The organism is Amycolatopsis sp. NPDC006125 (assembly GCF_040614195.1).
Taxonomy (GTDB): domain Bacteria; phylum Actinomycetota; class Actinomycetes; order Mycobacteriales; family Pseudonocardiaceae; genus Amycolatopsis_E; species Amycolatopsis_E tucumanensis.
The window spans coordinates 1-42,921 of record NZ_JBEXTZ010000078.1; the positions used below are offsets into that span (position 1 = coordinate 1).

At 72.6% G+C, this 42,921-nt stretch carries 38 protein-coding genes; 11 read left to right on the forward strand and 27 right to left on the reverse strand.

What is annotated here, in order from left to right:
- The 3 genes from ABZ193_RS31320 to ABZ193_RS31330 form a co-directional block, all read right to left on the reverse strand.
- Nucleotides 1-1,074: DUF4350 domain-containing protein (locus tag ABZ193_RS31320; protein ID WP_354712480.1), on the reverse strand; the 1,074-nt coding region annotated here is incomplete at its 3' end.
- Nucleotides 1,071-1,700 (reverse strand): DUF4129 domain-containing protein, encoded by a 630-nt coding sequence (locus tag ABZ193_RS31325; protein ID WP_354712481.1) that lies wholly within the window; start codon nt 1,698-1,700, stop codon nt 1,071-1,073. The genes ABZ193_RS31320 and ABZ193_RS31325, both read right to left, overlap by 4 nt.
- Entirely contained in the window at nt 1,697-2,704 is a 1,008-nt protein-coding gene (locus tag ABZ193_RS31330; RefSeq protein ID WP_020419756.1) for a hypothetical protein, read from the reverse strand. The genes ABZ193_RS31325 and ABZ193_RS31330 overlap by 4 nt, the downstream gene beginning before the upstream one ends.
- A 242-nt stretch (nt 2,705-2,946) precedes the next feature.
- Here ABZ193_RS31330 and ABZ193_RS31335 point away from each other — a divergent pair, with 242 nt between their 5' ends.
- Nucleotides 2,947-3,822: a neutral zinc metallopeptidase gene (locus ABZ193_RS31335; RefSeq protein ID WP_237337701.1), complete on the forward strand. Its 876-nt coding sequence runs from the start codon at nt 2,947-2,949 to the stop codon at nt 3,820-3,822.
- Nucleotides 3,823-4,139: 317 nt separating this feature from the next.
- Here ABZ193_RS31335 and ABZ193_RS31340 read toward each other — a convergent pair whose 3' ends face one another.
- From ABZ193_RS31340 to ABZ193_RS31355, 4 genes are all read right to left on the reverse strand, one after another.
- The gene (locus ABZ193_RS31340; RefSeq protein ID WP_020419758.1) at nt 4,140-4,583 is read right to left on the reverse strand and encodes a hypothetical protein; all 444 of its coding nucleotides are present in this window, start codon (nt 4,581-4,583) and stop codon (nt 4,140-4,142) included.
- 52 nt (nt 4,584-4,635) lie between these two features.
- Nucleotides 4,636-5,706: a potassium channel family protein gene (locus ABZ193_RS31345; protein WP_354712482.1), complete on the reverse strand. Its 1,071-nt coding sequence runs from the start codon at nt 5,704-5,706 to the stop codon at nt 4,636-4,638.
- Nucleotides 5,707-5,717: 11 nt separating this feature from the next.
- Nucleotides 5,718-8,936, reverse strand: a complete 3,219-nt coding sequence (locus ABZ193_RS31350; RefSeq protein ID WP_354712483.1) for a UvrD-helicase domain-containing protein — start codon at nt 8,934-8,936, stop codon at nt 5,718-5,720.
- A gap of 454 nt (nt 8,937-9,390) precedes the next feature.
- The gene (locus tag ABZ193_RS31355) at nt 9,391-12,600 is read right to left on the reverse strand and encodes an ATP-dependent DNA helicase (RefSeq protein WP_354712484.1); all 3,210 of its coding nucleotides are present in this window, start codon (nt 12,598-12,600) and stop codon (nt 9,391-9,393) included.
- A 59-nt stretch (nt 12,601-12,659) separates the two neighbouring features.
- Between ABZ193_RS31355 and ABZ193_RS31360 the strand changes: the two genes are divergently transcribed.
- Nucleotides 12,660-12,947: an MGMT family protein gene (locus tag ABZ193_RS31360; protein WP_020419763.1), complete on the forward strand. Its 288-nt coding sequence runs from the start codon at nt 12,660-12,662 to the stop codon at nt 12,945-12,947.
- Here the strand turns inward: ABZ193_RS31360 and ABZ193_RS31365 are convergent.
- From ABZ193_RS31365 to ABZ193_RS31375, 3 genes are all read right to left on the reverse strand, one after another.
- On the reverse strand, nt 12,929-14,047 hold the full coding sequence (locus ABZ193_RS31365) for a lipase (protein WP_237337681.1): 1,119 nt from the start codon (nt 14,045-14,047) through the stop codon (nt 12,929-12,931). The two genes, ABZ193_RS31360 and ABZ193_RS31365, sit on opposite strands and share 19 nt — an antisense overlap.
- A 72-nt stretch (nt 14,048-14,119) precedes the next feature.
- Nucleotides 14,120-14,926 carry a uroporphyrinogen-III synthase gene (locus ABZ193_RS31370; RefSeq protein ID WP_020419765.1) on the reverse strand — a complete coding sequence of 269 codons (807 nt, stop codon included), beginning with the start codon at nt 14,924-14,926 and terminating at the stop codon, nt 14,120-14,122.
- Nucleotides 14,919-15,884 (reverse strand): WYL domain-containing protein, encoded by a 966-nt coding sequence (locus ABZ193_RS31375; RefSeq protein ID WP_020419766.1) that lies wholly within the window; start codon nt 15,882-15,884, stop codon nt 14,919-14,921. Before ABZ193_RS31375 ends, ABZ193_RS31370 begins: the two co-directional genes overlap by 8 nt.
- Before the next feature lie 62 nt (nt 15,885-15,946).
- Between ABZ193_RS31375 and ABZ193_RS31380 the strand changes: the two genes are divergently transcribed.
- Nucleotides 15,947-16,339, forward strand: coding sequence for a DUF3224 domain-containing protein (locus ABZ193_RS31380; protein ID WP_354712485.1), 393 nt, complete (start codon nt 15,947-15,949; stop codon nt 16,337-16,339).
- Nucleotides 16,339-17,460: a crosslink repair DNA glycosylase YcaQ family protein gene (locus ABZ193_RS31385; RefSeq protein WP_354712486.1), complete on the forward strand. Its 1,122-nt coding sequence runs from the start codon at nt 16,339-16,341 to the stop codon at nt 17,458-17,460. The genes ABZ193_RS31380 and ABZ193_RS31385 overlap by 1 nt, the downstream gene beginning before the upstream one ends.
- Nucleotides 17,461-17,801: 341 nt before the next feature.
- Here ABZ193_RS31385 and fabG read toward each other — a convergent pair whose 3' ends face one another.
- From fabG to ABZ193_RS31445, 12 genes are all read right to left on the reverse strand, one after another.
- Nucleotides 17,802-18,542, reverse strand: a complete 741-nt coding sequence (gene fabG / locus ABZ193_RS31390; RefSeq protein WP_237337684.1) for a 3-oxoacyl-ACP reductase FabG — start codon at nt 18,540-18,542, stop codon at nt 17,802-17,804.
- Nucleotides 18,543-18,585: 43 nt separating this feature from the next.
- Nucleotides 18,586-19,269 (reverse strand): sirohydrochlorin chelatase, encoded by a 684-nt coding sequence (locus ABZ193_RS31395; RefSeq protein ID WP_237337685.1) that lies wholly within the window; start codon nt 19,267-19,269, stop codon nt 18,586-18,588.
- Entirely contained in the window at nt 19,266-20,378 is a 1,113-nt protein-coding gene (locus ABZ193_RS31400; RefSeq protein WP_020419773.1) for a uroporphyrinogen-III synthase, read from the reverse strand. Before ABZ193_RS31400 ends, ABZ193_RS31395 begins: the two co-directional genes overlap by 4 nt.
- Nucleotides 20,375-20,725, reverse strand: coding sequence for a nitrite reductase small subunit NirD (gene nirD, locus ABZ193_RS31405; RefSeq protein ID WP_237337686.1), 351 nt, complete (start codon nt 20,723-20,725; stop codon nt 20,375-20,377). The genes ABZ193_RS31400 and nirD overlap by 4 nt, the downstream gene beginning before the upstream one ends.
- Nucleotides 20,722-23,265, reverse strand: a complete 2,544-nt coding sequence (nirB, locus tag ABZ193_RS31410) for a nitrite reductase large subunit NirB (protein ID WP_354712487.1) — start codon at nt 23,263-23,265, stop codon at nt 20,722-20,724. The genes nirD and nirB overlap by 4 nt, the downstream gene beginning before the upstream one ends.
- 27 nt (nt 23,266-23,292) lie before the next feature.
- On the reverse strand, nt 23,293-24,666 hold the full coding sequence (locus ABZ193_RS31415; protein WP_237337688.1) for a nitrate/nitrite transporter: 1,374 nt from the start codon (nt 24,664-24,666) through the stop codon (nt 23,293-23,295).
- Between the two features lie 8 nt (nt 24,667-24,674).
- Nucleotides 24,675-26,117, reverse strand: a complete 1,443-nt coding sequence (locus tag ABZ193_RS31420) for an FAD-dependent oxidoreductase (protein WP_354712488.1) — start codon at nt 26,115-26,117, stop codon at nt 24,675-24,677.
- Nucleotides 26,114-28,126 (reverse strand): molybdopterin-dependent oxidoreductase, encoded by a 2,013-nt coding sequence (locus ABZ193_RS31425; RefSeq protein ID WP_354712492.1) that lies wholly within the window; start codon nt 28,124-28,126, stop codon nt 26,114-26,116. The genes ABZ193_RS31420 and ABZ193_RS31425 overlap by 4 nt, the downstream gene beginning before the upstream one ends.
- A 195-nt stretch (nt 28,127-28,321) precedes the next feature.
- Entirely contained in the window at nt 28,322-29,125 is an 804-nt protein-coding gene (locus ABZ193_RS31430) for a TIGR02569 family protein (protein WP_354712489.1), read from the reverse strand.
- A gap of 390 nt (nt 29,126-29,515) precedes the next feature.
- A complete protein-coding gene (gene moeZ, locus ABZ193_RS31435; RefSeq protein ID WP_017986964.1) occupies nt 29,516-30,694 on the reverse strand; it encodes an adenylyltransferase/sulfurtransferase MoeZ in 1,179 nt (392 codons plus the stop codon).
- A 100-nt stretch (nt 30,695-30,794) separates the two neighbouring features.
- The gene (locus ABZ193_RS31440; RefSeq protein WP_157358642.1) at nt 30,795-31,913 is read right to left on the reverse strand and encodes a DUF3152 domain-containing protein; all 1,119 of its coding nucleotides are present in this window, start codon (nt 31,911-31,913) and stop codon (nt 30,795-30,797) included.
- An 82-nt stretch (nt 31,914-31,995) separates the two neighbouring features.
- Nucleotides 31,996-33,006, reverse strand: coding sequence for an alpha/beta hydrolase (locus tag ABZ193_RS31445; RefSeq protein WP_027936127.1), 1,011 nt, complete (start codon nt 33,004-33,006; stop codon nt 31,996-31,998).
- Between the two features lie 84 nt (nt 33,007-33,090).
- On the opposite strand from ABZ193_RS31445, the gene ABZ193_RS31450 reads away from it, so the two are divergent.
- Entirely contained in the window at nt 33,091-33,729 is a 639-nt protein-coding gene (locus ABZ193_RS31450; RefSeq protein ID WP_027932365.1) for a TetR/AcrR family transcriptional regulator, read from the forward strand.
- 274 nt (nt 33,730-34,003) lie between these two features.
- Here the strand turns inward: ABZ193_RS31450 and ABZ193_RS31455 are convergent, their stop codons facing one another.
- Both ABZ193_RS31455 and ABZ193_RS31460 read right to left on the reverse strand, forming a co-directional pair.
- The gene (locus ABZ193_RS31455; RefSeq protein ID WP_354712490.1) at nt 34,004-34,897 is read right to left on the reverse strand and encodes an alpha/beta fold hydrolase; all 894 of its coding nucleotides are present in this window, start codon (nt 34,895-34,897) and stop codon (nt 34,004-34,006) included.
- The gene (locus ABZ193_RS31460) at nt 34,894-35,799 is read right to left on the reverse strand and encodes a diiron oxygenase (protein ID WP_237337692.1); all 906 of its coding nucleotides are present in this window, start codon (nt 35,797-35,799) and stop codon (nt 34,894-34,896) included. Before ABZ193_RS31460 ends, ABZ193_RS31455 begins: the two co-directional genes overlap by 4 nt.
- A gap of 50 nt (nt 35,800-35,849) precedes the next feature.
- Between ABZ193_RS31460 and ABZ193_RS31465 the strand changes: the two genes are divergently transcribed.
- The 3 genes from ABZ193_RS31465 to ABZ193_RS31475 all read left to right on the forward strand — a co-directional run bounded on the left by ABZ193_RS31465 (nt 35,850) and on the right by ABZ193_RS31475 (nt 37,427).
- Nucleotides 35,850-36,617 carry a TetR/AcrR family transcriptional regulator gene (locus ABZ193_RS31465; protein ID WP_027936129.1) on the forward strand — a complete coding sequence of 256 codons (768 nt, stop codon included), beginning with the start codon at nt 35,850-35,852 and terminating at the stop codon, nt 36,615-36,617.
- On the forward strand, nt 36,607-36,924 hold the full coding sequence (locus ABZ193_RS31470; protein ID WP_020419785.1) for a DUF4873 domain-containing protein: 318 nt from the start codon (nt 36,607-36,609) through the stop codon (nt 36,922-36,924). The genes ABZ193_RS31465 and ABZ193_RS31470 overlap by 11 nt, the downstream gene beginning before the upstream one ends.
- Before the next feature lie 92 nt (nt 36,925-37,016).
- On the forward strand, nt 37,017-37,427 hold the full coding sequence (locus ABZ193_RS31475) for a hypothetical protein (RefSeq protein WP_237337693.1): 411 nt from the start codon (nt 37,017-37,019) through the stop codon (nt 37,425-37,427).
- Nucleotides 37,428-37,448: 21 nt separating this feature from the next.
- Here ABZ193_RS31475 and ABZ193_RS31480 read toward each other — a convergent pair whose 3' ends face one another.
- The gene (locus tag ABZ193_RS31480) at nt 37,449-37,679 is read right to left on the reverse strand and encodes a DUF3107 domain-containing protein (RefSeq protein WP_017986956.1); all 231 of its coding nucleotides are present in this window, start codon (nt 37,677-37,679) and stop codon (nt 37,449-37,451) included.
- 43 nt (nt 37,680-37,722) lie between these two features.
- Nucleotides 37,723-38,370, reverse strand: coding sequence for a ferritin-like fold-containing protein (locus ABZ193_RS31485; protein WP_017986955.1), 648 nt, complete (start codon nt 38,368-38,370; stop codon nt 37,723-37,725).
- A gap of 338 nt (nt 38,371-38,708) precedes the next feature.
- Here ABZ193_RS31485 and ABZ193_RS31490 point away from each other — a divergent pair, with 338 nt between their 5' ends.
- The 3 genes from ABZ193_RS31490 to ABZ193_RS31500 are packed head-to-tail and all read left to right on the forward strand — an operon-like array spanning nt 38,709 to nt 42,555.
- On the forward strand, nt 38,709-40,325 hold the full coding sequence (locus ABZ193_RS31490) for a DEAD/DEAH box helicase (RefSeq protein ID WP_237337694.1): 1,617 nt from the start codon (nt 38,709-38,711) through the stop codon (nt 40,323-40,325).
- 47 nt (nt 40,326-40,372) lie between these two features.
- On the forward strand, nt 40,373-41,728 hold the full coding sequence (locus tag ABZ193_RS31495) for a PQQ-like beta-propeller repeat protein (RefSeq protein ID WP_237337695.1): 1,356 nt from the start codon (nt 40,373-40,375) through the stop codon (nt 41,726-41,728).
- Nucleotides 41,725-42,555, forward strand: coding sequence for an alpha/beta hydrolase (locus tag ABZ193_RS31500; protein ID WP_237337696.1), 831 nt, complete (start codon nt 41,725-41,727; stop codon nt 42,553-42,555). Before ABZ193_RS31495 ends, ABZ193_RS31500 begins: the two co-directional genes overlap by 4 nt.
- On the opposite strand, the gene ABZ193_RS31505 is transcribed toward ABZ193_RS31500, so the two are convergent.
- On the reverse strand, nt 42,552-42,921 hold a 370-nt coding region (locus ABZ193_RS31505; RefSeq protein ID WP_354712491.1), incomplete at its 5' end, for a transposase. The genes ABZ193_RS31500 and ABZ193_RS31505 overlap by 4 nt on opposite strands.

Sequence of the window (42,921 nt, forward strand, 5' to 3'; positions counted from 1 at the left end):
CACCACCACACTGCCGCGTTCGTCGTATTCTAGCAGAAGATGGTTTACGAGTTGCTGTAGGTTGTGACTGGAGTTGAGAGGTGTGCTCTCCGGATGTGCCGGGGGTTCCGGGCCCGCGCGGTGGCGGAGCAGCGGGCGCACGCGGTCGATCGCCGCCTGCCGCAGCGTAGCCGCGGCGTGGCCGGCCGCACCGGCGCGGCGGTAGAGCCGGGCGCGGCCCTCGGTGGTTTCGGCGGCGCGGACGACGACCGGCAGCCGTTCCGCCACGACCGGCCCGAGCCGCCGGGCCCGCCACAGCGCGAACAGCACCGCGGCCACGCCGAGCTGGACCGCGCCGAACAGCCACGGGCGCGGAATGAGGTCGGTGAACGACCGCGCCACGATCCCGGCGCCCGCGTCCCCCGGCGTCGGCACGTACCAGACCAGCGTCGCGTGTCGGCCGAGCAGGCGCATGGTCAGCGCCGCGTCGCCGGCCTCGTCGAGCCGGTCGTTGGTCATCGGCACGCCGCCACCCAGGACCGTGGTGGTGCCGCGGTCGCCGGGCAGCTGCAGCAGCGTGCCGTCGTAGCAGCCGCGCGCCCGGCCGTGCGCCTCGTAGGTGAAACCGCCCAGCACCGCGTTGCCCGCGGCGACCGCGCCGGCCACCGTGCACCCCGGCTCGCGCGCGGCGGGCTCGACCTCACCGCTGACGACCACGCCGGGCGCCAGGATGTCGAGCACCGGATCGTCGGGGCCGACCAGCACCGCGTCCGTGGCGCGGGACCGCAGCGCGGCGAGCCGGCCCGGTTCGACGCGGCCGGGGGCGGTCACGAGCAGGGTGGCGTCGCCCTGCAGCGCCGCTTCGGCCTCGGCGTAGGTCCGCGCGGGGACGATCCGCACACCCTCCCGTTCGAGCAGCCGCGCCAGCGCGCGCGAGCCGCCGGGGGCGGCCGAGTCCGGGTCGAGCGACCCGCGCTGCTCGCCTGCCGAGCTCAGCAGCACGATCACCGCGCCGATGAGCACGATCACCGCGATCACCAGGGGCGCGCGAGCCGCCCGCCAGATCCGGCGGGAGTCGGGGGACACGCTGGTCACGCCGGCACCTCGGGACGGGTCCGGCGGACCAGCTCGTCGAGCTCGGCCAGGCGCCGGTAGCCCTCGGCGGTGGCCGGGCGGCCGCCGTAGTGCACGGCGTCGAACAGCTCCGCGCCCTTCCGCAGCGCGTCGCGGGCGGACGGCAGTGGACCGGCCGCCTCGCGGGCCGCCTCGTCCGCGGTGCGCCCGGCCCGTTCGTCGAGCACGCCGCGCTCCTCCAGCGTCCGGACCACGGCGCGGAACCGGTCGCGGACCGCCGCGTCCAGCTCGCCCGCCGCGAAGGCCCGCTCGGCCGCGTCGCGGTAGTCCTGCGCGGTGCGCGACCGGCCCGCGAAGACCACGGCGGGCCGTCGCGCGGACCGGGCGAGCGGCCCGACCCGCAGCCGCACCACCACGATCACCAGCACCAGCACCGCGATCAGCACGAGCACGCCGAAGCCGCCGCCGGGCACCAGACCCGACGCGCTGGTGAACAGGTCGGATATGCGTTCGGCGAGCCACCCGATCGCCCGGTCGAACCAGCTCGGCTGCGCCAGGGCGTAGGCGGGGTCGGACAGCTCGGCCTCGGCGGCGCGGCGCGCGTCGTCCGCGTCGACGACGACCGGGACGTCGGCGAGCCGGATCAAGCGGTGCCCGCCGCCCGCGCCAGCTGGAGGTCCATGCCCTCCTTGCGCATGCGCTGGTCGATGTAGAGCAGGGCGGTGGTGTTCGCGACGAACGGCTGCACGATCGTCTGGGCGATCACCTGTCCGACCGCGACGAGCAGCAGGGCGCCCCAGCCGGCCGGGACGGCCTCACCGGTGAGCACGTCGGTGCCGCCGGCGCCGAGGCTGAACGGGATGTCCACGAGGTACTGCAGCACGGTCGCGATCACGCCGGCCAGCAGCAGGATGCCGAAGCACCGCCACCACGAGCCGGACACCAGCTGCCGGGACCGGGACAGCGCCTGCCCGACCTTCGCGCGCTCCAGCACGAGCGCGGGCGTGGTGAGGCCGAACAGCGTGTAGAGCCAGATGCCCGGGATCAGGCACAGCACCGAACCGGCGGCGACCAGCAGGACGTAGACGATCGTGGCGCCGAGCAGCGGCAGGAACCGGGGTTTCGCCTCGGCCATCGCCTCCGCGAAGGTCACCGGCTTGCCCAGCACCGCCTTGCCGATGACCACGGTCAGGAAACCGGACAGGAAGGTCTGGGTGAGCACGGTGATGATCACCGCGACGCCGGTGATCAGCGCCGTGTCGCCGAGCACGTCCAGTGCGGCGTCCTGGATCTGCTGGTCGGTGGCGGCCGGGCCGAGGTTCTGCAGCGTCTGGACGTCCGGCAGCAGGTAGCGGCTGGCCAGCAGCTGCAGCACCGCGCCGATCACCGCGACGACCGCCGACGAGCCGAACACCAGCGCCGGGTGGCGGCGCATGGTCGTGATGGCGCCGTCCAGGATCTCGCCGACCGTCAGCGGGCGCAGCGGGATCACACCGGGCTTGCCGTAGCCGGGGCGCGGTCCCCAGCCCTGCTGCTGGTAGGGCGCGCCCGGCGGGGGCGGCGCGGGCGGCATCGGGTTGCCGGCGGGAGGCGTCGGGTCTTCGGGCCGGTCCTTGGGATCGGGGCCGGTCCAGCCTCCGGTGTCGCTCATCGGGTGTTCTCCAACTCGCTGCGGGTCGCTTCGCCGCCCACTCTCGCAGAGCGGTCCGGCACCGGCCACGGGTGGCACGCGGCCGCCGCCGAGTCGTGATCTCACTCGCGCGGCACGCGCGCTGACTATGCTGGCGCCCGATGACGCCTCCGCCGCAGCGCCCACGGGAACCGTTGCCGCCGCCCTCCTCCGCGCCGCGGCACCGGGCACAGCGTCGTTCCTCGCGACCGGTCACCGCGTTCGTGCTGAGCGCGGTCGCGGTGCTGCTGGCCGGGCTGGTGGTGTTCATCGCGGTCGGCAACGGCACGGACCCGTCGTCGCCGACCGTGGCGGCGCCGACGACCACCGCGGTGAGCGGCGGCAACGCGGCGGGCGCGGCGACCGGCTCGGTGGACGGCGAGAAGATCCTGGAGCTGGCGAACCACCCGATCCTGCGCAACCCGGACGACGGCCTGCAGAACTTCGCCTGCGAGCTGCCCGAGTGGCACAGCGACCAGGCCTCGGCCGAAGCCTTCTTCACCGCCGCCGACCAGTGCCTCAACGAGGCGTGGGGCCAGTTCCTGGAGCGGTACAACCTGCCGTTCACGCCGCCGAACCTGCACTTCCCGACCGGCACCCACTTCACCACCGCGTGCGGCACGATCGCGGTGAGCGTGGCGACGGCGGCCTACTACTGCGACGACAACCTGTACGTGCCGTTCCGCGGGCTGCAGACCGACCAGTACGGCGACAACCCAGGGGTTTACCTGGCGCTGTTCGCGCACGAGTACGGCCACCACGTGCAGGAGGTCGCCGGGATCATGGACGCGGTGTGGCAGCAGATCTACGCCGTCGGGCAGAACACCCCGGCGGGCCTGGAACTGTCGCGGCGCAAGGAGCTGCAGGCGCAGTGCTTCTCCGGGATGTTCCTAGGCGCCGTGGTCGACCGGGGCGGCTCGGTGACGCGCGACATGTACGCCAAGGCCTGGCGGGACCAGGACACCCGCGGCGACAACACCTCGGGCAGCTCCGACCACGGCAGCAACGCGCACTACGCGCAGTGGTGGCGGACGGGCGCGCAGTTCAACCGGATCGCGAAGTGCAACACGTTCGCCGCACCGGCGTCCGAGGTGAGCTGACGCGCCTGGCGACCGCGCTTCGGGCCTGCTCCGCCGCACGGCGCCTCGACGAGAGGCGTCGCCCAGCGCGGCGGCCGAGGAGGGTGACGCGAAACGAGATGTCGACCGGGCCTTGGGAAGCGGCGGTTCGCGTTGTTGCACGCGCCCGCGGATTCTGGCACTCCCGCCCAACTCCCTGAGGTCTGCCGGCGCTCGACATCGCACCGGCGTCCGAGGTGAGCTGACACGCTTGGCCGCGCGACCGGTCCGCAGTCAGCCCCCGCGCAGCCGGTCGGAACTCAGCCCCCGCGAAGCCACCTCGCCCGACACCCCCGGGATCAGCTGACCGTCGCTGCCCGCCGGGGGCCGCGGTGGACCAGGAACGCGTACGTGCCTCCGCCGAGGCAGCTGAGCGCCAGCAGCGCCAGCCCGATCGGGCGGCGCAGGTCGTCGTGGCCGGTGACGACGTCGGCCAGGTGCACCTGGATGTCCCCGTCCCCCACCGAGGCCGGCACGGTGACGTCGACGCGGTCGTTCTGGTCGTGCCCGCACGCGTCCAGGGTCCCCGTGCGCACCTGCCCGCCGACCGTGATCTCCACCGCCTCCTGCGGGTTCGGCTCGGAGCACTCGGCGCCCTTGGTGACCGTGGCCTGCGCGACGGTGCCCTGCGCGGCGGCCGCGGTGCCCAGCATCCCCGGCCCCGCCCACCACACGGCGGTCACGATGGCGATGCCGACCAGCACGGCGACGGCGAGGGTGTTCCAGCGCAGCACGATCCCCATGCTTCCAGAAGCGCCGGGTGAAGCACAGCCGCCGACGGGCTGCCGAGATCTATCACTCAACCCGGTCGGCCGGGGTCACTTTCTTCACGTAGAGCAACCGGTCTCCGGGTTCGATGGCGTCCACTGCGGCCGCGTCCACCCGGTACAGCTCCCCGTCGCGCACCACGCCGAGCACGATGTCCGGCAGGTGCCGCGGCGAACCGCCCTCCTCGGACTTCTCCGCGGGGCGCTCGGCGATCGCCAGCCCCGACTCGGGCGTCAGCAGGTCCTCGAACATGTCAACGACGACCGGCGTGGACGTCGCCATGCCGAGCAGCCGTCCCGCGGTCTCGCTCGACACCACCACCTGGTTCGCCCCGGACTGCTTGAGCAGGTGGACGTTCTCCGCCTCCCGCACCGAGACCACGATGTGCGCCTTGGGGGCCAGCTCCCGCGCGGTGAGCGTGGCCAGCACCGCCGAGTCGTCCCGGTCCGCGGCGACGACGACCGCGCGCGCCCGCTGCACGGCCGCCACCCGCAGCACGTCCGACCGGGTGGCCGACCCGTGCACGGTGACCAGGCCGAGCGCGGCGGCCGCGTCCAGCGCCTGCTGGTCGGTGTCCACCACGACGATCTTGTTGGGCTCGATCGCCTCGTCCCCGAGCAGGGTCTTGACCGCGGCCCGGCCCTTGGTCCCGAACCCGACGACCACCACGTGGTCCCGCACCTTGGTCCTCCACTTCTGGATCCGGAACGCCTGCCGCGACCGCTCGGTCAGCACCTCGAGCGTGGTGCCGACCAGGACGATGAGGAACAGCACCCGCAGCGGCGTGATCACCAGCACGTTGATCAGCCGTGCCGAGCTCGTGACCGGGGTGATGTCACCGTAGCCGGTGGTCGACAGCGACACCGTGGCGTAGTAGAACGCGTCGAGCAGCGACAGGCCGTCCTCGTTGACGTCCCGGTAGCCGTCCCGCCCCAGGTAGACGATGAACACCGCGGCGACCAGCGCCAGCAGTGCACCGAGGATCCGTCTGCCGATCGACCGGATCGGGCTGAGGGCCGGCTCCGGCATCCGGACGACGCCGACGAGCGAGTGGTCCGGTTCGTCCGCGACACGCACCCGCGGATCGTAAGCGATCATGTGAGGCCTCGCTAGGGCTGTGGCACGCTGCGGAGCAGATCACGCAGACCGTCCGCGTCGAGCAGGTCCACCGGGCGCAGCGTGTGGTCTTCGCGCACGTAGTGGAAGGCGGCCCGCACCTTCTCCAACGGCGTTCCGGACAGCGACGCCCAAGCCAGACGGTACGCCGCCAGCTGCACGGCGAGCGAGGCCATCCGGCCCTCCTCGGGCACGGCGCCGGTCTTCCAGTCCACGACCGTCCAGCCGCCGTCCGGGTCGGCGAACACCGCGTCCATCCGCCCGCGCACGGTCACGCCGTCGACCTCGGTGGAGAACGGCACCTCCACCTCGTGCGGGGTGCGGGCCGCCCACGCGCTGCGGTCGAAGGCCTCCTGCAGCGCTTCGAGTTCGTCGTCGCCGGCCTCGTCGGGGTCGGCGGCGCCGGGCAGCTCGTCGAGGTCGAACAGGCGGTCGCCGGCGAAGCGGCGCTCCAGCCAGCCGTGGAAGGCGGTGCCGCGACGCGCGAACGTGTTGGGAGGCACCGGCAGCGGGCGGCGCAGGCGGCGGGCCAGCCCGGCGGGGTCCGCGGCGAGCTCGACGAGCTGGCTCACCGACAGGTGGTCGGGCAGCGCGACCTGCTCGGCCGTGCCGCTGCGCCGGGCGAACTCGGCGAGCAGGACGTCGGTGTCGGCGATCCAGCCGTCCGGGTCGTCCTCGTCCTCTTCGTCGACCTCGCCCTCGGCCAGCGCGGTGCGCACCAGGTCGGCGCCCTCGTGCACGGCGTCGCGGCGGCCGGTCAGCGGGTCGGACGGCCACTGCGCCGACCGGGCCTGGCTGACCAGCGGATTCTCCTCGTCCGCAGGCGGTTCCTCGGCCCAGGCGGCGACCTTGCCGACGCCCTCCTTCGCCAGTTCGCCGACCTCCAGCAGGAAGTCCGACGGGCCCTTGGGGCGGGTGCTGGTCTCGTTCCACCAGTGCCCGGACACGATGAGCGCGCGCTCGGAGCGGGTCAGCGCCACGTAGCAGAGGCGGCGTTCCTCGTCGGCCTCGCGCTCGGCGAAGTCCTGCTCGTGGATCTCGAAGGCCTCGATGACCTCCTTGCGGTCCATGCCGTCGGACACGCGCAGCTTCGGCAGGTCCGCGGAGTCACCGCGCAGCGCCGCGGGCAGCGAGGTGACCGTGCGCAGCCACGACGAGGACCGGCGCTTGTTCGGGAAGACCTCGCGCGCCAGGTGCGGCACGGCGACGACCTCCCACTCCAGGCCCTTCGCGGAGTGGACGGTCAGCACCTGCACCCGGTCCGGCACCACCTCGACCTCGCCCGGGGTGAGGCCGTCCTCGGCGTGCGCGGCGGTGGCGAGGTAGTCCACGAAGGACATCAGCGTGGCGGTCGGCGAGGTCTCCGCGAAGTCGGTGACCACGTCCGCGAACGCGTCCAGGTGCGCGCGCCGGGCGCTGCCGGGGCGGGCCTGCGCTTCGACGTCGAGCAGCATGGTCCGCTCCACGTCGGCGACCAGTTCGGGCAGCGACTGGTCCAGCCGACGGCGCAGCGCGGCGAGTTCGTGGCCCAGTTCCCGGATCCGGCGGTAGCCCTCCGGCGAGTAGCGCTTGGGGTCACCCGGGTCGTCGAGGGCGTCGATCAGCCCGGTCTGCTCGGCGCGTTCGGCGAACAGATCGTCCACCTTGGACTCTTCGGTGGGCGGGGGCGCGGAGATTTCGTTGGCGCGCCGCCACAACGCGGCCAGGTCGGCGGCCGCCAGACGCCAGCGGGCGCCGGTGAGCAGGCGGGCGGCGGCGGTGCCCGCCAGCGGGTCGGCGAGGACGCGCAGGGTGGCGACGAGGTCGGCCACCTCGGGTTCGTCGAGCAGCCCGCCGAGTCCGACGACCTCGACCGGCAGTCCGCGTGCCCGCAGCTCGGCGGCGATCGGGGCCATGTCGGCGCGGCGGCGGACGAGGACGGCGGCGGTGGGCGGGGCGCCGTGCTCGGCCTGGTGGGCGAACCACCTGTGCGCCAGGGCGTCGGCGACCCACTCGCGTTCACTCCGGATGTCCGGCAGCAGGGCGACTTCGATGTCGGCGGGGGGCGCGCCGTCGCGGGCGCGGAGCCGTTCGACGCCGAGGCCGCGCTGCCGCAGTGGTTCGGCGATGCCGTTGGCGAGAACCAGGACTTCGGCCGGGTTGCGGAAACTGGTGAGCAGGCCGTACTCGCGGGCGGGTTCCAGGCCGGGGCGCGGGAAGTCGGTGGTGAAGCGGGGCAGGTTGGCCGCGCTGGCGCCGCGCCAGCCGTAGATGGCCTGCGCGGGGTCGCCGACCGCGGTGACCGGCAGCGGTTCGTTCTCGACGCCGCCGAAGAGGGCGCGCAGCAGGATGCGTTGCGCGTGGCCGGTGTCCTGGTACTCGTCGAGGAGGACGGCGCCGTAGCGGGCACGTTCGCCCTCGGCGACGGCCGGGTGGTTGTCGGCGAGCGTCGCGGCCAGTGACATCTGGTCGGCGAAGTCAAGTGCGCCCTCGGCCCGCTTGCGGCGCTGGTACTCCTCGATCAGCGGGATGAGCGCGAGGCGGAACTTCTGCGCGGCCACGATGTCGGTGAGCGACTTCGGCATGGCGGCGCGCTGCCCCTTGGCGCGCGGGGCCCGTTCGATGAGGTCGCAGAGCCAGCGCGTGTACTCGGCGAGTTTTTCTTCGGTGACCAGGTGTTCGCCGAGTTCGCCGGTGAGGGCGAGCAGTTGCGCGGTGACCGACGCCGGGACGCGGTCGGTGTCCAGGTCCTCGTCCCAGGTGGAGACCACGCGGTGGGCGAGCTGCCAGGAGCTGGTCTCGGAGAGGAGGCGGACGCCGGGCTGGACGGGCAGGCGGAGGCCGTGCTCGGCGAGGAGGCGGCCGGCGTAGGCGTGGTAGGTGAGGACGGTGGGCTCCCCGGCGACGACCGCAGCCCGGCGCGCGCCGCCCGGGTCGAGGCGGTCGAGGAGGCCCGAGCCGGCGAGGCGGCGCAGGCGCGCGCGGACGCGGTCGGCGAGCTGGCGGGCGGCCTTGCGGGTGAACGTGAGGCCCAGGACGCGCTCCGGGGTGACGAACCCGTTGGCGACCAGCCAGACGACGCGGGCGGCCATGGTCTCGGTCTTGCCGGCCCCAGCCCCCGCGACGACCAGCGCGGGCTCGATGGGCGCCGCGATGACCGCCGCTTGCTCCGGGGTGGGCGGGTGGAGGCCGAGCGCGTGGGCGACTTCAGCTGGGGAGGCGATCTCGGTCATGGGTTGGCGGGTTCAGCTCGTGTGGCGGGTTCAGCTCGGTTGGCGGGCTCGACTCGGTTGGCGGGCTCGACTCGGTTGGCGGGCTCGACTCGGTTGGCGGGCTCGACTCGGTTGGCGGGCTCGGCCCGGGCGGCGGGCTCGACTCGGGCGGCAGGCTCGGCCCGGCCGGCCCGGGCGGCAAGCTCAGCCCGGCCACCAAGTTCGCCCCGGCCGGCAAGCTCAGCCCGGCCGGCAGGCTCAGCCCAGTCGGCGAGCTCAGCCCGGCCAGCGAGCTCAGCCCGGCCAGCCAACTCGGCCCGGCCAGCGGGCTCGCCCCGGCCAGCAAGCTCGCCCGGGGCGGCAAACTCGCCCCGACCAGCAAGCTCGGCCCGACCGGCAGGCTCGGCCCGGCCGGCCCGGGCGGCGGGTTCGGTCATGGGTCGGCTCCCGGGTCGGTGGGCGCCGGCGATTCTCCTCATGGGCCCGTCACCTGCCTGCCCTCCGGGCGCAGCGGGCACGATCCCTTCGCCGGGCAGCGGTCGCAGTCCGGGTTTTCCGTCGCGTCGTACTCCGGGCCCGTCGCCGACGCCGCGACCTTGCGCACCAGCTCCAGCCACTCGCGGCCGCTCTCGTCGTCCAGCGGGGGCTGCTCCCGCACCGTCGCGCCGGTCTTGTTGTGCGCCTTCGCCAGGTACACCAGCTTGGCACCGCCCGGGCGCTTCCCGCCGCCGAACGCGCCCAGCAGCACCGACAGCTGGTACGCCGCCAGCTGCGGGTTCAGCTCGGCGTCCGCGGCGCTCACCGCGGTCTTCCCCGTCTTCAGGTCGACGATCACCGGCCGGCCCTCGGCGTCGTGCTCCAGGCGGTCCACCCGGCCGCGCAGCTTGACCAGCAGACCGTCACCGCCGACCGGCAGCTCCACCTCGATGTCCTGCTCGATCCCCATCTGCTGCAGCTCGTGCCGCGAATTGTGCAGCCACGCCAGGAAGTTGCGCACCATCTGCTCGACCCGGTTGCGCTCCCGCCGCGAGAACCACGGCGCGCCGGCGTCGACCTTCGCCCACGCGTCGTCCAGCGCGCGGCGCAGCCCCTCGTCGTCCATGCCGTCCGCGGCGGCCTGCGCCAGCTCGTGCACCAGCGTCCCGGTGATCGCCGCCAGCTGGGCCGGGTCGGAGCCACCGTGCCGTTCGATCAGCCACCGCAACGGGCACTTCTTCAGCGTGTCCACAGTGGACGGCGAGATCCGGATCACGTCGCCTTCGCCGTAGAGCGGGGTGTCCGTCGACGTCTCCACCAGGCCGTACCAGGAATCCGGGTGCGCGCCGGGAACCCCGGCCCGCGCCAGCCGCGCCAGCTGCCGCGCCGCCCGCGCCCGCCGGTCCGGCGGCACCTCCGGGTCGCACACCGCGCGCCGCAGGTCGCCGACCAGCTCGGCCAGCACCAGCGACCGGCCCGGCGGCTTGACCCGCGAGTCCAGCCCGGACTCGTCCGCGCTGTTGGCCTCCAGGTCGTCGACGAACCGCGACGGCTGCTCGTCCTCCCCGATCACCGCGCTCACCAGCAGCGTCCGCTTCGCGCGGCCGAGCGCCAGGTAGAACAGCCGCCGCTCCTCGGCGAGGATCGGCGCCGTCGCGGACACCGTCTCCTCCTCCAGCCCGGACAGCAGGTCCACCAGCCGCTCGACGCCGAGCAGCGACCCACGCAGCCGCAGGTCCGGCCAGCTGCCCTCCTGCACGTTCGCCACCGCGACGACCGTCCACTCGCGACCGGCCGCGCCGTGCGCGGTCAGCATCGACACGCCCTCGCCGCGCATCGCCACCGGGGCGAGGCTGTCGCCCGCGATGTTCTGCGACGACAGGTAGTCCGCGAACGCCGCCACGCTCGCCTTCGGCAACCGGTCGACGTAGTTGCCCGCGGCGTGGAACAGCGCCACCACCGCGTCCAGGTCGCGGTCGGCCTGCGCGCCCAGTGTCCCGCCGCGCCCGGACAGCCGCACCCACCGCTTCTGCAGGCCGCTCTCCCGCCACACGTCCCACAGGACCTGCTCGACACCGGCGCCCCTGGCGATCGCCTCGCGCGCGACCGCGATCAGCCCGCCGACCCGGCGGATCGGCGCCGCCTCGGCCTCAGCCAGCCCGCCGAGCTTGTCGTTGTCCCGCAACACTTCCACGAGCAGCTCGTCGCTCGACCGCTCGCCGCCGCCTGCCAGCTCCAGCCGCCGCAGACCGCGCCGCATCCGGCGCAGCGCCAGCGGGTCGGCGCCGCCGAGCGGGGACGCCAGCAGCATCTCTGCGGTGTCGACGTCGAGCAGCTCCGGATCACCGGCGACGCGCAGGACGGCGAGCAGCGGCCGGACCGCGGGCTGGCGGGCCAGCGGCAGCTCGTCGGCCGCTGACGCGATCGGCACGCCCGCGGCGCGCAACGCCCGCTGCAGCACGGGGAACGACCGTCCCGGCGAACGCACCAGCACGGCCATCTCCGACCACGGCACGCCGTCGATGAGGTGCGCGCGGCGCAGCTGGTCGGCGACCCAGCTCGCCTCGGCGGACGGGGTCGGCAGCAGCCGGACCTTGACCTCGCCCTCCTCGGACGACGGGTCGACCTCGATCGCGCGGTGCCGCTGCGCGCCCGGCAGGGTCGCACCGAGCTTCGTCACCGCCTCGTGCACGGCGAGACTCAGCCGGTGGGTCCTGGTCAGGGTCACCGTCCGGCCGCCGTCGGCGTCGGCCCGCGTGAGCAGGCCCGGATCAGCGCCGCGGAAGGAGAAGATCGCCTGGTCCGGGTCGCCGGTCACGACGAAGTCCTCGGCCGCCGTGCCGAGCAGCCGCAGCAGGCGGAACTGCAGGTGGTCCAGGTGCTGGGCGTCGTCGACGAACACGTGCCGGATGCGCGCCTGCTCGCGTGCCAGCAGGTCGGGGTCGCCCTCCAGCTCGACGAGCGCGCTGGCGACCAGCTCGGCGGCGTCCAGCGCGGGCGAACCGGGCGCGCCGAGCGCGTTGCCTCCCGCACCCTGCAGGACGGTGACCTCCTCGTACTGCCGCCAGAACACCCCGGCCGCGACCCACTCCGGACGGTCCTTGCGCCGACCCAGCTTGACCAGGTCCTCCGGGCCCAGACCGCGCTCGGCGGCCCGCAGCAGCAGGTCGCGCAGCTCCTCGGCGAACCCCGGCACGGCCAGGGCGGGCCGCAGTTGCTCGGGCCAGTCCGGTGCGCCCTCGGCGAGGTCGCCTGCCAGCAGGTCACGGACCACCACGTCCTGCTCCGGACTGGACAGCAGCCGCGGCGCCGGCACGTCCTGCAGCCCGGCCTGCAGGCGAAGCAGGGAGAACGCGTACGAGTGGACGGTGCGCACGATCGGCTCGCGGATCGTGCGGGGCACGCCGTCACCCGCGGTGACGCGGCGGGTGATCTCGGCACGCAGGGCGTTGGCGGCGCGGCGGGACGCGGTGAGCACCAGCAGGCTCTCCGGATCGGCGCCGCCGGAGATGCGGGCCGCCGCCGCGCTCGTGATCAAGGTGGTCTTGCCGGTGCCCGGTCCACCGAGGACGCGGACGAACCCGTGGGGCGCCGCCAGCACCGCCCGCGCGTCGGCGTCCCAGCGCTCCGGGCGCGGCTCGGGGACGGGCAGCCGAACCAGCCGCGCGCCCGCCCGGGACCGGGTCCCCTCTCCGCTCACGTCTGGCATGGAATCACGACCGCCCGACAGAACCGGGGACCGGCACACCTTGGCGGTAGTTTGGTCACGTGGACGAGGAGCTGCACGAGCGGGTGCGCGAGGTGGTCGCGACCGTGCCGCCGGGGAAGGTCGCCACGTACGGTGACATCGCGGCGATCGCCGGCGCCCCGTCACCCCGGATGATCGGCCGGATCCTGTCCGAAGACGGCGCGGACCTGCCGTGGCACCGGATCCTGCGCGCCAACGGCACGCCCGCGCCGCACCTCGTGCACCGGCAGCTGGAGCTGCTCCGGGCCGAAGGCGTGCTGGCGGACGGTCAGAAGGTGAACCTCAAGACCTACCGCTGGCAGCCGTAGAGCCGCTGGTCGAAGAACTCGACGAGGCCCGTCCGCTGGAAGTCCAGGCTGTGGGCGGCGTCCACGTCGCCGATCCAGGGCGCGGTGACCGCCGGGTCGACGCCGAGCCGGGGCAGCAGGAACTGGTAGTCGGTGTAGCTGAAGTGCTCCCCGCGTGCCAGGTGCCGCTGCTCGACGGAACCGCGCTGGTTGCTCAGGAACTCCTGCCAGGACCCGTCCGTGGCTGCGCTGTGGTCACCGGCGCTCATCAGCAGGAACGGCTGGTCCAGGCCCTGCTCGACGGCCTGCCCGAAGATCCGGTCGCGCTGCGAGTAGGCCATGCTGCCGTCCAGGTTGGCGCCCGCGTCGATCCGGGGGTCGGCCAGCATCGTCTCGGCCGTGGTGAACCCGCCTGCCGAATGCCCGAACATGCCGATCCGGGTCAGGTCGAGCGAGCGGCCCAGCCGGGCGGGCAACGCACGCCGCGCGACGTCCGGGTTGCCGCCCCGCGCGAGGACTTCGAGCTGGTCGAGGACGAACCGGGCGTCCGCGACGCGGGTGGCGATCATCCGGCGGCCGACCTCGACGCTCTGCGGTGGCAGGGAGCCGTGCACCAGGCGGCCGTCCGGGAACTCCACCACGGACGTCTCGCCGGGGTGGTCGAACGCGACGGTGACGTATCCCCGGCTCGCGAGTTCCTCCAGCTGGGTGGTCGCCAGCGCGCGGGGTTGCTCGGCGCCCGGCGTGTAGAGCACGACGGGCAGCCGCCCCGCGGCGACGGGCGCGCCGGAACGCGCGTTGGTGGCGAAGCCGTAGTCCAGCCGGGCCGGGTCCATGCCGAGCCGGGCGGCGTCGGCTTCGGCGATCACGGCGGCGGCGCCGGGTGTCAGGAAGGGCGCTCGCGGGCCGTGGTCGTGGACGGCGGGGTACCGCACGGTCGCCATCAGCTCGCGGTCGCGGGCCTGGTCGGCCAGGTGCAACTCGGTGACGCCGACGGCGAACGGGCCGGACGGTTCCGGCAGGGCGAGTGCCGTCTCGGCCGACGCCGGGACCACGGTGAGCGCGAAGGCGGCGGCGGTGAGCAGCGCGAGACGGCGGGTTAGCGATCTTGGTTCAACCATGCACCGAACCTACGAACGGGCCCGGCCGGGCACATCCGGATGATCACCGGGAACGGCCCGGAGGTCGGCCCCCTAGGTGCCCAGCTCCGCGACCAGCAGCTTGACCAGCGCACCGAGCCGCTGCCGCTCCGGTTGCAGTGTCGGCACCCCGGCGTCGGTGAACGGCGCGGCCGTCACCGGGCCGACGCAGGCGCACACGACGTCGCCCCGCAGGGCGCGCACCAAGTCGTCGTAGGCGCCGCGCTCCCGGGCCAGGTTCAGCATGTTCGCGCTCGCCGGGGCGCTGGTGAACGCGAGCGCGTCGACCCGGCCGTCGAGCACGCCGTCGAGCAGCTCGTGCGCCGGGTGCAGGTCGGCGGGCCACTCCCACCGGTACGGCTGCACCTCGATCACCCGCGCGCCGGCCTCGCGCAGCGGCGCGGTGTGCTCGGGCAGCGGCGAGCCGTGCAGCTGGACCGCGAGCCGCGCGCCGGCGACACCGGCCTCCAGCAGGTGCCCGAACAGCTGCCGGTTGCTCTCCTCGGGCGCGGCCCACTCCTCGGTGAGCCCGACGCCCCGCACCGCGCCCTTGCCCTTCGGGCCGCGGACGAACACGCGCGCCCTGGTCAGCGACGCGAGCAGGTCGTCGCGCAGTCCCCACCCCTCGGCGGCCTCGATCCAGCCGCGGAATCCGGCGCCGGTGGTGACCGCGAGGACGTCCAGCGGCTCGGCGAGGACCTCCTCGGTCGCGGCACGCAGCCGGGCGTCGTCGGGCAGCGGCACGATGTGGATCAACGGCGCGTGCCGCACCGTGGCGCCGTTGCGTTCCAGCGCGCCGATGAACTCCTCGGCCCGCCGCTCGGCGGTCACCCCGATCGTGACTCCGCTCAGGTCACCCATAGAACGCACCCATCCGGCCCACCGCGGCCGCCACCCGGTCACGCAGGTCCGCGGGCTCGAGCACCTGCAGCTCGGGCCCGAACCGCAACAGCTCCCCGAGCGCCGGGGCGCCGGGTTCCACCGGTAACTCCACGCGCAACCACCCGTCTTCGTCCGGAACCGCACGGCACTCCCGCAGCGCGCGAGCGCCCACCGCTCCCAGGTAGAACGGTACGAGTTCGCGGCCCAGCGGGGAAAGCCGGACGACGGCGACCCGCGGGTACATCCGCCGCTCGAACTGCTCCGACCACTCCCGCCAGTAGGCGGCGAGGTCGAACCCGGCAGGGCGCTCGAACGCGGCGCCGGGTTCGAGCGAGAGGATCCGCGACACCCGGTAGGTCCGGATCGCACCGTCGCAGTGGGCAGCAAGGTACCAGTTCCCGGCCTTGAGGATCAGGCCCAGCGGCTCCAGCAGCCGGTTCGTCTCGCTGTTGTCCCACCGCCGGTACCGGACCGAAACACGGCGCGAGTCCCACACCGCCTGGGCCACCTCGGCCAGGTGCGGCAGGCTCTCGATGCCGCGGAACCAGCCGGGCACGTCGAGCACGAACCGCTCGGCGACCTTGCCCGCGCGGCCGCGCAGCTCGTCCGGCAGCGCGGCGTACAGCTTGAGCTGCGCGGCGGTCAGCACGGTGCCAAGGCCCAGCTCGGCGGCGGCGTCCGGCAGCCCGGCCAGCGGGAGCGACTGCGCCTCCTCCCCGGTCAGCCCGGTCAGGCGGGTGCGGTAGCCGTCGAGCAGCCGGTAGCCGCCGGACCGGCCGCGTTCGGCGTAGACCGGCACGCCGGCGGCGGACAGCGACTCGATGTCCCGGTAAACCGTCCGCACCGACACTTCGAGCTCCTCCGCCAGCTCCTCGGCGGTCATCCGGCCCCGGTTCTGCAGGAGCAGCAGCACCGACAGCAACCTGCTCGCGCGCATGGCTCCAGTATCGCCGAAAAACCTGACAGAAGGTGTCAGGCAAGGGCGTCAGACTAGGGCCCATGACCAACACTTTCACCATGCGGACCTGGGACGAGAAGGTCGTGAGCGGCCCCGAGGACGGGCCCCGGTACGCCCACGCGCACGCCACGTTCACCTACTCCGGGCTGATCGAGGGCGAATCGGCTTGCGACTACCTGCTGTACTACCCGGGAGAGGGCTACACCGGCAGCCCGCAGACGGCGCCTGGGTTCGAGCGGATCGAGGGCAGCGTGGACGGCCGGAAGGGCAGCTTCGTGATCCGGCACGACGTGGCCTACGGTGCGGACGGCATCCGGGGCACGTTCACCGTCGTCGAAGGCTCGGGCACCGGTGAGCTGACCGGGCTGACCGGGACGGGCACGATCGGAGGGGCGAGCGAGACCGTGAACTACACCTTCGACCACCGGCTGTGATGATCGAGGTCGATCGCGAGCAGGTGCTCGCCCACCGGATCGCGGCGCAGGGGCTGCACCGCGACGTCGCGGACCCGGCCGGGCTGGCCGTCTTCGACCTCGGCCTGCAGAGCACACAGCGGGACACCGCGGCGATCGCCCTCGCGGCGCGGTTGCCCGGACCGGTCACCGAGGAGTCCTTTGTGGAGGACCCGCGGTTCGTGCTGGCGTGGACGCACCGCGGCGCGCCGCACTTCCACCGCGCGGATGAGATCGGCCGGGTCACCGCCGCGCTGGTGCCGCTCGACGAGGACGACGCGATGGCGCGGATGGGCTGGCAGCGCAAGCAGGTCGAGGCGGCCGGGATGGGCGCGCTGGACGGGTTGTTCACAGCGGCGCGGGCGATCCGCAAGGTCGTGACGCGGGTGATGACCAAGGGCGCGGTGAGCGAGGCCGTCACGAAGATCATCCCGGACGGGTTGTCGTACTGGTGCCGCGGCTGCCAGGCCACCCACATCCTGGAGCAGGTCATGCGGCTGGCGGCGATCCACGGCGGGGTGCGCCTGGAGGCCGGTGCGCAGCCCGCGACGCTCGCGCCACTGGCGGGCCGGCCGCGGATGCGCACCACGCCGGATCCCGTGGCCGCGACGGCCGTCGTCCGGGACTACCTGCACCTGCACGGCCCGGCGACCCCCAAGGAAGCGGCCGATTTCGTCGGCACGAAGACGGCGATCGCGAAGCGGATGTGGCCGGACGACCTGACGCCGGTGCGCTTCGCGGGCCGCGAGGTGTGGTTGCCGTCGGGTGATGTGGCCGCCCTGGAGAACCCGCCGGAGCCCGACCTCGTGCGGCTGCTGCCGCCGTGGGACCCGTTCCTGCAGTCGCGGGACCGGGCGGTGCTGGTGCCGGACCGGGCGCGGCAGAAGGAGGTGTGGAAGATCCTGGGCAACCCCGGAGCGCTCCTCGCGGGCGGCGAGGTGGCAGGCGTGTGGCGGACGAAGGGCAGCGGCCGGAAGCGCCTGGACTTCACGATCACCGTCTTCGATCCGCTGCCGCCCGCCGCCCGGAAGGCGGCGGAAGAGGAGGCCGAACGGGTTGCGCGAGCGCGGGGGTTCGCGGATCTGCGGGTGAGCTGGGGCTGAGCGCCGGGCCGGGCGCGGCGTAAGCTGGCCGAGCGCGGCGCGGCGGATTGGCCGGGGCAGCGCGGCGAATTGGGCAGGCGCGGACAGGCCGGGGTCGGCCAGTGCGCGGACAGGTCACGGCTGGCGCGGCGCGAGCAGGCCACGCGCACGCCGGATTGGCACGCGCGACGCGGCAGATTGACACGCCGCGGAAAGGCCAGGGTTGGCCACGGCGCGAGCGGGCCGCGCGCGGCGTAAGCGGGCCGAGCGCGGCGCGGCGGATTGGCAAGGCGCAGCGCGGCGGATTGGCCACGGCGCGGACAGGCCGCTGCCTGGCCCAACGCTACGAACCACCTGTGAGCTCAGCGCAACGCGCTGCCGATGCTGATCCCGCCGTCGACGTCGAGCACGACTCCCGTCACGTAGCCGGCCGCCTCGGAGCACAGGTACGCCGCGGCCTCCGCGATGTCCGCCGGGTCGCCGATGTGCCCGGCGGGCACCCGCGCGGCGAGCTTCGCCCGCGCCTTGTCGTCCATGGACGCCAGCATCGGGGTCGCGATGAGCCCGGGCGCGATCGCGTTCGACGTCACGCCGTGGCGGGCTCCTTCGAGCGCGATCGTGCGCGCCATCCCCACTACACCGGCCTTCGCCGCGGCGTAGTTGGCCTGCCCGAAGTTGCCGCGCCAGCACATCGACGAGAACGACAGCACCCGCCCGTACCCCTGCCGCTTCATCACCGGGAACACCGCGCGGCTGCAGTTGAACATGCCGCGCAGGCTGACGTTCAGCACCGCGTCCCACTCGTCGTCGGTCATCCGCTCCAGCCGGTTGTCGCGGATCACGCCGGCGTTGTTGACCAGCACATCGACGCGCCCGAACTCGAACAGCGCCTCCGCGACCCACGAGTCGACCTGCTCGGGATCGGACACGTCGACCACCGACGTGCGCACGTCGATGCAGTCGACCGCCGTTTCCTTCAGCGCACCCTCGTTGACGTCGCACAACGCGAGCGACGCCCCCTCGTCGGCGAACCTGTGCGCCATGGCCCTGCCGAGCCCCTGCCCGGCACCGGTGATCAGAACGACCCTGTTCGTGTAACGCATCACAGAAACAGAAATTACTGTTTCAACCAGCGAATCACAAGGGTCAGGCGGCGACCGCGAGCTGCCGCTGCGCCTGCTGGTACCTGGCCAGCACCAGGTCGACCACGTCCGGGTGCACGCCGAGCGGGTCCGCCACCACGTCGGCGCCCGCCTCCAGCACCTTCCGCTGGAACAGCCCCGGCGCGAGCAGCCACGACGCCACTGCCACCCGGCGTCCGCGGCCCCGCGCGCGGGCGACCGCGTCCGCGACCGAGGGCCGCGCCGTCGCGACGTAACCCACCTGCACGGACACACCCAGCAGGACACCGAGCGCATCCGCGGCGACGCGCACCTCGGCCAGCGCGCGCGGATCACTGGAGCCCGCCGCGGCCAGCACGACCGCGTCGCCCGCGCGGTAGCCCGCCCACTCCAGCCGGTCGCGCATCACGCCGACCAGCTCCGGCGCCGGGCCGAACGGGCCGGCCAGCAGGACGTTGCGGTGCCCGCTCGCCGCGATCTGCGCCGGGATGTCGGTGCGCACGTGATACCCGGCCGCCAGGAACGCCGGCACGACGATCGCCTGGTACCCGCGCACCGAGTCGAGCACCGTGGTCACGTCCGGCTGCCGCACGTCGGCGTAGGCCACCCGCACCGGCACCGGCGTCTCGGCCCGCACCCGCTCGGCCAGTTCCTCGATCACCCGCGCGCCCTGCGGGTCCCGCGTTCCATGCGCTGCCAGCACGATCATCGTTCCACCGCCAACCGGTATCCGCGCTTCACCACGGTCTGCACGAGCTTCCCCTCGCCGAGCGACGTGCGCAGCCGCCCGATCGCGGTCTCCACCGCGTGTTCCTCACCGCCGCTGGGCAACGCGGATGTCAGCTCCCGCCGGGAGACCACCCGGCCCGGCTCACGGGCCAGCGCCCGCAGCACCGCCATCGGCGCCGGCGCCACCTCGCACAGCTGACCGTCCACAATGGCCGCCTGACCGCGCAGCTCGATGAGCCGCCCGGCCGCGCACAGCTTCGGTGACCGCTCGACCAGCGCCTGCGCCACCGTCCGCGCCAGCGCGCCGATCCGCGCCCGCTCCGGCTGCACCGTGGGGATCCCGACGGCGGCCAGCGGAGCCGCGGTGATCGGCCCGACGCACGCGACCAGCACCCGGTGCGTCAACGCGTCGACCAGCGCCGCGAGGCGTCCGGTGCGCTTGGCCATCGCCAGCGTGCTCGCCGCGGCAGGCGCGCTGGTGAACGGCAACGCGTCCACCGAGCCGTCCAGCACCGCGTCGATCAGCCGGTCCAGCGGCCCCGGGTCGGACGGCCCGACCCAGCGGTACACCGGCACCTCGATGACCTCGGCCCCGGCCTCCCGCAACGACTCCACGAAGTACGGCAGCGGCTCGCCGTGCAGCTGCACCGCGATCCGCTGACCCTCCACACCGGACTCCAGCAGGTGCTGGAGCAGCTCCGCGCTGCTTTCCGAAGCGGGCGAGTAGCTCTCGGACAACCCGGCCGCGCGGATCGCACCCCGCGCCTTCGGGCCGCGAGCCAGCAGCGACGCCTTGCCGAGCTGGTCGACCAGCGCATCGCCGAGACCCCAGCCCTCGGCCGCCTCGACCCACCCGCGGAACCCGATGCCGGTGGTCGCCACGACCACGTCGACCGGCTCCTCCAGCATTCGCACGGTCGCGGCGTGCAGCTCGGTGTCGTCGGCGAGCGGCACGATCCGGATCGCCGGCCCGTACCGCACGGTCGCGCCCTTGCGCACCAGCAGCGCGCCGAGCTCGTCCGCGCGGCGCGCGGCCGTGATGCCCACCGCGAAACCGGCGAGCGGGAGGATTCCGGAGGAATCGATCATGGTTGGATGTACACCACGCCCTCGATCACCCGCACGGGATACGTCCGCACAGCCACCGTTTCGTCCTCCAGAGAGTAGCCCGTGGCCAGCTCGAAACGGTGTTTCAGCATGGGCGATGCGACGTGCGGCACACCCTTGACGTCGCCGATGATCCCCCGCGACAGCACGGCCGCCTTGGTGAACGGGTCCACATTGGACAGGGCGTAGACGTCGTCGGTCATGGTGCGGAAGATCGCCACCTGCCGCCCGTCCGGCAGCAGCGCGGCCACTCCGCGACCGGGGATCAACCGGTCGAACCGGCAGATCTCGACCACCTCCGTGGCGCGCTTCTCCTCCACCGCGGTCATCGCGAAACCACCTCCGGGACACCCAGCAGGACGGGGACTTTCTGCTCTCGCTCCGCGCGGAACGAGATGGTCGGGTCGGGCGTGCCCGGCGCGTTGACGAACGACGTGAACCGGGCCAGCTTCTCCGGGTCCTCCAGCACGCCGCGCCACTCGTCGGCGTAGTTCTCCACGTGCTTGGCCATCGCGGCGTCCAGCTCCTCGCAGATGCCGAGCTTGTCGTCGACGATCACCGCACGCAGGTGGTCCAGCCCGCCGTCCATCTCCTCGACCCACGGCGCGGTGCGCTGCAGGCGGTCGGCGGTGCGGACGTAGAACATCAGGAACCGGTCGATGTAGGTGATCAGCGTGTCCTTGTCCAGGTCGGACGCCAGCAGCTCGGCGTGGCGCGGCAGGGCCCCGCCGTTGCCGCCGACGTAGAGGTTCCAGCCCTTCTCGGTGGCGATCACGCCGAAGTCCTTGCCGCGGGCCTCCGCGCACTCGCGGGCGCACCCGGAGACACCGGCCTTGAGCTTGTGCGGCGACCGCAGGCCGCGGTAGCGCAGCTCCAGCTCGACGGCCAGTCCGACGCTGTCCTGCACGCCGTAGCGGCACCACGTCGATCCGACGCACGACTTCACCGTGCGCAGCGACTTGCCGTACGCGTGGCCGGACTCCATGCCCGCGTCCACCAGCCGCCTCCAGATGTGCGGCAGCTGGTCCACGGTCGCGCCGAACAGGTCGATCCGCTGCCCGCCGGTGATCTTGGTGTAGAGCCCGAACTCCTCGGCGACCTCGGCGATGACCTTGAGCTTCGCCGGGGTGATCTCGCCGCCGGGGATCCGCGGCACCACCGAGTAGGTGCCGTTGCGCTGCATGTTCGCCAGGAAGTGGTCGTTGGTGTCCTGCAGCGTGGCCTGCTCGCCGGCCAGGACGTGCCCGCCGTCGCGGTCGGTCGTGTCCAGCGTGGCGAGGATCGAGGCCACGGCCGGCTTGCAGATCTCGCAGCCGGCGCCGGTGCCGTGCTTGGCGATCAGCTCGCCGAACGTGGTGATGCGGGTGGCGCTGAGGATCTGGAACAGCTCCTGGCGCGAGTAGGCGAAGTGCTCGCACAGCGCCTTGGACTGCTCGACCCCGCAGGCGTCCAGCAGCTTGGCCAGCATCGGCACGCACGAACCACACGTCGTGCCCGCCTTGGTGCAGCCCTTGATCTTCGCGACGCTGTCGCAGCCCTCGTCGTGGATGGCGCTGGTGATGGCGCCCTTGCTGACCGCGTTGCACGAGCAGATCTGCGCCTCGTCCGGCAGCGCGTCCACACCCACGGCGCTGGAACCGCCCTCGGGAGCCAGCATCGCGGCCGGGTCAGCCGGCAGCGGGCTGCCGACCAGCGGGCGGAGCAGGTTGTAGGCGCTCGCGTCGCCGACCAGCACACCGCCCAGCAGCAGCCGCTTGCCGTCGCTGTCCTCTTCGGACACCACGAGCTTCTTGTAGTAACCGCCGACGGCGTCGGAGAGCACGACCTCGACCGAGTTCTCCGTGGTGGCGTGCGCGTCGCCGAAGCTGGCGACGTCCACGCCCATCAGCTTGAGCTTGGTGGACAGGTCCGCGCCCGGGAACTCGCCGGTCTTGCCGAGCAGCTGCGCGGCGACGATCTCGGCCATCGTGTAGCCCGGCGCGACCAGGCCGTAGCAGCGGCCCTCGACCGCGGCGCACTCGCCGACCGCCCAGATGTCCGGATCACTGGTGCGGCAGGCCAGATCCGTGATGATGCCGCCGCGCTCGCCGACCTCCAGCCCGGACGAGCGGGCCAGGTCGTCGCGCGGGCGGACACCGGCGGAGAACACCACCAGGTCCAGGTCCAGCTCGGTGCCGTTGGTGAGCTTGGTGAACAGCCGGTCGCCGTCCTGCTCGATCTTCTCCGCCGACGTTCCGGTGTGGACGGTCAGGTCGAGGTCGGTGACCAGCTTGCGCAACAGCCGGCCACCGCCGTCGTCGACCTGGATCGGCATGAGCCGCGGCGCCATCTCGACCACGTGCGGCGACAGGCCCATGTCGCGCAGGGCCTTCGCCGCCTCCAGCCCGAGCAGGCCGCCGCCGACGACCATCGCCGCGGCGCGGCCGCGCTTGGTCGCCTTCGCGTGTTCGACCGCGGCGCGGATCGCGTCCAGGTCCTCGATCGTGCGGTAGACGAAGCAGCCCGGCAGGTCGTGGCCCGGCACCGGCGGCACGAACGGCCGCGAGCCGGTGGCCAGCACGAGCGCGTCGTAGGCCTGCACGTGGCCGGACGCCGTGGTGACCTTCCTGGCCGCGCGGTCGATCGCGGTGACCGGGTCGCCCAGCCGCAGCTCGACGAGGTCGTCACCCGCGTAGTCCGAACCGGACAGGGTGAGCGCCTGGACGTCCCAGCCATCCACGTAGGAGGTCAGGGCCACCCGGTCGTAGGCCGGGCGCGGCTCCTCGGCGAGCACGACCACCCGCCAGGCGCCCTCGGTGTCCTCGGCCCGCAGTGCCTCCACCAGTCGATGGCTCACCATGCCGTTCCCGACGACGACGAGTGTGCGCATTACCGAAACCTCCTGCTTTCTCTTGCTTCAGACCCGGGCGCCGGCCAGAGCCAGCCCGCGCTCGCTCACCGGTGCGTCCGACTTGCGGAGGTACACCGCCCAGGTGAGGACGAAGCAGATCCCGTAGAAGACGAGGAACCCGACGAACGCCGGCACGCCGCTCTTGGTGTCCAGGAAGGACTGCCGGAACGCCAGGTTGATGAACAGACCGCCGAGCGCGCCGACCGCGCCGGCCAGGCCGATGAGTGCGCCGGAGCGCTTGCGGGCCTTGAGCAGCTCGGCCGCCTCGTCCGCGCCGGCCGCGATCGCCGCCTTGGCCTTGGTGCGGAAGATGGCCGGGATGCTCTTGTAGGTGGAGCCGTTGCCGACCCCGGTCAGCACGAACAACACGATGAACGCGGTGGTGAACAACGCCAGCGACTGCGTGTTCGACGCGATGATCAGGATGACGGTCATCACCGCCATGCCGACGAACGTGGTGAACGTGACCCGCGAGCCGCCGAGCTTGTCCGCCAGCCAGCCACCGGCCGGTCGCGAGAACGAGCCGAGCAGCGGGCCGAGGAAGGTGACCGCGGCGGCCTGCAGCGGGGTGCGGCCGAACTGGTTCTGCAGCACCAGGCCGAAGGCGAAGCTGTAGCCGATGAACGAGCCGAAGGTGCCGATGTAGAGGAACGACATCACCCAGGTGTGGGCGTCGCCGATGATCTCGCGCATCGCCTTCTTGTCGTTCTTGACGGACGCGATGTTGTCCATGAACAACGCCGAGCACAGCGCCGCGACGACGATCAGCGGGATGTAGATGAAGAGGATGATCCGCGGCGCGCCGGTGCCCGCCGTGGCGATGATCAGCAGGCCGAGCAGCTGGATCACGGCGACGCCCAGGTTGCCGCCGCCCGCGTTCAGGCCGAGCGCCATGCCCTTGGCCTTCTCCGGGAAGAACGCGTTGATGTTGGTCATCGACGACGCGAAGTTGCCGCCGCCGACACCGCCCAGCGCCGCCACGATCAGGAAGCCCCACAGCGGGGTGCCGGGCTCCATCACGATCGCCGCGCCGACGCTCGGGATCAGCAGCAGCATCGCGCTGACGATCGTCCAGTTGCGACCGCCGAACTTCGCCACCGCCCAGCTGTAGGGCAGCCGCGCGATCGCACCGACCAGCGTCGGCGTGGAGGTCAGCAGGAACTTGTCGGCGGCCGAGAACCCGTACTGCGGCCCCATGAACAGGACCATGACCGACCACAGTGTCCAGATGGAGAAGCCGATGTGCTCGGAGAAGATCGAGAACCACAGGTTGCGGTTGGCGATCTTCTTGCCGGTGGACTCCCAGAACGACTCGTTCTCGGGCTCCCAGTGCTCGATCCAGTGCTTGCGCCCAGCGGGCGCGTTCGTCGTTGTCGTCATGTCACTCCTCAGGCGGTGGTGGCGAGCCAGTCGGCGATGCCGCAGACGGCGTCGCGACAGCTGCCACATCCGGTTGTCGCTCGGGTCACGGAAGCGAGCTCGGTGACGTCGGTGGCACCGGCGCGGAACGCCTCGACCAGCCGGCCCTTCGTCACCGAGTTGCACCGGCAGACGACGGCGGCCGCCGGGATGTCGGCGGGGCTCGACGCGACGGTCGCCCCGCCCGGCAGCGCGCGCCCGAGCAGGACGGCGAGCCGGTCTTCGGGAACCGGGACACCCCGGTCGAACAGGTGCGTGATGTTCGCGGCGGCGTCCGGCGCACCCAGCAGGATCGCCCCGGCCACCCGCTCGCCGCGGACGACGAGCTTCGCGTAGCGGCCACGGGTCGGGTCGGTCAGGCACACGACCTCGGCGTCCGGGTCGGCGGCGTCGGTGTGCACGTCGCCGAGCGCGGTGAGGTCGATGCCGCGCGCCTTCAGCTTGGTGATCACCTGCGTGCCGCGGTACCGCGCGGACACGTCGGCGCCGGTCAGCAGGTCGGCCAGCACCTTGGCCTGCTGCCAGGCCGGCTCGACCAGGCCGGACACCGTGCCGGGGTGCTGCGCGCAGTCGCCGATCGCGTGAATGCGGCCGTCGCTGGTGCGCATCGCGTCGTCGACCACGATGCCGCGGTCCACCTCCAGGCCGGCCTCGACCGCGAGCGTGGTTTCAGCCCGCACGCCGGTGCTGACGACGACCAGGTCGGCGTGGACCTTGCTGCCGTCGTCGAGCTTGAGCCCGTCACCAGGCAGGTACCGGGCCGCGCCCGCGCCGAGCTTGAAGTCGATGCCCAGCTCGCCCAGCGCCTTGGCCAGCACGCCACCGGCGCCCGCGTCGAGCTGGCGTTCCATCACGTGCCCGACCGGGTGCACGACGGTCACCAGGTTGCCGCGCCCCGCCAGGCCGCGGGCGGCCTCCAGGCCGAGCAGCCCGCCGCCCAGCACCGCAACCGGCGCGCCGGCCTTGGCGGCGTCCAGGATGCGGTCGCAGTCGTCCAGCGTGCGGAAGGTGACCACGCCCGGCGCGGGCGTGCCGTCCTCCAGGGTCAGGCCCTCGACCGGCGGCAGCCACGGGCGGCTCCCGGTGGCCAGCACCAGCGCGTCGTAGTCCACAGTGGACCCGTCGCTGAGCCGGATCCGCCGGGCGGCGCGGTCGATGTGCTCGGCCTTGACGTCCGTGCGCAGGTCGACGTTGTGCGCGTCCGCCCACCCGGCGTCGTGCAGGCGGACCATCTCCGGGCGCATCGTGCCTGCGACGACGGCGGAGAGCAGCACGCGGTTGTACGCGGCGTGCGGCTCCTCGCCGATGACGGTCAGCGTGACGCGCGTGCCTTCCGGATCGCGGGCCCGGATCTCGTCGGCGAGCCGGGCCCCGGCCATGCCGTAGCCCAGCACCACCACCTTGCGGGTCATTCCGCACCGTCCTTCGTGGTCAGGCGAACCGCGCACACCTTGAACTCGGGCATGCGGCTCGTCGGGTCCAGGGCGGGGTTGGTCAACAGGTTCGCCCGCTGCGCGCCGGGGAAGTGGAACGGCAGGAACACCGTGTCCGGCCGCATCGAGGCGACGCACCGCACCCGTGCGGTGGTCTCCCCGCGCCGGGAGACCACCGCCGCCCAGTCGCCGTCGGCCAGTCCGGCGCGGGCGGCGGTGTCCGGGTGCACCTCGACGTAGGCCTCGGGCACCACGTCGTTCAGCTCGCCGACCAGCCGGGTCTGCGCCCCGGACTGGTAGTGCTGCAGCACCCGGCCGGTGGTCGCGATCAGCGGGAACTCGTCGTCGGTCGGCTCGGCGGGGCCGCGGTGCTCGACCGGGACGAACCGCGCGCGGCCGTCCGGGTGGGCGAAGGAGTCCAGGAACATCCGCGGCGTCCCGGCGTGCTCGGTGCCGGGCACCGGCCAGTACAGGGCCTCGCCGTCGTGCAGGCGCTCGTAGGTGACGCCGGAGTAGTCCGCGAGCCCGCCCCTCGAAGCCTCGCGCAGTTCGGCGAACACGGTCTTCGCCTCGACCGGGAAACGTCCTGCCGGCTGCCCGAGGCGCTGCGCGAGTCCATTGAGGACCTCCAGGTCGCTGCGGACGCCGGCGGGCGGGTCGATCGCCTTCTGCCGCAACAGGATGCGGCCCTCCAGGTTCGTCATCGTGCCGCTCTCCTCGGCCCACTGCGTGACCGGGAGTACGACGTCGGCCATCGCGGCGGTCTCGGACAGCACGAAGTCCGCGACGACGAGGAGGTCCAGGCCGCGCAACCGGTCCGCGACGTGCGCCGAGCGCGGGGCGGACACCACGACGTTGCTGCCGAACACGAGCATCGCCTTGGGGCCGGTCTCGGTGCCCAGAGCGTCGAGCAGTTCGTAGGCCGAGCGGCCGGGTCCGGGCAGCTCGGCGGGGTCGACTCCCCACACGCGCGCGACGTGCTCGCGGGCGGCCGGGTCGTCGATCTTGCGGTAGCCGGGCAGCTGGTCGGCCTTCTGGCCGTGCTCCCGCCCGCCCTGGCCGTTGCCCTGTCCGGTGAGGCAGCCGTACCCGGAGCCTTCGCGGCCGGGCAGGCCGAGCGCCAGCGCCAGGTTGATCCAGGCGCTCACGGTGTCCGAACCGCTGGCGTGCTGCTCGGTGCCGCGCGCGGTGAGGATGTAGGCGTTGCGGGCGTTGGCCAGCAGGGTGGCGACGCGGCGCTGGTCGGCTGCGGCGACACCGGTGATCCGCTCGACGCGCTCCGGCCACCAGCGGGCCGCGATCTGCCACACCGCGTCGAAGCCGCGGGTGCGCTGCTCGACGTAGTCGCGGTCGAACAGGCCCTCGGCGACCAGCGCGTGCAGGATGCCCAGCGCCAAGGCGAGATCGGTGCCCGGCGCGGGCGCGAGGTGCAGGCTCGCCTGGTCCGCGGTCGGCGTGCGGCGCGGGTCGACCACGACCAGCCCGCCGGTGTCGATGGCCCTGCGCAGGTGCTGCATGAACGGCGGCATGGTTTCGGCCGGGTTCGAGCCGATCAGCAGGACCGCGTCCGCGCCGCCGACGTCGGTCAGCGGGAACGGCAGGCCGCGGTCGAGGCCGAACGCCTTGTTGCCTGCCGCCGCGGCGGACGACATGCAGAACCGGCCGTTGTAGTCGACCTGCGAGGTGCCCAGCGCGACGCGGGCGAACTTGCCGAGCAGGTAGCTCTTTTCGTTGGTGAGGCCGCCGCCGCCGAACAGGGCGACTCCGTCCCGGCCGTGCTCGGCCTGGACCTCGGTGATCCGGCGCGCGACGAGGTCGAGCGCGTCGTCCCAGGTCGCGGGCACCAGCTCGCCGTCGACCCGGACCAGCGGCGTGGTCAGCCGCGCCGGGGTGGTGAGCAGGCTGCCCGACGTCCAGCCCTTCTGGCACAGGCCGCCGCCGTTGGTGGGGAACTCGCGGGGTGCGACGGCGGTGCCGGACAGGCTCATCCCGCACTGCAGGGCGCAGTAGGGACAGTGGGTGGCCACTTTGACCTGGGGTTCCGCGGTGAGCGTCACGCGCACCTCCTTCCGCCTCTGCCCAGAGACGGTAGGAACGGCGTGTTACCTGAAAACTCCCAAATGTTTCAGGCGTTTGACATTGCTACGGCATTTCGGGCGATGCCCGGTGAGAAGTGACGGGCGCTACAGGATCTCACTCACCGCGGCCGCGGCGGCACGCAAACCGTCCAGGGAAGCGGCCGTGGCACGCGGGCTGAGGGCGTTGCCTGCCAGCCGGAACAGCACGGCGCGCAGCAGGAGCTGGGGCCATTCCGGCAGGTGGGACCAGCGCTGGAGGAAGTCGGGGGCGGCGTCACCCCAGGCGACCGCGTCGACGGCGGCGACCGCGGCGCCCCATTCGGCGGGCCGGTAGAACGGGTCGAAGTCGACGATGCCGGGCGGGGCGTCGCCGTCGAAGAGGACGGCGCCGAAGAGGTCACCCGGCACGACCTGGTCCGGCAGCCCCACGGGTCTTCGCGCCACCGCGAGGACCTCGAACCAGCGGCCGCCCTTGGCCTCGTCGACCGGCACCTCGGCCTCACCCCAGGCGACGCGGTCGGCGATCGCGTCGGGGTCGGTCCGGGCGGCGAGGTGCTTCGGGCACGGCAAGCCGGTGAGGGCGTGGGCCAGTTTGAGGGCGGCGAGCATGATCTCGTCGTGCCGGTGCTCGGGCACGCCGTCGAGGTAGCGGCGGGCCGCCCAACCCGCGACGATCCACCGCCCGTCCCGGGCCCGCTGCGGCCGGGCGATGCGCAGGTCGGGGACGTCGAGGGCGTGCATGGTGCCGGCGAGCCAGAGCGCCTTCGGCCGGTCCCGCACGGGGGTCAGGACGACGTCGCCGCAGCGGTGCGCCCGCCCACCCGGCAGCGGCTCCGGGGTGGTGTGCTGGAGGCCGAACGCCATCAGGACAGTCGCCGGTGGCTGACCTGCTCTCGGACCGTCGGGCACCGCCCGAGATTACCGCGTGGCGACGACGTTTTTCCCGCGTTCAAGCCGTGGGTTCCGCGGCCGGGAAGAGGATCGGGCTGAGCAGGTAGCGCGCGCGTTGCGCGGTGGTCTCGTTCGCCGACCACCGGGATGGTGCTGCTGGCCACAACCGCCCAGCCGATCACGAGGCCGCGGTCCGCGCCGCGCGGCACCTCGACTCCCTCGGCGGGCTCCCGGCCACCATCGTCCGGCAGACCACGCTGGTCGGCGGCCCGGGCCGGACCCCGTCGACGACCTGGCCCGCGGGCGCACCGGAACGCCGCGGTGATCGACGCGATCGCCGCTCGGTCGGTGTGACGAAGAAGGCCCACCACGGCGAACCGCGATGGGCCTTCTTCCGTCATGAACCGCTCAGTACGTCGGCAGGCTCTGGTCGATCTGCCGCGCCCAGGCGAGCACACCGCCGCCGAGGTGCGTGGCGTCCTTGAACCCGGCCCGGTGCAGCGCCGCCAGCGCCTCCGCCGACCGGGCGCCCGACTTGCAGTGCAGCACGATCGGCTTGTCCTGCGGCAGCTCCGCCAGCGCCTCGCCCGACAGGATGCGGTCCTTCGGGATCAGCTTGGCGCCCTTGATGTTCACGATCTCGTACTCGTGCGGCTCGCGGACGTCGATGAGCTCGAAGTTCTCGCCCGCGTCGAACTTGGCCTTCAGCTCCGCCGGGGTGATGGTGCTGCCCGACGCGGCCTGCTGCGCCTCGTCCGAAACGACACCACAGAACGCCTCGTAGTCGATCAGTTCGGTGATCTTCGGCGTCTCCGGGTCCTTGCGGATCTTGACCTCGCGGTACTTCATCTCCAGCGCGTCGTAGCTGATCAGGCGGCCGAGCAGCGGCTCACCGATACCGGTGATCAGCTTGATCGCCTCGGTCACCATGATCGAGCCGATCGAGGCGCACAGCACGCCCAGCACGCCACCCTCGGCGCACGAGGGGACCATGCCCGGAGGCGGCGGCTCGGGGTAGAGGTCGCGGTAGTTCAGGCCCTGACCGTTCGGCGCGTCCTCCCAGAACACGCTGACCTGGCCCTCGAACCGGAAGATCGAACCCCACACGTACGGCTTGCCCAGCAGCACGGCGGCGTCGTTGACCAGGTAGCGGGTCGCGAAGTTGTCCGTGCCGTCCAGGATCAGGTCGTAGCCGCGGAAGACGTCCAGCGCGTTCGCGGTGGTCAGCTGCTCGGTGTGCAGGATGACGTTGACGAACGGGTTGATCTCGGCGATCGACTCCTTGGCCGAGACGGCCTTGGGCTTGCCGATGTCGGACTGGCCGTGGATGACCTGGCGCTGCAGGTTCGACTCGTCGACGACGTCGAAGTCGATGACGCCGAGCGTCCCGACGCCCGCGGCGGCGAGGTACAGCAGCGCGGGGCTGCCGAGGCCGCCCGCACCGATGACCAGGACCTTCGCGTTCTTCAGCCGCTTCTGCCCGTCCATCCCGACATCCGGGATGATCAGGTGCCGACTGTAGCGGGCCACCTCTTCCTTGGTGAGTTCGGCCGCCGGCTCCACGAGCGGCGGCAGCGTGCCTGCCATCGGTCCTCCAAGTTCGCGCGGCTGTCGTTGTCGCTTCCCCAAGTATCCACAACACGGAGCGCGACCGGACTCTTCCCGCCGTCCCAGGATGTGGAACGCGTCAGCCCGCGGGGGCCGAATCGCCGAACTGCAGCACCGGCCAGGCGTTCGGGACACAGGTCTTGCCGTCGGCCGGCACGGCCTTCGAGTTGTACTGGTCGACCGCGTTCAGCTGGGCCACGTAGTTGTTCGACACGCCGAAGGTCTGCTGCATCATCACGGGCGCCAGCGCGCCGTTCTCCTGGCAGCCCACGTGCGATTTCCCCAGCGCGTGCCCGACCTCGTGGTTGATCGCGTACTGCCGGTACATCCCGAGGTCGGTGAACGCGAGCCCACCGCGGACCCACCTGGCGAGGTTGATCACCACGCGGTGGTCGAACGCCCGCGAGTAGCAGGAGGTCGGGAAGGGGATGCTGAACCCGCACACGTCCGGCCGCTTGGCGGTGTCCGGCGTGGTGAGGCTCACGCGGAAGTCGATGTCCGGGTAGTCCGCGCCGACCCGCTGCAGCTTGACCTTGCCGGTGCCGATCCAGCTGCGCACGTCCGACAGCGTCCGCTCGACGGCGCTGGCGAAGGCGTCGTCACCGGCGTAACTGGCGGCGTCGATGCCGTTTTCGACCTCGATCGTGTAGTGGTAAAGCTTCCCGCCGCTGCCGGCCTCCTTGCCGCTCACGCCGTCGTTCGGCACCGGGACGACGTGGTAGGCCATGGAGCCGCTCTGCGTGAAATCACCGCCGGTCGGCAGCTCGGCGGTGGGGATGTTGAGGTCGCGCGGCGCGGCCGGCTGTTCGGAGAGCGCGTTGTCCCCGCCCTGCCCGGCGCCGCCGTCGAGGGTCTGCGCCGCGGAGTTCGTCTGCGGCGGGGCCGGCTCGGTCGCGGTGTTGAACACCACCAGGACGGTGATCACGACGAGGACCGGCAACGCGTACACGCGCCAGCCGTAGGCGCCCACGAGACGGCCGACCTTGCCCTTGCGGCGCCGCGCCCGGCGGGCTTCCTCCGGGTCCTGCTCGAGCTGCGCCTGCGGCGGCTTCCACGACGCGGCCAGCGGCTCGGCCTGCACGCGCCGCGCGCGCGGCCGGTAGCGGTCCTCGCTCAGGCGCACCGACGACCGGCCCGACGGGGGCGCGTACTGTGCTCGCCGTCCTTCGCCACGCTCGCCGCTGCTCGCCCGCTTCACGGGTCCCAGATTGCCACATGCGCAGAGTTACGCAACGCGCGACCAAGCCGTCACGGAGCGAGCTCGGATTAACTCGAATGGGCTACCACGAACCGGCAGCGACCGCCTCCCACATACCCAGAACGGCCTTCGCTACGACAACCGGGCGTTCCATCTGCGCCACGTGACCGGTCCGCGGCAGCACGAGGAGCCGCCCGCGCGGCAGCAACTTCGCGGTCCGCGCGGCCCGGCGGACCGAGATCACCTTGTCCTCGGTGCCCCACACCACCAGCGTGGGAACCGTCACGTTGGGCGTCACCCGCCACAGCGATGCCGCGCCCCGCGCGAACCAGGTGCGGAAGATCCCGAACGTGCTGCGCGACATCGCCACGTTCGCCCAGGCCAGCTCGGCGCGCGCGCTGTGCTCCTCGACCAGCTCGGCCATCCGGTGCTCGGGGAAGGAGTCCGGGTCGGCGAAGCACAGCTTGATGACCATCTTGGCGCGCTGGTGCGCGGTGTAGGCGGCGAGCTTGCGCCGGGCGCGGCGGCCGACGAACGGCAGGTAGGCCAGCGCCATCAGCGGATCGGACAGCCGGCGCGGGTCCGGCCGCCGGTCCGGCATCGCCGGCGAGATCAACGTCAGCGTCTTGACCAGCTCGGGGTGCCGCGCCGCGACGAGGAGCGAGACCGCGCCGCCCATCGAGTTGCCGATGAGGTGCACCGGGCCCGCGCCGAGCCCCTCCGCGAACCTGGCGACCACCTCGGCGTGCGCGTCGAGGCTGAAATCGAAGGCGCGTTCCGGCTCGGAGAACCCGAAGCCGGGCAGGTCGATCGCCGCTCCCCCGGCCGTCGGCGCCAGCAGGGCGGCCAGGTCGGTCCAGTTCGTCGACGACCCGCCGAGGCCGTGCACGTAGAGGACCGTCTCCTCCGCCGCGCCCGGCGTGCGCCGGACGTGCAGCGAGACGCCGCCGACCTGCTCGGTTTTCCCCGGCCACGGCGGGAGTTTCGGGTCGAGTTCGGGTAACTCACGAGTGGACAGCGGTACGTGCGTGACGGGCACCCTGGGCGCCCCGGGATCCGGGGACGGCCGGGAAGCCGGGACGGTGTCGGTCATCAATCCAGGATGCCTACCCACCCGGCCCTTGGCGACTCGGCGATACCGGCGAGTAATCTCGAACGGGTTCTTTGGGAGGAAAGCATGACGGAGACTGCGGCGGCGCAACAGCGGGGAGTCCGGCTACCCCGGACCGAGCGGCGCGCTCAGCTTCTGGCCGCGGCGCAGCGGGTCTTCTCGGCAAACGGGTACCACGCGGCGGCCATGGACGAGATCGCCGAGCAGGCGGGAGTCAGCAAGCCGGTGCTGTACCAGCACTTCCCGGGCAAGCTGGACCTCTACACCGCGCTGCTGGAGAACCACGTCGACGAGCTGGTCGCGCGCGTGAACGAGGCGCTCGCCTCGACCACCGACAACAAGCTCCGCGTGCGGGCCGCCGTCGGCGCGTTCTTCGACTTCGTCGCCAGCGAGACCGGCGCCTTCCGGATGATCTTCGAGTCCGACCTGCGGGGCGAGCCCGTCGTGCAGGAGGCCGTCGACCGCGCCACCACCGAGTGCGTCAACGCGATCACGGACACGATCACCGCCGACGCGGGCCTGGACGAGGGCCGGGCGCGCCTGCTGGCGGTCGGCCTGGTCGGGTTGAGCCAGGTCAGCGCCCGGTTCTGGCTGGCCCACCACAGCACGATGAGCCGCGAGGAGGCAGTGTCGCTGACCGCGACGCTCGCCTGGCGCGGCATCGGCGGCGGCTTCCCGCTCCAGCACACGCCAGGCGATTCCTGAAATGTCGGGTCGGCCTGTGTAGTGGTGCGGGTGGCGGAACCTCAGAATCCCGCCCGCCGGCCCGACCACCACCCTTCATCCACCCCTGGTGGACGCGCTCCGCGCGGCAGTGCCGACCACCACGTCGGCGCTGTCCTCGCGAGGAGGCGCCCGCCCGTCTCCCACCACCACCCTCAAACGACGCGCTCCGCGCGGCTGAGCTGACTCAGAACCCGCGGCGGTGCCGGCTGCGAGGGCGGCGGAAGCGGCTCCGCCGCCCTCAAAACGCTCGGTCCTAGTTCTCCAGCAGGCGGCTCAGCCGCTTCGCGACCTCGCGCGTCCGCTCGTAGGTCAGCTCGTGGCCGGCGCCGGGGAAGAGCACGAACTCCGCCTCGGGCAGTTCCTCGGCGATCACGCGCGCGTGGTGCACCGGTGTGATCCGGTCCCGGTCGCCGACCATCACCACCGTGGGCGTGCCGCGCAGGGTCGCGAGCGCCTTGCGCCGGTCGTGGTCGGACATCGAGTCGCGGAAGCCGCCGACGCTGCGCGGGTGCGCACGCAGGAACTGCTCCGTCATCGCCCGCACGTCGGCCCGCCGCACCTTCTTCCCGAACGCCAGCCACTTCACCGACGGCCGGGCCAGCGGCGCCGGGATCGGCACGTGCTCGGCGCCCCACCGGTTCAGCAGCCGCCCGAACGTCTTGTCGACGCGCGCCGCCACCCGTCCGGCCCGCCCGTTCAGCCCGAGCGTGAGCCGGTCCATGTCGCAGCACGAGGTGGCGATGAACGCGACCCCGTCCACCCTCGATTCGACCAGCTCCGGGTGCCGCTCGGCCAGCGCCATCACGGTCATCCCGCCCATCGAGTGCCCGGCCAGTACGAGCCTGCCCTCCGGCGCCAGCTCCGCGATCAGCTCGGCGAGGTCGTCGGCCAGCTGCGCGACCGTCGCCGTCCCCGGCTTCGCCGGCTCCGACCAGCCGTGCCCGCGGTGGTCGTAGCGCAAGACCTGGACCCCGGTCGGCAGCAGCGGCAGGACCGGGTCCCACTCCAGGTGGTCCTGCGTCCACGCGTGCACCAGCACCAGGGTGACCGCGGCGTCGCGCGGTCCGGACAGCTCGACGTGGAGGGCGGTGCCGTCGCTCGTCGTGAAGCGACGGTCCGTCCCCCTCCGACGGACCGTCGCCGTCATCGGGCCCCCAGCAGGAAGGACTTGCGCCACCAGTACGTGCCCGGCTGGCCGACGAGCCCGGCGTCGTCGAGGAACGCCATGATGCGCTCGCCGGACCAGCGCAGGGTCTCGTGCCAGTGCGGGTTGTTCATGGCCGCCTCCCACGCCTCGCGCGGGTTGAGGCCGACCGCCTTGTAGACGCGCGGGTTGATCAGGCTGCGGGTGATCGCGAAGCTGACGACGGCGATGAGCCAGCGCTGGTAGAGCAGCTCGGCCTTGTTCAGCTTCGCCATGCCGCGGGTGACCTCCTCGCGGGCGAAGGTCACGTGCCGCGCCTCTTCGAGCACGTGGATGCGGTTGACCATGCGCACGAGCGGCTGGATGTCCTCGTCGGCCATGCTCTCCCGCTGGATCCGGTCGAGGATCTCCTCGGCGACCAGGATCGATCCGTACAGCGCGGGCCCGTAGCCGATGAACGGCAGCAGCTTGCCCAGCCGGTGCACGATCTTCACCGGGCCGTACGCCGGCGCGCCGACGGCTTCGACCGAGCGCGCGAACATCGTCGAGTGGCGGCACTCGTCGGCGATCTCGGCGAGCGCGTACTGCACGTGCCGCGTGGTCGGGTCGGAGTTGTAGACCTCCTTGAGCAGCAGCTGCATCAGCAGCACCTCGAAGAAGATGCCGTTGCTGGCGATGCTGGCGAGCTCGTGCTTGCCCAGTTCGAGTCGCTGTTCCTCGGTGAGCCGGTCCCACAGGTGGGTGCCGTAGAGCGAGCTGCGGCGCTCCAGCTGGAAGGGCTTGCCCTCGGCCAGCGGGGCGGACCAGTCGATGTCGACGTCGGGGTCGTAGAACTTGTTGGCCGAGGACTTCAGCAACCGGTCGGCGGTCTTCTCGCGGCCGTGGTCGTCCAGCGTTCGCGTCATCGCGTGCTCCCCACATTGTGTAACCCGTGGTAACAGTTACCTCTGGTAGCATGAGGCGCGTGACGGATCGTGTCAAGCGCAGCGGCAAGCACCCTTCGGCAGGCGAGCCGGCGACCGGCGACGCGCGCCGGGACCGGTGGCGCAAGCACCGGGTCGAGCGCCGGGCCGAGTTCGTCGAGGCGGCGCTGAAGGCGCTGGACGAGCGCGGTCCCGACCTGGCGATGGACGACGTGGCGGTCGCCGCCGGGGTCACCAAACCGGTGCTGTACCGGCACTTCGCAGACAAGGCCGACCTGTACGACGCGCTCGGCCAGCGGGGCACCGAGCTGCTGTTCTCGCGGCTGGTCCCGGCGATCAACGCGGAGCTGGCGCCGGTGCCGCGGATCCGCATGGCGCTGGACGCGTTCTTCACCGTCATCGAGGAGCACCCGAACCTGTACCGGCTGCTGGTGCGCGGCTCGTTCGCGGGCAAGCCGGCCGACGCCGACGTGGTGGCCGAGGACAAGGAACTGATCGCGACCGCGCTGACCGCCCTGCTCGGCGACTACATGCGGATGTTCAACATGGACTCCGGCGCGGCCGAGCCGTGGGCGTACGGGATCGTCGGGATGGTCCAGAACACCGGTGAGTGGTGGCTGGAGCGCCGGTCGATGAGCCGGGACAGCGTCGTGGAGTACCTGACGCAGATCATCTGGGCCGCGATCGACGGGCTGGCCCGCCAGCACGGGGTCACGATCGACCCGAACAAGCCGCTGGAGGAGAACAAGATCGTCCAGCTCGGACGGGTGCGCCCGAAGGAGGAGACGGATGTCGGCTGACGACGAAGACGGCTACACCGGTCCCGCGACGGTGGTGGTGGACGGCGCCGAGGTGCCGGTCGAGGTGGAGCTGAGGGGCCACTTCCAGCCCATCGACGGCTACTACCGCTGGTACGGCCGCATCGCGCCGAGCGCCCGGCTGGACGAGCTGTGCGGCGGCCGGAAGAAGAAGGGCGAGATCCGCACCCCGGACGGCTCCGCGACGGGCGAGCTGTCGGACCCCGACCCGTGGGGCCGCTACCGCATCCTGGGGACGAGCACGCCGCCGTTCACGGTGCCGAAAACGCTCGCCGAACTGGCCGACTGACGCGTCACGGAGTGGTCGAGGGGCACGGGGTGCCGCGCTCCTTGGCCGCGGCGTAGAGGTGGCAGCCGGTGGTCGCGCCGAGCAGGGCTCGCTTGGCGGAACCTGAAGACCAGCTCACCGCCGTAAGCGTCGCTGAACCGGATTTCGATCCCCGTGTCCGGGCCCGCGCGCTCGGTCTTGATCCGGTCGAAGCCGTTGCGCGAGTGGCTGTCGATGTCCTCGGCCTGCCGCAGCACCTCGCCCACCCGGTCGGCGAGTTCCGCATCGGCGAGGACGCGGGCCTCACACATGGCCGCAGCTGGTCAAGACGCCATCGCACGACCTGCGCCAAGCCGATCATCAGATCGGCTCCCGCCATTCCTCGGGGCGCGCAGCCGCAACATCACTGGAGTAATAAGCTCGACGGCTTTGCCGATACGCGGCGCGTAACCTGCCAGCAGCTCGCCGACCGGGATCAACGCGCACTCTACGAAACGACGAAAGGGGCGTCCACCTCGTGGTGAACGCCCCCTCCGCGAGAAGACTTACGAACCGACCGCGAACCCGACCCGGCGCACGTCCGAGGGCGCGATCTCCACGTAGGCGATCCGGTCCGACGGGACCAGGAACTTGCGGCCCTTCTCGTCGGTGAGGCTGAACAGGCCGTCCTCGGTCTTCAGCGCGTCGGCGACCAGCTTCTCGACCTCCTCGGCGGACTGGCCACTGGACACCACCAGCTCACGCGGGGTGTCCTTGATGCCGATCTTGACCTCCACCTGTTACCTCCGACTGGTTCTGCCACGTACTCCACCGCCCAGGCTAGCCCAGCCCGAGCACCTGCATCCGTTTGGTGTGCCCCTGCTGCAACCGCCGGAAGAGCCCGGCGATTCCCGACAGGTCGCCCGAGCCGGACACGATCAGCTCGGCCAGCGGGTCCCGCTCGGCCACCACGTACTGCGCCTGGGTCAGCGCCTCGCCGAGCAGCCGCCGTCCCCACAGCGCCAGCTTGTCCCGCGTCTTGGGGTCGGCCTCGATGCCGGCGGCGACCTCCCGCTCGGCGAACGCCGAGTGCCCGGTGTCGGCGAGCACCGTGACGACGAGGTCCTTGGTCTCCGGGTCCAGCCAGCTGCCCACCTCGCGGTAGAGGTCCGCCGCCAGCCCGTCCCCGACGTAGGCCTTGACCAGCGATTCCAGCCACGACTTCGGCGCGGTGGACGCGTGCCAGGCGTCGAACCGGGCCACGAACGGCGCCATCGCGTCCTCGACGCGCCTGCCGTGCTCGGCGAGGAACTTCGCCAGCATCTCGTAGTGCCCGATCTCGGCGGCCGCCATCGCCGACAGCGCGGCGCGCCCGGACAGGGTGGGCGCCTTCCGCGCGTCCTCCGCCATCCGGTCGAACGCGGACAATTCGCCGTAGGCGATGACCCCGAGCAGGTCGACGACGCCTTCGCTGATCTCTCGTGTCACGGCCGTGAGCGTACCGCCGTCACGGGGAGACGAATCTAACGTGGACACACCGGGCCGAAATGCCGAGGCCGGGGCCGTACCGGTTACAATTGGACGGGAAAGCTACCGCATCCGCAGTAGCGCGCCCCACCCGAGGCACACCCGCCTCGACTCGCCGGAGGACGAGCAGACCCCGGGCGCCACTGTGAGCGGCAGGTAATGCGCGTGCACGCCGTCCAGGCATTCCCGGTGGACCTTCCCGCCGGTTGAGTGCCGAATCTCGACCAGGCCGTGCGCGCTGGTAGAGAGAGGCGATCACACTGACCGCGAACATTCCCGACAACAACGAGATCGACCCGGTGGCCCTCGAGCACAGCGAGACGGGCGTCCCGGACACCGACACCTCCCACCCGCTGCAGGCCGACCACGTCGAACCGGCCACCCCCACCTTCGCCGAGCTGGGCGTCCGCCCCGAGATCGTGCGCGCGCTCGCCGAGGCCGGCATCGAGCACACCTTCGCCATCCAGGCCCTCACGCTGCCGCTCGCGCTGGCCGGCGACGACCTGATCGGCCAGGCCCGCACCGGCATGGGCAAGACGCTGGGCTTCGGCGTCCCGCTGCTGCAGCGCGTGGTCTCCCCCGGCGACGGCACCCCGCAGGCCCTGGTGGTCGTCCCGACCCGCGAGCTGTGCCTGCAGGTCACCCGCGACCTCACCGACGCGGGCAAGCACCTGAACGTGCGCACGCTGGCGATCTACGGCGGCCGCCCGTACGAGCAGCAGATCAGCGCCCTGCGCAAGGGCGTCGACGTGGTCGTCGGCACCCCGGGCCGCCTGCTGGACCTGGCCGAGCAGAAGGCGCTGGTCCTCGGCAAGGTCCGCGCGCTGGTGCTGGACGAGGCCGACGAGATGCTCGACCTGGGCTTCCTGCCCGACATCGAGCGCATCCTCGGCATGGTGCCCGACCAGCGGCAGACCATGCTGTTCTCGGCCACAATGCCGGACCCGATCATCAAGCTGGCCCGCACCTTCCTCAACCGCCCGACGCACGTGCGCGCCGAGGAGAACGACTCCAGCGCGGTGCACGAGCGCACCACCCAGTTCGCCTACCGGGCGCACTCGCTCGACAAGCCCGAGCTGATCGCCCGCGTGCTGCAGGCCAAGGACCGCGGCCTGACGATGATCTTCACCCGCACCAAGCGCACCGCGCAGAAGGTGGCCGACGACCTCGCCGAGCGCGGGTTCGCCGCCGCGGCGGTGCACGGCGACCTCGGCCAGGGCGCTCGCGAGCAGGCGCTGCGCGCGTTCCGCTCCGGCAAGGTCGACGTGCTGGTCGCCACCGACGTTGCCGCTCGCGGCATCGACGTCACCGACGTGACGCACGTGATCAACTACCAGACGCCCGAGGACGAGAGCACGTACGTGCACCGCATCGGCCGCACCGGCCGCGCGGGCAAGACCGGTGTCGCGATCACGCTGGTCGACTGGGACGACATGCACCGCTGGCAGGCCATCAACGACGCGCTCAAGCTCGACATGGCCGAGCCGGTCGAGACGTACTCGACGTCGAAGCACCTGTTCAGCGACCTGGACATCCCGGAGGACGCCACCGGGCGGCTGCCGCTGTCCAAGCGCACCCGCGCCGGCCTGGCCGCCGAGCCGGAGGAGCAGATGGGCGGCCGTCGCCGGAGCGGCGGCGCGACCACCCGCAACCGTCGCCGCACCCGCGGCGCCGCGAAGGCCGAGGGCGAGCAGGCCGAGGCCACCGGCGAGCCGTCGGGTGAGGAGCGCCGTCCGCGCCGCCGCACCCGCGGTGGCAAGGCGGTCGGCGACACCTCGGGCCCGGCGGAGAAGGGCCCGACCGAGCGCGAGGGCGGCGAGGCCGCGGAGCGTCCCGCCCGTCGCCGCCGCCGTCGCCGTTCGGGCTCGGCCAGCGCGACGGCGAACACGTCTGATACACCGGGTTCGGCAGACTGAGGCCGACCGGCGCCGCGGGGGCGCCGGCGAACACCGGGAGCAGGAACGTGAGCGAGCCCGAGGCGGGTGGACGGCACCGCCGTCCCGACGGGGGCGAGGTCGCCGGGCCGATCGGCGCGGAGGACGTGCTGGCCGGCGCTCCCGCCCCGGCGCCGGCTCCGGAACGGCCGCGACGCGAGCGGCCGTCCCCGTGGAACCGGCCCCGTGACCGGGTCGTCGCGGTCCTGATCGTCGTCGTCGTGGCCGTCACCGGTGTCGTGATCTGGGCAGGCAGCGCGAGCCGGGCGACCATCCAGGAGACGTCCGCGCCGGGCGCTCCCCTGCCGCCCGCGCCGGCGACCGTGCCGCCGACGCTGCGCGAGCTGTGGCAGGCGCCCAGCGACTCGGCACCGGTCCCGATCGCCGAGGGCACGGCCGTGGCCACCGCGAACGGCGGCGAGATCGCCGGGCGCGACCCGCTGACCGGCGAGGTGCGCTGGCGCTACGCCCGCGACCTGACGCTGTGCACCGCCGCCGAGGCCTGGGGCCGGGTGCTGGCGGTGTACCGCAAGGACGGCGTGAACGGCGAGTCCGGCTGTTCCGAAGTGATCGGGCTCGGCATCGACACGGGCCTGCGCAAGGCGCAGCGCACCGGCAGCGCGCCGCTGGGCACGCGGCTGGTGACCGACGGCAGCCAGGTCACCGCGACCGGGCCCGAACTGCTCGTGACCTGGCGGGACGACCTCGTCGAGACCAACGAGTACGGCAAGGTCCCCGCCCTGGTGAACCCGAACAAGCAGCCGCGCACGGGCTGCACCTACGGCTCGGTCGCGATGGCGTCGGGCCGGCTCGGCGTGATCGAGCGGTGCCCCGGCGACCCCGGCGACCGGCTGACGGTGATGAAGTCCGTGCCCAAGGAGTCGGACGAGCCGCAGGTGTCGTTCAGCGCCATCGTGGCCGGGCACAACGCGAAGATGGTCGCGATGTCGGGTGATCACACGGCGGTCGCGTTGCCGGACCAGAGGCTGCTGGTGCTCTACGACGCCGACGGCGAGCAGACCGCGGCCTACCCGCTGGACCTGCCCGCGTCGGACCTGGCGCAGGACCCGGCCGGGCTGGCGCCGGTCACGTCGACGACGTCGGCGAACGTGTACTGGTTCACCGGGTCGAAGATGATGGCGCTGTCCCGGGACAACCTGACTCCACTGTGGACGTTGAACAGCGCGCTCGGCCCCGGGATCACCTTCGCGCACCAGCTGGTCGTGCCGATCCAGGGCGGGCTGGCGGTGCTGAACGAGTCGGACGGGTCGACGATCCGCACGATCGCGGTGGACCGGCACGGCTACACCGGGCCGGTGCGCCTGGCCGCGCTGGGGCCGGTGCTGCTCGAACAGCGTGGGAACACGCTGGTCGCGTTTTCGTGACGGCGCAGCTGACCCCTCACGGGGCGGAGAAGGTGCGCCTGCGGGGCCTGGCCGCGCTGCGCACGCCCGCTCCGGCGAAGGCGACCGTCGTGCTGGTGCCCGGGTACACCGGGTCCAAAGAGGACTTCGCGCCGCTGCTGGACGGCTTGGCGGACGGTGGTTTCCGCGCGGTCGCGATCGACCTGCCGGGCCAGTTCGAGTCGCCGGGCCCGCCTGACGAGGAGGCTTACCTGCCTGCCGCGCTGGGTTCCGTGGTGGCCGGGCTGATCTCGGACATCGACGGGCCGGTGGTGCTGCTCGGCCACTCCTACGGTGGGCTGGTGGCGCGGGCGGCGGTGCTGGCGGGCGCGCCGGTCGCGGGGTTGACGTTGCTGGACAGCGGACCCGGCGAGTTGCCGGAAGGCGCCCGGCGGCAGGCGTTGGGCGCGGGCGAGCCGGTGTTGCGGCAGTCCGGTTTGGACGAGGTGTACCGGGTGCGGGAGCAGGTGAGCGCGCGGTCGCCGTTGTGGACCGCGATGCCCACGGACCTGAAGGACTTCCTGCGACTGCGTTTCCTGGCCTCGAACCCGGCCGGGCTGCTCGGAATGGCGCGCGGCCTGCGCACGGAGCCGGACCGGGTGCCCGAACTCGCCGCGACGGGCGTGCCAACGCAGGTGATAGCCGGCGAACGCGACGACGCCTGGAGCGTCCCGGCACAGCGCGAAATGGCGGCCCGCCTGGGAGCGCCCTTCGAACTCATCCCCGGCGCGGCACACTCACCGAACACCGAAAACCCGGCTGTGTTGTTGAAGGTGCTGCTGACCAGGTGGCGGGAGTGGGTGGCCTAGGCCGTGTCTGACAATGTCTTTGTCCAGGTGATGGTGTCGTGGATGAGGATGGCGGTGCGGTAGAGCGTGGCCAATTTGTCGTAGCGGGTGGCGATGCCGCGCCATTGTTTGAGCTCGTTGAAGCTGCGTTCGATGACGTTGCGTCCGCGGTAGTCGACCTCGTTGAAGGCGGGTGGTCGTCCGCCGCGGGAGCCGCGGCGTTTGCGGTGTCGGGCTTGGTCGGCCGGTTCGGGGATGACCGCCTGGATCCCCCGCCTGCGTAGGTGTGTGCGGATGGCGCGGGAGGAGTAGGCCTTGTCCCCGCGCACCCGGTCGGGGCGGGTCCGTGCTCGCCCGCCGCCCTGTCGGGGCACCTGCAGGTGGGCC

Excerpts from the sequence above, each read along its gene's own strand:
- ABZ193_RS31350 (WP_354712483.1), bottom strand. The coding sequence starts at position 8,936 with ATGACCGAGATCGCCTCCCCAGCTGAAGTCGCCCACGCGCTCGGCCTC.
- ABZ193_RS31415 (WP_237337688.1), bottom strand. The coding sequence starts at position 24,666 with ATGACGACAACGACGAACGCGCCCGCTGGGCGCAAGCACTGGATCGAG.
- ABZ193_RS31470 (WP_020419785.1), top strand. The coding sequence starts at position 36,607 with ATGTCGGCTGACGACGAAGACGGCTACACCGGTCCCGCGACGGTGGTG.
- ABZ193_RS31425 (WP_354712492.1), bottom strand. The coding sequence starts at position 28,126 with ATGAGCCTGTCCGGCACCGCCGTCGCACCCCGCGAGTTCCCCACCAAC.
- ABZ193_RS31355 (WP_354712484.1), bottom strand. The coding sequence starts at position 12,600 with ATGCCAGACGTGAGCGGAGAGGGGACCCGGTCCCGGGCGGGCGCGCGG.
- ABZ193_RS31400 (WP_020419773.1), bottom strand. The coding sequence starts at position 20,378 with ATGATCGATTCCTCCGGAATCCTCCCGCTCGCCGGTTTCGCGGTGGGC.
- moeZ (WP_017986964.1), bottom strand. The coding sequence starts at position 30,694 with ATGGCAGGCACGCTGCCGCCGCTCGTGGAGCCGGCGGCCGAACTCACC.
- ABZ193_RS31385 (WP_354712486.1), top strand. The coding sequence starts at position 16,339 with ATGATCGAGGTCGATCGCGAGCAGGTGCTCGCCCACCGGATCGCGGCG.
- ABZ193_RS31380 (WP_354712485.1), top strand. The coding sequence starts at position 15,947 with ATGACCAACACTTTCACCATGCGGACCTGGGACGAGAAGGTCGTGAGC.
- ABZ193_RS31330 (WP_020419756.1), bottom strand. The coding sequence starts at position 2,704 with ATGAGCGACACCGGAGGCTGGACCGGCCCCGATCCCAAGGACCGGCCC.
- ABZ193_RS31370 (WP_020419765.1), bottom strand. The coding sequence starts at position 14,926 with ATGGGTGACCTGAGCGGAGTCACGATCGGGGTGACCGCCGAGCGGCGG.
- ABZ193_RS31420 (WP_354712488.1), bottom strand. The coding sequence starts at position 26,117 with ATGACCCGCAAGGTGGTGGTGCTGGGCTACGGCATGGCCGGGGCCCGG.
- fabG (WP_237337684.1), bottom strand. The coding sequence starts at position 18,542 with ATGCGTTACACGAACAGGGTCGTTCTGATCACCGGTGCCGGGCAGGGG.
- ABZ193_RS31365 (WP_237337681.1), bottom strand. The coding sequence starts at position 14,047 with ATGGTTGAACCAAGATCGCTAACCCGCCGTCTCGCGCTGCTCACCGCC.
- ABZ193_RS31395 (WP_237337685.1), bottom strand. The coding sequence starts at position 19,269 with ATGATCGTGCTGGCAGCGCATGGAACGCGGGACCCGCAGGGCGCGCGG.
- nirD (WP_237337686.1), bottom strand. The coding sequence starts at position 20,725 with ATGACCGCGGTGGAGGAGAAGCGCGCCACGGAGGTGGTCGAGATCTGC.
- nirB (WP_354712487.1), bottom strand. The coding sequence starts at position 23,265 with ATGCGCACACTCGTCGTCGTCGGGAACGGCATGGTGAGCCATCGACTG.
- ABZ193_RS31455 (WP_354712490.1), bottom strand. The coding sequence starts at position 34,897 with ATGACGGCGACGGTCCGTCGGAGGGGGACGGACCGTCGCTTCACGACG.
- ABZ193_RS31450 (WP_027932365.1), top strand. The coding sequence starts at position 33,091 with ATGACGGAGACTGCGGCGGCGCAACAGCGGGGAGTCCGGCTACCCCGG.
- ABZ193_RS31345 (WP_354712482.1), bottom strand. The coding sequence starts at position 5,706 with ATGATCGCTTACGATCCGCGGGTGCGTGTCGCGGACGAACCGGACCAC.
- ABZ193_RS31460 (WP_237337692.1), bottom strand. The coding sequence starts at position 35,799 with ATGACGCGAACGCTGGACGACCACGGCCGCGAGAAGACCGCCGACCGG.
- ABZ193_RS31465 (WP_027936129.1), top strand. The coding sequence starts at position 35,850 with ATGAGGCGCGTGACGGATCGTGTCAAGCGCAGCGGCAAGCACCCTTCG.
- ABZ193_RS31340 (WP_020419758.1), bottom strand. The coding sequence starts at position 4,583 with ATGGGGATCGTGCTGCGCTGGAACACCCTCGCCGTCGCCGTGCTGGTC.
- ABZ193_RS31375 (WP_020419766.1), bottom strand. The coding sequence starts at position 15,884 with ATGCGCGCGAGCAGGTTGCTGTCGGTGCTGCTGCTCCTGCAGAACCGG.
- ABZ193_RS31445 (WP_027936127.1), bottom strand. The coding sequence starts at position 33,006 with ATGACCGACACCGTCCCGGCTTCCCGGCCGTCCCCGGATCCCGGGGCG.